Source organism: Staphylococcus sp. 11511212 (assembly GCF_011394755.1).
Classification (GTDB): domain Bacteria; phylum Bacillota; class Bacilli; order Staphylococcales; family Staphylococcaceae; genus Staphylococcus; species Staphylococcus chromogenes.
In genome coordinates, this window is the sequence record NZ_JAANBQ010000003.1 from 692054 (window position 1) to 749724 (window position 57671).

Below are 57671 nucleotides of genomic sequence, written 5' to 3' on the forward strand. Positions count from 1 at the left end.
AGGCTTTTTTAAAACTTTAACGTTTAATAAATAAGCGATAAAAAATACGATGAGAAAACCTACAATGACATAGATTAATTGTCTCGTATAAAAATATGTACCTGACACAGGGACGCCACCTGTTAATGTTCCTCTCGTTGCAGCCACCATACTTGCGCTATATACCATTGTTAAACCAATAAAACAGAGTGCAAGATAAGTGATTAATAATGGAAAATCGATATATTTAGAGGATCTCAAAATATATCGAAGTAAATGTTTTATGTTATTCATATGTTATAATCATCCAATTCATCGCAGATACAAAGCGTCATTGCGATAAAATTCTAAGATGGAAAATTTATCGCAACTAAACTGTTGTAAACGCTTCGTGTAATTTTGATAACTCTTTTTCGAGACGTAACATTAATGCTTTTCCGTCTTCTTTATCGACGAGGCCGAGTTGTACTGCAAAATCAACTTCTTTTTGTAAGCCGTACATTTGTGTATCTAAAACTTCCTCATATAAAGGACATTGTGGCAATGTTAAGTTATCTATTTGTACTTTAATGAGCTGTAAAATTCTATCTGCATCTGCATGTAATTGTTCATATGCTGCATTACTGATGTTCGATTGCTTGCTCATGACAGAGTCCCCCCATAATTTTATCTTCATGTTAAAAGTTTATCTTAACCTTTTTTAAAAAGCAAGTGAATTTCATACGTCTCCTACTTAAGTGTGATAAAATAAATATAGATTATTTGAGGGAGTGCAATAAATATGATTCAAATTAAAGGGGCTGTAAAATTTCCAATTACTTTAGATAGTTCAACTTGGATTTTTGATGACCGCAAAGTTCGTATTGAAGATTTAAAACAAGGGGTCTTTGATGGAGAAAAACCTATTAAATTCGAAGACAACCGTGAATGGAATCGCGCAATTTTAGAAGGGCAAACGAATCCCCCAACATTGAATTCTGAAATTGAATATAAAAAGCGTGCGGTATTAGAAGGTTCATTTGCCATCAATATGACACCTTTCTTCAAAAATGCCGAACCACATGATCATGCATCTATCATACGTCTATCCAATGAAAACAACCATATTGATATTCCTTTCAATTTATTACCTTATTTATTCTTTCAATTCTCAAAAGAAGGTAAAAGATTATACAAAAATGACGCTGTAGATAGTTTTGTATATCAAAAAGAAACAGGAGTAGAGTATCCTTTCGAGTACGTTACGCATATCGAGGTGTTATAAATGCAAAAAGAAAAATGTATCATTTGCGACACGGAAGTTTTATTAGATGAGAATACAGTCATCGCTAAACGTTTGAAAAACAACCCTATTCAAACCTTTATGTGCGATGAATGTAAGAGTCGTTTAGATACACCCAAACAACGTCATAACCCCTCACATCTTCTCATCTGTGAAAGTAGAGCATGAATCTCATTAAATAGTTCCAAAGTGGGAACTGGGATAAAGAAAGTCTATCACAAATAAATAGCCCTCAAAATTTACCTTGGGATAAATTTTGAGGGCTATTTTTTATAAAACTAAAATAACTCGATTAGCTTCAATTAAATATACTTGGTGACGTAAATTTACGAATAAATTTCTCAAATTTGTTTGAAGCCTTTTGCAAGTGCTCTAGGTCTCAAATATAAATGAAAAAAAACATTTGTCATTTGAATCGTTAGTATATTAGGCCTCTTTTTTTGGAACTGGGAAGAGTCCATCATTAAATAAGTCCCAAATCTCTTTAGGCAGTTGATGGTGATCTTCTCTAGTAGCGTCAAATTGATTAATAATTTCATTTTCGCGGTTGTCTTTTATTTTAGAGACGAGCTGAGCATCTAATAACAAGCCTCTTCCTAAAGCGATTAAATCAGCACCTGCTTCAATACCTGAAAGTGCAGTTTCTCCAGAATAAACTGAACCTATACCTATTAACGGCATACGCCCATCCACCCATTTTTTCAAGAGCGTAATTCTTTTTTCTCCTTGATACTTACCTTCTCTTGTAGTGGATTGAACATCCATTAATGAAGCATGTAAATAATCTAAAGGATATTGTGTTAACATTTGAATTAATTCTTTAGTCAACTCCATAGTGATTCCAGGGGATTCCGCTTCCTCTGGGGAGAATCGATATCCTACGATGAAGTCTTTAGGTGCCAATGCTGTTTTCACATCGAGCACTTCCTCAACAACAGCCTTTGGATACGCCATTGGGTTTTGCCACTCATCATTTCTACGGTTGTAATAAGGTGAAACGAATTCATGTATAAGGTAATGGTTCGCACCATGAATTTCAATCCCATCAAAGCCTGCTTGAATGGCCAAGGCAGTCGCGTGGCCGTAATCTTTGATAGATTGTTCAACTTCCTCACGCGTCATAGCTCTTGAAGCATGTTTTTCGGGTTTACAATAACCATAATCTTCCACTTCACTTGGCGCTTTAACATCTCCATTTGGCACATATTCAGGTAAAGAACGTGCACCCCCATGATGGATTTGCATAATCGCTACTGCACCATTTTGTTTAATCGTATCTGCAAGACGTTTAAGTCCTTCTAAATCTGATTCTTTAGAAATTGACGGATGTCCAGGAAACGCTTTTCCTTCTATGTTAATGTAACTTGCTGCAGTAATCGCCATTCCGACATCTTTTGTTCTAGAACGGACAAATTCAATCTCTCTATCTGAAGCTGTACCATCCTCATTAGAAATTGTATGCGTTAAAGGCGCTAAAACAAACTTATTTTTCACCTTTTTACCATTGGGAAAAGTAAGACTTTCAAATAATGTATCATTGCGTTGAGACATTTTGAGACCTCCTTTAATATAACTCCAGTGTAATACAAATAGAATAACCGATAAATCAACTCGACTTGATGTATAGATTCACCACCCCTTTACTTATTGAAACCTAAAGAGTTATTGTCTTATGCATGCTCACATAATAAGAACGGTGAGAACCACTATTTTTATAGTCATCCTCACCGCTCATTTCTCATCTAAACATAATCTATTAAATTATTCATTCTCTTCCATCATTTGTTTCATACGTTTAGCTTCTTTTTCACGCTGACCCTTATTTAAAATTTTCTTTCTTAAACGTACATTTTCAGGTGTTACTTCGACTAACTCATCATCATTGATGAATTCTAAAGCTTCCTCTAATGTAAGGATACGTGGTTTTTTCATTGTTTCTGTTTGATCTTTAGTAGCAGATCGTACGTTAGTTTGATGTTTGACTTTCGTAATATTCACCGTTAAATCATTTTCACGGTTGTTTTGGCCGACAATCATACCTTCGTAAACTTCTGTTCCTGGCTCCATAAAGTTAATCCCACGATCTTCGAGACCTAATATTGCATATTCACTTGCACTACCTTGGTCCATCGATACGAGCACACCGTTACGGCGTCCACCAATACGTCCTTTGATACGTGGACGGAATTCATCAAATGTATGGTTAATAATGCCATATCCTCTTGTCATAGACATAAACTCAGTTGTATAACCAATTAACCCACGTGCAGGTACATTAAAAATTAATCGTGTTAGGCCATTATCTGTTGTCGTCATATCAACCATCTCGCCTTTACGTTGACCCAATGACTCTATCACAGATCCTGCATATTCTTCCGGCACTTCGGCTTGCACACGTTCGAAAGGTTCGTGCAGTTCGCCATCAATATCTTTTAAAATAACTTGAGGTTTAGAAACTTGTAATTCAAATCCTTCACGACGCATGTTTTCAATCAGAATGGACAAATGTAATTCTCCACGTCCAGCTACAGTCCAAGCATCAGGTGAATCTGTAGGTGTGACTTTTAAGGACACATCTGTTTCTAATTGATTGTCTAATCGTTCTTGAATTTGACGTGCAGTCACAAATTGACCTTCTCGTCCGGCAAATGGTGAATTATTTACTCTAAAAGTCATTTCTAATGTCGGTTCATCAATACGTAAGACTGGAAGTTTATCTTGATAATCTTGAGGTGTAATGGTTTCACCTACGTTGATATCTTCCATACCTGAAACTGCAATTAGATCACCTGCATAGGCTTCTTGGATTTCCTCACGTTTCAAACCAAAGTAACCAAATATTTTTGTCACTCGGAAATTTTTAACACTGCCATCTAGTTTTAAAAGTGATACACTTTCACCCACACGCATCGTTCCTCTGAAGACACGGCCAATACCAATACGGCCAACATAATCATTATAGTCTAATAATGCGGGCTGGAATTGTAGGGGTTCATCACGATTATCAATCGGTGCTGGAACATAATCTATAATCGTTTCATATAAGCATTGCATATTTTCATCTTGTTTGTCTGCATCAAGGCTCGCTGTACCACTGATTGCTGAGGCATAAACGACTGGGAATTCTAATTGTTCATCATTTGCATCTAACTCGATAAACAAGTCTAACACTTCATCTACGACCCCTTCAGGACGTGCTGAAGGCTTGTCGATTTTATTCACTACAACGACAGGTTTTAAATTTTGCTCTAAAGCTTTTTTCAATACGAAACGTGTTTGAGGCATTGTCCCTTCGTAGGCATCTACGACAAGGACAACCCCATCTACCATTTTCATGATACGTTCAACTTCGCCACCAAAATCGGCATGTCCAGGTGTATCTAATATATTAATTCTTGTACCTTTATAATCAACTGCAGTGTTTTTCGCTAAGATTGTAATCCCACGTTCTCTTTCTAAATCATTAGAATCCATTGCGCGTTCCGCCACATGTTCATTTTCACGAAAAATACCAGATTGTTTTAATAATTCATCAACCAAAGTTGTTTTACCATGGTCAACGTGAGCGATAATCGCAATATTACGAACATCTTCTCTAAATTTAGTCATACATTAATTTCCTTTCTTGAGTAAATTACCACTTTCTTTTACAACTCGTTTATTATATCATATAAATGAAATGACGACACAGTTAGGTGGAATAAAGATGCAAAAGTCTAAATTAATTTTTTTCATACTTGCACTTGTTGCAGTGTTCTTTTTAACAATGTTTAGCTTTGCAATCGCTGCAACGAATATTTTATGGATGTGTATTACCTTCCTTTTATTAATGGCCACTTTAGGTTATGGCTTTTCACTAAAAAAGAAATACCGCGAAAATGATTGGTTTTAGGATTAAAACAATTTTATAAACATAAAACGGGTTGAGTTCGGCACTCAACCCGTTTTATTTAGCTGACTGCCCACCTCGTCAACTTGAATACATTGAAAATATCATTCATTATTTATCACACACTAGCTTTCATAACATGAAAATATCAGAATTTTGAAGCCCCATATAGTAACAAGCGAGACTTCCACTTTTTATTTGAATCGTTGTTGGAGTTCTCTTAAAACATCTTGTTGCGGTTGTAAATAATGGGTCAATATTTCTTCATGAATCGCTGGGTTCCCGATTAACACTGTACTGTGTGTCGTAATAGATAAAGCCTCTCCTAAAAAGCTCGTCCCTTTTCCTCCAACTTCTTGTAAAATAATTAATCCACCTGCATAATCCCATGGATGTAAACGCGGTGTAATGTAAGCAGAAAGTAAACCAGTCGCCACATACACAATCTCTAAAGCGGCAGAACCATAAGCTCTCGCTGTTCTTGAATCTTGTATAATAGGTTGTAATATGGCGCCCATTTGAGGCTTAGTTAACCAATTAGGATTTAAACCTACAATACTTTCTTTCAAAGCGGTGGATTGTAATGATGGGAGAGATGTTTCGTTTTTATAAGCGCCTTTATTTGCTTTTGCATGATATAAAATATCTCTCATTACATCATAAACAAAACCTGCATACGCTTGTCCATCTTTGAATATTCCAATTGAAATAGCAAAATTTTGTTTCTGATGGATAAAATTTAATGTCCCATCAATAGGATCAATCACCCAAACTACGCCTTCCGTCGAATCAATGTCGTGACCATGACCTTCTTCTCCAATAATTTTATGATGAGGATATTGTGCTTGAATTTGATTAACAATAAATGTTTCTACAGATTTATCTACATTGGTCACTAAATCGTTGGGATTTGATTTAGCCTCTATTTCAAGATCTTCATTCATCCATTTACGAATATTATTTCCAGCTTCTAAAACTAAATTTTTAGCGAAATCATATAAATGCATCAGCATCACTCCTAGTTGTCTTACATTATACAATAAATCATTATATTATGAATGTTTTAGAAACTAAGTTATGCTATAAATAATCTAAAAAAACTGCAACTTAGGAGGAACAATAATGACAAAATATACGTTCAGTCCCAAAGACTTCAAAGTATTTCAAGTAGAAGGATTAGAGGCGCGTATGACGGCTTTAGATGAACATATCCGTCCACAATTTTATCAACTTAGCGATTATTTTACGGAGTATTTAAAAACAATGACAGGTGAAACGTTTTATGCTCATGTTGCAAAACATGCACGTCGCACGGTCAATCCTCCGAAAGATACTTGGGTCGCTTTTGCAACAAATCAACGGGGGTACAAAATGCAACCGCATTTTCAAATCGGTCTTTTTGAAGATCACTTATTTGTCATGTATGGCGTTATGCATGAAGATAAAAATAAAGCAGAAGACGTTAAAATTTTCGAAGACAAGCTAGACACTTTAATGCACTTACCTGAAGACTTTCAAATCTCATTAGATCACACGCAACCTGACAAGTCGAAAATTAGCCACTTATCACAAGAAGATGTATTAAAAGGGATTCAACGTGCGCAAAGCGTTAAAAAGGGTGAATTTTTCATCGCCCGAGCATTAAAACCAAATGCTAAAGAATTAAAAACAGATAAAGCTTTCATCGCCTTTTTAGAAGAAACTTTTGAACACTTATTAAAATTTTACAAATAAAATTGGAAAACTTCTTTTCCATGGTGAACTTAACTACTTAAAAAAACGCTATTTAGTCTTAACGAACCTTTTATCAAAGTTGGACTGAACAGAGCGTTTTTTTCTTTATAAATGGTCTCCTGACTAACAGTGATGACTTTTTCATCGTACGCTTCCACACTCCAGTTGTTTACTTTTAATAATGCCTCTTTATTTTGTAATACATTCTATCTATACCTAACCAAAAAAGACAAACTTTCCAAAGGTTAGGAAAGTTTGTCTCAAATTTAACAATGAAATATCAAATTATTAACGACGATCGTCTTTAAAATCATTGAAACGCTCTTTAGCCTCTGATCCTTTATCTTTTAAGTCACGTGGCTCATTGCGTAGATTTTGACGCTCATCACGGAAATCATGATCATTTTCGCGTACACCATTATTTTGACGATGCGTGTCATGATGTTCATTTGTATGATTTGTACGCGTTACATCATGATAGCCACGATTATGATCTACATCGTTAGTGTGACGTCCGTCTCTTTGAACGTCATGGTCTACTCGATGATGATCTTCATTCGTGTGACGGTAGCGCTCTTCATCATGATTACGACGAGGTTCTTGCGCATAACGCGCATCTGTGTGATGATTTTTTGGTTTACGTACAAGTAACATAATACCTGCAATTAACCATAAAATCGCAACAATTAAACTAGCGCTTAAGAATAAAGCAAGTAATGCTGCAACAATTAATAAAATACCTGCTAAGATACGTTTTTTAAATAAAAACGCTGCTATGAGTGCAAGAATTAACGGAATCCCCACAGTAAATAACATCGGGATAATATTTTGACTTTGCTCAGTCAATTGTGAAGGATCTTGACCTTGTTGTTGTAATTGCTGTTGAATTTCTTTGTTTTGTAATAACTTTGGAAGTTGAGAACCGAAACCAATGATTAATAACGCCCATAATGCATGGAGGACGATACCAATCCATGTTAAAACTTTCTCAACTGTACGTTTAAACGGTTTGTAATTCTGATGATTACCATAATGCGCGCGATCATTATTCATATTTTGCGCATGAGATGTTTCATAAGTATATTTATCTGCCATAATTCAATACCTCCTTACTGCTTTTATTACCCTATCTCACAAGTATAAACGCACAAATTATAAAAGTTTGCAAAATTCAAAGAGTAATCTATTATTTATAAGTTATAATATAGCTATTAAATTAAAGCGATGTATTGAATCAGTCCAGTTAATGACTTGCTTTAAACGCTTATTTGAATGACTTTACCAAAAAAGCAGCAATGTTCATTTATAAATGACATTACTGCTTTTTTGTAAATATTTATTGATTCCTATTTTCGTCTTCATGCGTACGTTCGTGTTGTACTTGTTTACGATAATCATAATTTTGACGACGTTGAGAGGAAGCACTCGGACGTAATTTTCGTTGCTCTTTTTCATGTGCTTTACGCGCTTTGCGTGCCTCTTTTTTCTCTGCTTTGATTTGTGCACGTTCTTCTTTACGTTGTTGTTTTAACGCTGCTTTGTCGTCATTTTGAAAATCGTCCATTTCATCAGTATTGCCTACCCCATTGGTTCTAGAATCAAAAGTATGCGTTGATTCTTGGTGACGGGATTCAGAACGTGTTTGATATGAAATTTCAGGCTCTTCTGGTTCACTGAAACTTTCTTCTTGAGGAGCTTCCGATGCTTTAGTTGTTTTGTGATGGTATTTTGCTGTACGTGAAAGTACTGGGCGTTCTGAATGCGTGTCATTGTCTTCATTTGACGTTGCATGATTTTGAGATGTTATTGTTCTATCGCTGTTATCTCGGCGTTCATCTGCAATTGAAGATGTGGGTTGTGCATATACCTTTTCCTCGTTATTCATACGTTCATGACCAAACTCTTTGTCACGATAATTTTCTTCATACGGAACATCATAATAACGTGCAGCCGGAATCACTTTGTCTTTACGTGCAAACATCATTATCGCAACGATGATAAAAAATAGAGGTACTAAAATAAAAAACAAAGGTACCGTTAAAATCGCAACAAGTAAAAAAAGTAGTCCTGACACAATACGGTGTTTCATTGAAATCAATGCAAGGAATGAAATCAATAGACATACTATTAAATAGACAATAAATGCCCAAACGCCATTTTGCATTGAGATGACAAATTGTGTCGCGGTTAAGTTGTTATTTGCTAAAAATGTTTGTATTGTTTGGTTATTTGCAATACCATTTTCGATATTTTGTATTGAATTTTCATTGCTAAATAATACCAATCCAAAAAACATGGCAATGATTGTCGTTAGAAGTAATAACGCCCAACTTAACCAACCCAGAATTTTTTCAGCAATGCGACTGACAGGTCTTGTCACCTGTTGGTACGCTTCATAAGCCATAATTTCACTCCTTATTGTACTTTGTAACCTATATTATATCTAAACTCTTCCAAAATAACTAGAATCATAACCCCATTTTGAAATTAAGGAATCTTTCATTATATTCGTTCAACACTTGAGGACCTAAATCTTTATAAACTTCAAGTCTACGTTGCTCTTCAGGTGTAGGATAGATTCTATGATCTTCTCGTGTTTCTTTTGGAAGCAGGGATTTTGCTGTCTTATTCGGTGTGCCATATTCTACCCACTCGGTATTTTGTTTATTCACTTTTGGATCTAGCATAAAATTAATAAACTTGTGTGCGCCTTCCACATTTTGAGAAGTTTTTGGAATGACCATATTATCAAACCATAAATTTGAACCTTCTTTTGGAACTTTATAATCAAAACGGTCGTCACTCGTGAATATAGGTGCTGCAGAGCCACTCCATAAAACAGCAACGCCAGCTTCATGCTGTTCTAACATCATGGAAACTTCATCTCCAACAACACCTTTTATGGAAGGAGCAAAAGATTTTAATTCAGTTTCCGCTTCTTGTAAATGTTTAGGGTTTGTATCATTCAAACTATACCCTAAACTATTCAGAGATAGTCCCATAATTTCTCGGGCACCATCGACAAATATAACATCATTTTTCAAGCGTGGATTTTTTAAATCTTGCCAACTATCAAATTTTATATCAGGATACTTCGTTTTATCATAAATAATTCCGACAGTTCCAAAAAAGTACGGCATAGAATACGTATTATGCGGATCAAATGGTTGATTCATAAAATGCGAATCTAAATGCTTCATATTGGGGATTTTCTCTTTATCAAGCGGTTTTAATAAATGGGCTTTTCGCATTTTCTCAATTGTATAATCACTTGGAAAAGCCACATCGTAACTCGTTCCCCCATTTCGAATTTTAGCTTCCATTGCTTCATTAGAGTCAAATGTTTCATAAATCACTTTAATGCCTGTTTCTTTTTCAAATTGTTGAATTAATTCAGAATCTATATATTCTCCCCAATTATAGACATACAATTTTTCTTGTTTCTTTTGACCCACGTCATGATTAATCCAATATCCGATTGCCAAAAAAAGTATGCCTGCTATAAGCGCGCCCCCTATTAATTGTATGAGTTGTTTCATAACGACATCCCCCTTTTATGCTCGACTGTACGTTTATGACGTTGTTTTAACCATTGATATAAAGCTAATCCAAGCATAATCAGGAGAAAGAGCAATGTTGAAATTGCATTAATTTCCATACTAATACCACGACGTGCCATTGAATAGACTTCGACAGATAATACACTAAATCCATTACCTGTCACGAAGAAACTGACTGTAAAGTCATCTAAGGAATACGTGAGTGCCATAAAAAAGCCCCCAATGATTCCTGGCATTAATTGCGGTATCACGATACGACTCAACACTTGAAAATCAGAGGCACCTAAATCACGCCCCGCATCTAAAATAGAATCGTTCATTTCGTATAATTTAGGCAAAATCACGATGACCACGATAGGAATACAAAACGCGATATGCGAAATTAGCACGGATGTAAATCCTAGTCCAAAGCCTGTGACATGACCAATGGCTGTAAACATGATTAAAAATGATGCACCGATAACAACATCTGATGAAACCATTAACACATTATTTAAAGTCAAAAAAGAAATTTTAAGGGATTGATTTCTAATTTGATATAACATGAATGCCCCAAACAAACCAATCAACGTCGAAATAGCCGCGGCGATAAGTGCAACTGCAATTGTGTTGAAAACAACTTCTAATAGAGGGGTGTTACCAAAAAGCGTCGCATAATGTTCTAATGTAAATCCTCCAAAGTGAACCATATTACCTTCACTATTAAAGGAATAAAACATGAGATAGAAAATGGGTAAATACAACACAACTAATAAACCAATCAAATAACTTTTACCTATCCATTTCATCGCGATGCACCTCCCTTATGTTTTGTACGTGTCAGTATAAGTAGAAGTGCCATGAACAACACGAGAAATAGTGCTATTGTTGAACCAATGCCATAATTTTGAATGACTAAAAATTGTTCTTCAATAGCTGTACCAATGTTTACCACTTTATTACCAGCGATTAAGCGCGTAATCATAAATAGCGATAAAGCCGGTATAAAAGTGACTTGTATGCCTGTCTTAATGCCTTCTTTGGATAAAGGTAAGAGTACTTTGCGCATCGTCGTGAACGTGTTAGCACCTAAATCTTGTGCTGCATAAAAAAGTTGATTGTTAATATCTTTCATACTGTTATAGATTGGCAATAACATAAACGGAATATAAATATACGCAGAAACAATAACGAACGCAGGCGCTGTAAATAATAATCCTTGTGAAGGCAAATGTAAGGCATTCAAAATACGATTGATAAGTCCATCTTGACTGAAAATACCGATAAATGCATAAGTCTTAAGAAGTAAATTCATCCAAGTCGGAATAATCATCACCAAAAGCCACGTTCCCGCATGCCGTGATTGTCGAATAAAATAGGCTGCCGGATAACTAATCAATAAACACACTAACGTTATGATAGCAGCATATAAAACAGACTCTGCAAACATGTACATATAACGCATAGTGAAAAACTGTTGATAGTTTTCAAAGGAAAAATGACCTTGTTGGTCTACAAAAGAAAAGTAACACAGCAAAATAACAGGAATTATAATAAATACAAGCATCCATAAAAAATAAGGGATAGCTAACCATCGACTAATATTTTTCATAATCTACGTCTCCATAACCTTCAATACGTCTATCAAATTCCTCTTCGGTTTCACCTGGAACCATGATATGAATCGCAACAGGATCAAAATATAACCCGACTTTATCATTAATTTCCGCATTTTTAGTAGATTGTATCGTCCATTGGTAACCTTGTTCATCAATACATGTAATTTCATAATGGACACCCCTAAACAAAGTTGAATGAACCGTCGCCTTGAATAACCCTTCTGAGGCATCAATTAACGAAATATCCTCAGGACGGATAATCACATCTACTTTCTTACCTGCTGGAATATCTTTATCGACGCAATCAAAATCTTGGCCATAAATATTGACCACATAGTCTTTCACCATACGCCCTTCGACTATATTAGATTCTCCGATAAAATCTGCAACATATCGGTTGACCGGCTCATCATAAATATCTAGTGGCGTTCCGAACTGCTCAATATTCCCTTCACGCATGACAAAGATATAGTCACTTAGCGCTAATGCTTCTTCTTGATCATGTGTAACAAACACAAACGTAATGCCTAATCTTGATTGCAATTCGCGTAACTCATACTGCATTTCGGTACGTAATTTTAGATCTAAAGCGGATAAAGACTCATCTAATAATAAAATTTCAGGTTCATTCACAATCGCACGCGCAATCGCAATTCGTTGTTTTTGTCCCCCACTTAAAGATTGAATGTCGCTTTCAACATACTGTTCTAATTTGACAAGTTTCAAAGCTTCATAGACTTTCGTACGGATAGATTCCTTATCCATTTTTTTCATTTTCAAACCAAAAGCCACATTTTCATAGACATTTAAATGAGGAAATAACGCATAATCTTGGAAGACTGTATTGACTTGACGTTTATTTGGGGGAAGATTATTTATTGTTTTACCTTGATAAACAATTTGTCCCTCATCCGCTTGTTCAAAGCCTGCAATCAATTTAAGTATCGTAGTTTTACCACATCCTGAAGTTCCTAAAATCGTGTAAAAGTGCCCTGTTTCGATATCTAAATCGATGCCCTTTAATATGGTTTTCCCTTGATATTTTTTGGTTACATTGTGAAAAGATAATAATGTAGTCAAAGTTTTTCCTCCTATAAATACGATGACGTAGCGACAATCATCACCCGTACTTCTGTATCTTTTTCATTTAAAAGTTGATGTTGTTTTGTCGCTTTAAAATAAAGCGCATCCCCAGTTCTCGCTTGATACTTTTCGTTTCCTAATTTCAGTGTGACACAGCCCTTCATACAATAGATAAACGTATCAGAGTAAGAAGGCTCAAACAATTTATAAGAAGATTTTGGCTTAAGTGTGAGCAATAAAGGTTCCATCTCAAATTCATTCGATGTCTTAACTGGCCACTGTAAAAAGTACCCTTTATCGTATTCATCATAAGTAAGTTGTTCTGCTTTGGGATAATGAATTTTATCGACTTGCTTTTCATCAAAAAATTCAGCCGGCGTTGTTCCTAATACTTCTAGTAAGTTTAAAAATGTTTCCATACTCGGTGAAGTTTTATCACTCTCAATTTGAGAAATATAGCCCTTAGATAAATCTGTGCGTTCTCCAAGCTCTTCTTGCGTTAAATTTTTAAGTTGCCTTAAATTTTTTAATTTCTGTCCTATGTTCATATATGTCTCCTAAAAAAAAGCTGCATTTTGTTTACTTTTACTAAACATAAAGTTTAATGCTTAATAAAAATACCAAAATACAGCTTAAATTACAATAGGCTATTTAATTGTCAGACAACGTTTTTTGATCAGGATAATTTTTTGCTTGTTGTACTACTTTATAGCTATCATAGCCACTTGTTTTTTTAAATTCTTCAAAAATATTTTTCTCGTCTGCTTTCCCTGGAACGACCTTTTTAAAAACTTGATAACGATTCATGACGACGTCTCGTTCAATGGAGGATTCGTAATAAGATTCGATTGCATTAAAAAATTCAATCACTTGAATTATCTCTTCTTGTGACCACTCAACATCGATAGGGTATGGGTACTCCATATTTGTCCCTCCTCTATTTGTTTATATCAAAATGAAGGGCGAAGACAATAATTCGTCCTCGCCCTTATAAAAACGATATCTTTATTTACACAATTACATTGTATGAATTGGTAAACCGATTGCTTTTTCAGCAGCTTCCATGCTCATTTCACCTAATGTTGGGTGAGCATGTACTGTTAATGCGATGTCTTCAGCATTCATTCCTGCTTCAATAGCAAGACCTAATTCTGAAATAACATCTGATGCACTTGTACCTACAACTTGAGCTCCGATTAATGTATTGTCTTCTTTAAGTGTGATTAACTTAACGAAACCAGTTGTATCATTTAATGATAATGCACGACCATTCGCTTGATACGGGAATTTAGAAGCTTTATATTCAATGCCTTCTTCTTTTGCTTGAGCTTCAGTGTAACCCACTTGTGCAAGTTCTGGTTCAGTGAAACATACTGCAGGCATACCGATGTAATCTACTTCGGCATTTTGACCTGAAATCGCTTCTGCAGCAATTTTTGCTTCGTAGCTTGCTTTATGTGCAAGTGGTAAACCAGGTACGATATCACCAATCGCATAGATAGTATCTACAGAAGAACGGCTTTGTTTGTCAACTTCGATTAAACCACGATCTGTAAGTTTAATACCTACTTCTTCAAGACCTAATTCGTCTGTATTCGGACGACGACCTACAGTTACTAATACGTAGTCAGCGTCGATTGTTTTCTCTTCGCCTTTAACTTCGTAAGTCACTTTTACGCCGTTTTCTGTTTCTTCAGCAGATTTTGCTAAAGCTTCAGTTTCGATTTTCATACCTTTAGCTTTCATTGCTTTTTTAACCGGTTGTGTCATTTGTTTTTCAAAACCGCCTAAAATATCTTTCGCACCTTCAAGAATAGTAACTTCTGTACCAAAGTTAGCATAAGCTGTACCAAGTTCAGAACCGATGTATCCGCCACCTACGACAACTAATTTCTTAGGTACTTCTTTAAGGTTTAAAGCACCAGTAGAGTCTAAGATACGTCCGCCAAATTTGAAGTTAGGAATTTCAATTGGACGAGAACCTGTAGCAATAATCGCGTTTTTGAAATTGTAAGTTTGAGCACTTTTTTCATCCATTACGCGTAAGCTATTTTTATCATGGAAGTAAGCTTCACCTTTAACGATTTCTACTTTATTTCCTTTTAATAAAGATTCAACACCACTCGTTAATTTGTTAACAACTGAACCTTTGAACTCTTGTACTTTACCGAAATCTAAAGATACATTTTCAGCAGTAACCCCTAAGTCAGCACCGTGTTGCGCTTGTTCAAAACGGTGTGAAACGTTTAGTAATGCTTTTGAAGGAATACAACCTACGTTTAAGCATACGCCACCTAAGTTACCTTTTTCGACGATTGTTACTTTTTGACCTAATTGCGCTGCACGAATAGCTGCAACGTATCCACCAGGACCTGCCCCGATAACAATAGTATCTGTTTCAATTGGAAAATCTCCGACTACCATATTTTACCCCTCCATTAATAATAATTCTGGATTGTTAAGTAAACGCTTGATGTGGTTCATTGCATTTTGACCAGTAGCTCCGTCAATTTGTCTATGGTCAAAGCTTAATGACAATGATAATACTGGTGCTGCAATAATTTCTCCATCTTTAACGATAGGTTTTTGCGCAATACGGCCAATACCTAAAATCGCTACTTCTGGATGATTAATAACTGGTGTAAACCATTGTCCACCTGCTGAGCCGATGTTACTGATTGTACATGTTGCACCTTTCATTTCCTCAGAAGTTAATTTACCATCACGTGCTTTAACAGCAAGTTCGTTAATTTCGTCTGAAATTTGGAAAATAGATTTACGGTCTGCATGTTTAACAACAGGCACTAATAAACCTCTTTCAGTATCTGCTGCGATACCGATATTCCAGTAGTGTTTGTGTACAACTTCACCTGCTTCTTCATTGAATGAAGTGTTAAGTGCTGGGTATTTTTTAAGTGCTGAAACTAATGCTTTAACAACATATGGTAAGAATGTTAATTTCGTACCTTGTTCAGCTGCGATTTCTTTAAATTTCTTACGGTGATCCCATAATTCTTGAACATCAATTTCATCCATTAATGTTACGTGAGGTGCTGTATGTTTAGAGTTAACCATTGCTTTAGCAATCGCTTTACGCATTGCAGGGATTTTTTCAGTAGTTTCTGGGAAGTCTCCTGCAGGTGCTGCTGTTGGTGCTGTTTCTTGTGTAGATTCAGCAGGTGTTGATGCTGTTTCTTCAGTAGTTGCAGCTTGGCCACCACCATTTAAGTATGCATCCACATCTTCTTTAGTAATTCTACCATTTTTACCTGTACCATTAACAGCTTTAATATTTACATTGTTATCGCGAGCATATTTACGTACTGAAGGCATCGCTTTAACTTTTTTGTTTTCATCTACGTCTTCATTTGCTGGTGCTTGTTGAGGTGCTTCTTCTTTTGCTTCCTCTTTTACTTCTTCTTTGCTGTCATTTGAGCTTTCGTCATCATGACCGCCTTTGAATTGCATTTCTTCAGCATCAGGTGCATCAATTTTAACAATTGTATCCCCTACAACTGCCACTGTACCTTCTTCAACAAGAACGTCTTCAATTGTACCTGCTACAGGTGAAGGAATTTCAACGACAGATTTGTCGTTTTGTACTTCACATAGTACATCATCTTCTTCGATTTTATCTCCAGCTTTTACAAACCACTTTACAATTTCACCTTCGTGGATACCTTCACCAATATCTGGTAATTTAAATTCAAATGCCACTTTGTTTCCTCCTAATTAATCATTTTGATTGATAAGTTGTAACGGCATAAAGGAATGTTAGAGATCGTCGCAAATCAGTAAGAGAAGTAATTGTACCTTCATTCTTAACATAGATCGCATTTCAATCATGATGATTGTCTCTAACAATTCCTATATACCCCATTATGACTTCATTCAGTTAATTAAAATTCAAGTGTTTCTTTTGCTTTTTCTAAGATGTCATTTTTATTTGGTAACCAAACATTTTCAGCTTGTGTAAATGGATAAACTGTATCTGGTGCAGAAACACGTCCGATAGGTGCTTCTAATGAAAGTATAGCGCGCTCTGATAATTCAGAAACCACATTTGCACCCACACCTGCTTGTTTTTGTGCTTCTTGAGCGACAACCACGCGTCCAGTTTTTTCTGTTGATTTAACAATCGTATCAATATCAAGTGGTTGAATTGTACGTAAGTCAATCACTTCAACAGAATGACCTTCTTTTTCAAGTTCTTCTGCAGCTTTTAATGATTCTTGAACCATTGCACCATATGTGATGATTGTTAAGTCTGAACCTTCACGTTTAACGTTCGCTTTACCAAGTTCAATTGTATATTCTTCTTCAGGTACATCTTCACGGAATGAACGATATAATTTCATATGTTCTAAGAAGACAACTGGATCATTGCTACGGATACTTTCGATAAGTAAACCTTTAGCATCATATGGACCAGATGGAATAACAACTTTAAGACCAGGTGATTGCGCTAATAGACCTTCTAAGTTATCAGCGTGTAATTCTGGTGTGTGTACACCCCCACCGAATGGTGTGCGAATTGTAACTGGTGCTGTTTTTGAGTTACCAGAACGGAAACGGTGACGTGCAATTTGACCTGCAATTGAGTCAAATACTTCGAATACGAAACCTAAGAATTGTACTTCCATAATTGGACGATAACCTTGTGTTGTTAAACCTAATGCTAATCCACCAATACCAGATTCAGCTAAAGGTGTATCGAAAACGCGGTCTTCACCGAATTCTTTTTGTAAACCTTCAGTTACACGGAATACACCACCATTAACACCTACGTCTTCACCAAAAATCAAAGTGTTTTCGTCATTTTTAAGTTCAGTTGCTAGCGCATTGTTAATCGCTTGAACCATTGTCATTTGTGCCATGGCTTACTTCGACTCCTTCTCTTTGTAAATTTCATATTGTTCTTTAAGGTTATATGGCATATCTTCGTACATGATTTCCATTAATGAAGTGACTGATTGTTTTTCAATACCATCAGCTTCTTTAATTGCAGCTTTGATTTCATCTTTTGCTTGTTCAATGACTTCATTTTCTTTGTCTTCAGACCATAAACCTTTGTTTTCTAAGAACTTTCTGAAACGTACGAGTGGGTCTTTTTTCTCCCATTCTGAATCTTCATCAGAAGTTCTATATTTAGTTGGATCGTCCCCAGCCATTGTATGTGGACCATAACGGTATGTCATAGTTTCAATAATAGTTGGTCCTTCGCCTCTTACTGCGCGGTCACGAGCTTCTTTAGTTGCTTGGTAAACTGCTAATGCATCCATACCATCAACTTGAATACCAGGGATACCTACAGCAATCGCTTTTTGAGCTAATGTGTGGGCTGCAGTTTGTTTTTCACGAGGTGTAGAAATCGCATAGTTATTATTTTGGATAACAAAAATTGCAGGTACTTTAAATGCTGATGCAAAGTTGATACCTTCATAGAAATCACCTTGTGAAGAACCACCGTCACCAGTATAAGTGATTGCAACTGCATCTTTACCACGTTTTTTAAGACCTAATGCAACACCTGCTGTTTGGATGTATTGTGCACCGATGATAATCTGTGGGCTTAATGCATTAACACCTTCTGGGAATTGGTTTCCTACGAAATGTCCACGAGAGAATAAGAAAGCTTTTGTTAAAGGTAAACCATGCCAAATTAATTGTGGCACATCACGGTAACCTGGAAGAATAAAGTCTTCTTTTTCTAACGCATATTGAGAAGCAAGTTGTGATGCTTCTTGACCAGCTGTAGGCGCATAGAAACCTAAACGTCCTTGTCTATTTAAAGAAATAGAACGTTGGTCAAGGATACGTGTCCATACCATTCTTCTCATTAATTCAACTAATTGCTCATCTGATAAATCCGGTAACAAATCTTCATTAGTTACATTTCCATCTGCATCTAAGATTTGAACCATTTCAAATTTTGATTGAGTATCTTTCAATACTTGTTCAGCATCGAATTGGGCTTTTAACTTAGCAGCCATTCAATTCACCATACCTTTCCCGTTTTATATAGTTCATCTTTACATAGTTTAACATATTTTTTATGACCTGTTAAACAGTTTTACACAACTTCTGTAACAGTTGGTACCATTACAGTCATCGTAACTGTTACATTAAATTTATGAAACTGTTATAGTGAAATCACTTGAAATACTGGTCAATATCACTTTTTTCTTTTTGAACTTTTTTGATTGAATTTGTGTAATTATCTACTTTACTTTTCATTTGCTTTTGCGCATCTACTAAAGATTTTGAGCGGGTGTCAATTTCTTCTTGTGTGCCAGATTGACCCGTAAAGTAACTGAATAAATTCTTTTCTTTATTAATCACATTTTGATAGCCTTTAACGAAATCGGAATGTGTTTGATATTTCTTTTCCATAGCTTGATTAAATTCTTCAAACTGTTTTTTCTTTTCTTTATCTTCTATTTTACTTACATCATTTTTAATTTTTTTAAATTCTTGCTCTGATTTGTCCATGGCTTTGACTTCTTTTTTTAATTCTTTGTCACGTTCATTTGTGTTTTTAAGTACCTTTTGAACTTGATCTTGAACTGAATTAATGTCTTTACCACTGATTTCTTTAGTTAGTTTCTCTTTTTCTTTTTCTAATTTATTCATTGATTGATTCACTGCTTGGATAGGTTGCTCTGCTTTTTGAATCTTGTCTAATCCATCATTGTAACTTTTAATTTGTTCATCATCATTATTACATGCGACAAGTAATACACTCGATGCGATGAGTACACTCAATGATCTTTTAAATTTCATTATATTGGTTGCCTCCTTCTTTTCACTCGTAATAGTAATGAAAACAAGTTGATAAATCAAACAATATTATTATGACTCTTTCTCATTTATCTGATATATTATTGAATAAGGAAGGTGTCATAATATGCTAACAATGAAAGATATTATACGCGATGGACATCCCACACTTCGTCAAAAAGCAGAAGAAGTCAAATTTCCTTTATCTAATGAAGAGAAAGAAACCTTTTTAGCGATGCAAACATTTTTACATCATAGCCAAGACCCTGAAATGTCAGAGAAATATCACTTACGTAGTGGTGTTGGCTTGGCAGCGCCACAGATAAATGTGCCAAAACGTGTTTTCGCCATTTATCTTCCTGATGATGGAAATGGTAAGAGTTACGACATGATTCTCATTAACCCTAAAATTGTCAGCTATAGCGTTCAAGAAGGTTATCTCCCTACAGGAGAGGGATGTTTAAGTGTGGACGAAGATATCCCTGGACTTGTCCATCGTCACTATAGAATTAAAATTAAAGCCTATGATTTAGAAGGCAAAGAATTTAGTTTAAGACTCAAAGGCTATCCTGCTATCGTATTTCAACACGAATTAGATCATTTAAACGGCGTGATGTTTTACGATCATATCAACCAAGATCAGCCTCTTCAACCGCATGAAAATGCAATAGAAGTCTAATCAAAACCACCTAAGCACAACTATAGGCTTTCAGTACATCCTTGGTTGTCTTAGGTGGTTTTTAAATAAATTCGTCTCGGCGTTCAGAAAAATGAATATTTAACGTACTGAGCTCTGATTTTACTTGTTCAAACGTCTCAATATCTAAGAATTCTGGGTCATGATCATGTCTAACATAATGATGGTTACTTTCTGAGGGACTTGGTTCGTTATATTCAAAAAACATTGTGACTTCATTTTCTCTAATTTCAAAAAGAATACTTTTGAGCTGTTTATCTTCTCTTTGTTGCTCTGTCTTAACCTCTTCGATAATCGTATCGGCTTTTTTCATTAACATCACCTATTTCACACATTTTAATATACGTATTTCATTCAACTCAGTGCTACTATCAGTTTATCACAAACTGCTTTATTTATCTGAATACATAAGGTAAAATGAATAATAACAAGTTAAAGGTATAATCAGAATTTGTGCCTTCTGAACGGGTTTATCACAATACATATGCAAATTACTAAGTGAATGTATGAATGGGTTGAATAAAGCGAATTTTGAAACGTCTACTTATTCAATTCATATTTTTTATTTTCATGTAAAAGCACTTAGATCGTTGCATTATCATTATTTTTCAAATTCTAGGAGGAAATTATAAATGGCAATTTTTAAAGTATTTTATCAACATAGCAAAGACGAAGTCATCGTCCGTGAAAACACACAAACAATTTATGTTGAAGCAGAAACTGAAGAACAAGTGAGACGTTACTTAAAAGAACGTAATTATAATATTGAATTCATAACTAAATTAGAGGGCGCACATTTAGAATATGAAGAAAAGTCAGACCACTTTAACGTGGAGCGCGCTGAGTAATGAAACAACTTCATAAAAACGAAGTGGGTGTTTATGCGCTCGGTGGCTTAGGTGAAATTGGTAAAAACACTTACGCTGTTGAGTACAAAGACGAAATTGTAATTATAGATGCAGGTATTAAATTCCCTGATGATCATTTATTAGGAATTGATTATGTTATTCCGGACTATTCTTATCTTGAACAAAACCAAGACAAGATTGTCGGATTATTTATCACTCATGGTCACGAAGACCATATTGGTGGTGTGCCCTACCTGCTCAAAAAAATCAATGTTCCCATTTATGGTGGCCCACTTGCACTCGGCTTAATTAGAAATAAACTTGAAGAGCACCATCTCTTACGCACAGCCACATTAAATGAAATTGACGAAGACAGTGTCATCAAGTCTAAACATTTTGAAATCAGTTTTTACCTTACAACACATAGTATTCCAGAGACTTATGGTGTCATTGTGGATACACCTGAAGGAAAAATTGTCCATACCGGTGACTTTAAATTTGACTTCACGCCGGTTGGTGCTCCTGCAAACATCGCCAAAATGGCTCGACTTGGTGATGAAGGTGTCTTATGTTTACTTTCTGACTCAACGAATTCACTTGTTCCTGATTTTACACTTAGCGAACGTGAAGTCGGTCAAAATGTTGACAAAATATTTAGAGGATGCACAGGTCGTATCATATTTGCGACGTTTGCTTCAAATATTTATCGTGTGCAACAAGCTGTTGAAGCCGCAGTAAAGTATAATCGTAAAATTGTAACGTTTGGTCGCTCGATGGAAAATAATATTAAAATCGGAACTGAACTCGGTTACATCAAAGCACCTCCAGAAACATTTGTAGAACCTAACAAAATTAATAGTATTCCAAAACATGAATTACTCATTTTATGTACAGGTTCACAAGGGGAGCCGATGGCCGCTTTATCACGAATTGCAAATGGAACGCACAAGCAGATTAAGATTATTCCTGAAGATACAGTCGTTTTCAGTTCATCCCCTATTCCTGGTAATACGAAAAGTATCAACCGCACAATCAACGCTTTATACCAAGCTGGTGCTGAAGTTATACACAATAAGATTTCAAACATTCATACATCTGGTCACGGCTCTCAAGGGGATCAACAACTGATGTTACGTTTGATTCGTCCAAAATACTTTTTACCTATTCACGGGGAATATCGCATGTTAAAAGCACACGGCCAAACTGGTGTAGATTGTGGCGTCAATGAAAATAATGTCTTTATTCATGACATTGGTGATGTGCTTGCCTTAACACGTGATTCTGCACGTACTGCCGGTCGTATCCCTTCCGGTAATGTGCTTGTTGACGGCAGTGGTATTGGTGATATTGGAAACGTTGTTATTCGTGATCGTAAATTATTATCCGAAGAAGGCTTAGTCATTGTGGTCGTTAGTATCGATTTTAAAACAAATCAACTGCTTTCTGGTCCGGATATTATTTCACGTGGATTTGTTTATATGCGTGAATCAGGACAGTTAATTTATGATGCGCAACGTAAAATTAAAAAGGATGTCATCTACAAACTTAACAACAACGAAAACATTCAATGGCACCAAATTAAATCCTCTATCATTGAAACGTTACAACCTTATCTTTACGAAAAAACAGCACGTAAACCTATGATTTTACCAGTCATTATGAAAGTCAATGAGAAAGCGTAATCTTATTATTTATGAGTTATCATCAGCCTGCCCCACATTGGGGTAGGTTGATTTTATATATAAAATAACGGATTTGGAATAGTCTCCAAATCCGTATTTAATGCGCCATTTTTTTCTCATAACGTGTGAGATCATTATCATGACCAATCATAATTAAAATATCATCAAACTCTAAAACCATATCAGGATCAGGCGCTACGATAATTTCTTTTCCTCGTTTAATGGCAATAATATTAATGCCATAATTCGCACGGATATCCAACTCTACTAAACTGCGCCCAGCTAATTTTTCCATCACTCTCATTTCGATAATAGAGTGTTCATCAGATAATTCAAGGTAATCTAGCACGGTACCACTGGCCACGTTATGTGCGATTCGACGTCCCATATCGCGCTCGGGATGAACAACCGTATCAGCCCCGATTTTATTTAATATTTTTGCATGGTAATCGTTTTGTGCTTTTGCAGTTACTTTTTTAACACCTAATTCTTTTAAAATAAGGGTTGTTAAAGTACTCGCTTGAATATTCTCACCAATAGCCACAATCACATGATCGAAGTTACGAATCCCTAAACTTTTCATAACGGCTTCATCTGTGGTATCTGCAACAACTGCATGTGTGGCGATATCACTGTACTCATCAACACGATGTTCATCACTATCAATGGCCATGACATCCATATCAAGCGCATTCAGTTCTCGTACGATACTTCCACCGAAGCGCCCTAATCCTATCACTACATATTCCTTATCCATGTTTTACCTCCGAAAATCGAAAAGATAGGCGTCGACATCTTATTTTTTAATTTATATGAAAATAATGTTTCCGCGCCATTAAAACGTTTTACTCATAATACATACGACAGTAGAGAATCAAAACATTTCATTACACTCACTGTCATAACAATTTTATCCACTTACAATACCCTTATTTTCTACCTCTGACATACCCTTTGTCAAATACAAATAGTTTTAGAAGTAACCCTAAGGAAGGTAATAATAAAATTAAGCCTAAGACGAAAACAATGATTAATGCGAACGCCATACTATCATTTGTGACAGCATGGTCAATACGCACATAAGGATATAATAGATAAGGTAATTTACTTAAACCATAGCCGAAAAATGCAGTTCCCATTTGAATAATGACAAATAAGAAGGCAAGACCGTGGGCTTTTTTTAGTAATGTTAAAATACCTGCCACGAAGAATGCAATTAGACTGATAATAAATAACCATCCATAATCGAAAACTGCTGCATCAAAATGCGCTTTATTTTGAACACGTAAAGATAGAAAAACAAACAATGAGACCATGATCATCGGTGCACCCCACATTAAGAACCATTTTCTCACAAGGGCATAGGCTGGCCAATCTTTGGCTCTGGCTGCGTAAAAAGTTAAAAAACCAGATGAAATATACAGTACAGAAACGATTGAGAGTAGTACAACAGACCAACCAAAAGGACTCAGTAATAGCGCTATCCAGCCTAAATCCACGCGATCTGTTGATGTCCGAATCAAATAGCCACCTTCAGCAATAGTTAATGCTGTTGAAAGTGAAGCTGGAATCAATAATCCTGAGACTGCATAAATCATTAACCAAGATAACTTGGAGTCTTGACCGTAGTTTTCAAAAGCATAAAAAGCGCCTCTAGCTGCGATTAACAATAAAGCGATGGATCCAGGAATAAGTAAGGCGGTTCCAAAATAGTAAGCAGAATCCGGGAAAAACCCTACAATACCGACAAAGAAAAAGACGAAAAAGACATTCGTCACTTCCCATACTGGATTCAAATAACGTTGAATCAAGGTATTCACTTTCTTTGATTCTCCAAACAATTTAGCATGTAATGAAAAGAATCCTGCACCAAAGTCTATCGATGCAACGATGATGTAACCGAAAAGGAAAAGCCATAGTACCGTAATACCGATTATTTCATAACTCATAAGTGGTCCTCCCTTCTCTCAGCTTCAATTTTCTCTATTTCTTTAGCGATAGGTCTATTTTTAAACATACGAATGAGTACAAAGCTCGCTGAAAATAAAAGAACAAAATATAATAAGGCGAATAGAATCGTTACAAATGGTAAGCCACCTGCTGTCGTCGCTGCATCTTGAACTTTTAATATTCCTCTGACCATCCAAGGTTGACGTCCGAGTTCTGTTAAAAACCATCCAAATTCAATCGCCAACATACTAGCAGGACCCGTCAGTAAAATGGCATACAATAACCCTTTATGATTTGGATTCCATTTTTTAATCCACATTGCGAGTACATAAACGGCAGAAACAACAAAACAAAATATGCCAAATGTCACCATTAAATCAAAGAAATAGTGCACAATAAGGGGTGGTAATTCCTCTTTCGGAAATTCATTTAAGCCTTTAACTTTTGTATCAAAGCTAGAATCTGATAGGAAACTTAACGCCCCTGGAATATGAACGGCTCCTTTTACTTCTTGCGTAGATTCATCTAAAACACCAAATAAAACAAGATCTGCCTTAGATTCAGTATTAAAATGCCATTCATATGCCGCTAATTTTTCGGGTTGATGCTGATGCAAGAATTTTGCAGATAAATCACCTGCTAACATTGAAAACAATGAGAAAATTAAGCCTGCAATCATCGTCAATTTAAGTGCTTTTTGATGATATGTTCGATCTTCTTTCACTTTATTTTTTAGTAGTTTAAAAGCTGCGATTGTTGCTAAAATAAAAGCCATTGTCATTAGGGCAGTCGCAATCACATGAAAAGATCTTACAAAAAAGGAAGCATTAAACATCGCTGCAATAGGATCTACATTTACCATTCTCCCCCCAGAAATTTCCATGCCTGCTGGCGTGTTCATAAATGAGTTGACAGACGTAATGAAAAAAGCTGAAAATGTTCCCCCTATGATGACAGGTATGCTAATTAAGAAATGAATCCATTGATTTTTAAACCGATTCCATGTATATAAATAGATACTTAAAAATATTGCTTCAAAGAAAAAAGCGAATGTTTCCATAAAGAGGGGTAATGCAATGACATGACCCCCAATGCGCATAAAGGTTGGCCATAACAATGAAAGTTGTAGACCAATAATCGTACCTGTGACGACGCCAACAGCTACAGTAATCGTATATCCTTTCGCCCACCGCTTTGCTAAAGCGAGATATTGAGAATTTTTCTTTTTGATTGCTAAAAACTCTGCGATTGCGAAAAATAATGGCATTCCCACACCAATGGTCGCAAATATAATATGGACAGCAAGCGTCATTCCTGTGAGAAAACGACTGATTTCCACTGCATCCATCTCATCACTCCTTTTATCTCTTTCCAAAGTAATTTCCATTATACTGAGGGCAGTCATGAAACAGAATGACAATGCTTAATATAACATTGACAATTTATTGACATGTCGCAAAGTTGCCATAATTTTTGATTTGACATTTAACTTTATTCTTATATTTATTTTGACAATGAAAAGATGCTAAGATAATTTAGTAGAAGAAGTAAGTAGAAAGAAGGATTCTTTATGACCCAAATTATTATTTATACTCAAAATGATTGCCCACCTTGTACGTTTATTAAAAATTATTTGACCGAAAAGCAAATTCCTTACGAAGAACGGAATATTAAAAATGGGACATATCGTCAACAAATGATCGACCATGACGCATTTGCTACCCCATTTATTCTTCTTGATGATGAACCTATGTATCAAGTTGACCTAGACCGTTTGAATCAAAAGTTAGGGTTGTAAATTACGATAATTAATAATTCTAGCTTTAGGATTTATAAATAAGCCGCATGCTTGGCATCACCCTCTTATACCACAAAAGGCTGAGACGATTTTGTCTCAGCCTTTTGGTGCATTTTTATTCAATTATGCTTTAGATGTGTATGCGCGAACTAATTCTACAACTTCATCTACAGTTGAACATTGGATTGCTTTGTCTGCGAGATGTTGCATTTCAGTTTGACTTAAATTTTTAATTTGACGACGTGCTTTTAAAATTGAGGTCGCGCTCATTGAAAACTCGTCTAATCCTAAACCTAATAATAGCGGGATTGCCGTTTCATCTCCTGCCATTTCGCCACACATTCCTGTCCATTTACCTTCTTTATGAGAAGCTTCAATCACTTGTTTCACAAGACGTAAAATCGCTGGGTTGTATGGTTGGTATAAATAAGACACGCGTTCTGACATACGGTCAGCCGCCATAGTGTATTGAATCAAGTCATTTGTACCAATACTAAAGAAATCGACTTCTTTAGCAAAGACATCTGCAAGCGCTGCTGTAGATGGAATTTCCACCATGATACCGAGTTCGATATCATCGCTCACTTTAACGCCTTCACTTTCAAGGTTCGCCTTTTCCTCTAATAATAATGCTTTGGCATCACGAAATTCTTGGACTGTTGCGACCATCGGGAACATGATATTGAGTTTTCCGTAAGTTGAAGCACGTAACAGAGCACGTAACTGCGGACGGAAAATCTCAGTTTGATCTAAACAGAGACGAATGGCACGATAACCTAAAAATGGATTCATTTCTTTCGGTAAGTTTAGATAAGGTAATTCTTTATCGCCACCGATGTCTAATGTACGGACAACGACACGCTTATCTTTCATTTCTTCAAGTACCTTTTTATAGGCTTCGAATTGTTCTTCTTCTGAAGGCATAGTGTCACGCCCCATATACAAGAACTCAGTTCGGTATAAACCGATACCTTCAGCACCGTTATCTTTAACACCTTCTAAATCGTTAGGTGTGCCGATATTTGCAGCAAGTTCAACATGTTGACCATCTGCAGTTTTTGATGGCTCATCACGAAGTTTTTTCAATTCTTCACGATCAGCAAAGAAAGATTGACGCTTATGTTGGTATGCTTTAACTTCATCCTCACTCGGATCGATGATAACATCACCTGTTAAACCATCAACAATAATCATATCACCTTGTTTGACTTGAGATGTAATCGCTTTTGTTCCAACAACTGCTGGAATTTCAAGCGAACGACTCATAATCGCAGAATGAGAAGTACGACCACCAATGTTTGTTACAAACCCTTGCACATATTGTTTATTCAATTGTGCCGTATCTGAAGGTGTTAAATCGTGACCAATAATGACAACACTTTCATCAATAATACTTGGATTTGGTAACTCTACACCTAAGATATGCGCTAACACACGTTTAGAAACGTCACGAATATCAGCCGCACGTTCTTTCATGTATTCATTATCCATAGATTCAAAAATTGTAATGAAATTTTGAGTCACTTCTGTAAGCGCATGAGGTGCACTTGCTTTTTCATCACGAATTTTACTTTCAATAGGCTGAATCAACTCTGGGTCATCTAAAACGAGTAGATGTGCATCAAAAATGGCCGCTTTATCTGGACCAAGTTGCTCTTCAGCATTATTTCTTATTTTTGTTAATTCAATCTTTGAATTTTTTAATGCTTCATTAAATTTAAGCACTTCTGCTTCAGTATCGTTTGTTGTTGTTTCATTAAAACTCAAATCTGGTTCAATGAGCATATAGGCTTTGGCAATGGCAACACCATCAGATGCTGCAATTCCTTTAATAATATCAGACATTATTTTGTTAATCCTTCTTTTGATAAGACTTCAGAAATAGCTTGAATTGCTTCTTTTTCATCGCTACCATCTGCGTAAATTGTAATCTCTGCGTCTTTACCTACACCTAAACTCATAACACCCATAATTGATTTTAAGTTAACTTTTTTAGCGTTGTACTCTAATTGAATATCAGAATCAAATTTTGAAGCTGTTTGAACTAACATTGTCGCTGGGCGTGCGTGAATACCTGTTTCGTCAATAATTACGTATGATTGTTGTTCCATCTTTTATCTTACTCCTTCTATTCCATTAATACATTAGCATAAATTTATTTGTAAATTAGCTACTTAGCATTACATTACCAAAAAGTACATTTATTTTCAATTCGAAAACAGTGGACACAATAGGTTTTCGAAAGTTTTTTAACAATTTTTCGTCAGTTTACAAAAGTCCCTTTACAACATTTTCACATTTTTGAATATGTTCTTTGCCGACTTTCATCATAAAATAATAACTGATAGAGGCTGATACTGCTTGACCAACAAGTGGAAACCAGCGTGTTTGCTTTGCTGCCGTACGCTTCGCAACATCACGTATCACGACTTTTAAAATTCCTTTTGATACTTTTTTACCGATGAATTGACTCCCTTGAAGCGCTGCTGCCATTTTCACTCGGTTTTTCATATCATCCGTCATTTTATTCACTTGCTTATGATCTAAACCATAAATTTTATTAACATCTTCAATGATGTCGCGCATGAGTTTCATATCAACACCAAAATCAAATCCTGGAATAGGAATGACTGTTGCACCGGAAGATAGTAAAGCTTTCTTTTTAATCAATGCTTCAGCATGCTCACGACGTTTTTGAATGTCTACCTCTGTTTTAGGTAACACGTCTTTAACTTGGATATCTTCTATATTTAAAAATTTATTTTCAACCTTTTGTGTGATTTTATTTTTAATTCCCATGATTATTGCCACCTTTCAAGTATGTCGTAACAATATATACCCCCTATTTATCCCTCTCATGCTTAATTGTCACGAAGACTACTTTCAAATATTTAGAGGGCTTGTAGTGCTTATTCGTTTTAAAATCTTTAGGCAATCCCATGACTTCATCAATTTCGTAGTGGACGCCTGCAGAAGCCAACGTCTTTTTAATCGTATTTTTAAATGCATTCAACGTATACATACTATGATTAGTACTTAAGATTAACGTTCCATTCGGATTTAAAATTTGTAAAGCTTGTTCAATGAGTTGATCATAATCTTTTAATACTGAAAAAGTCTTCTTTTTATTACGTGCAAAACTTGGCGGATCAATCACAATAGTGTCATATGAAAGCCCATGGCGAAGGGCATATTTATAAAAATTAAACGTATCCATCACATAGATATGTTGTGAATCGGGATTTATGCCATTAATACCAAAATTTTCTTCGGTAAGTTGTCGAGAACGATTGGCCAAGTCTACACTTGTAGTGATGGCTCCTTGCGTCGCCGCTATGACAGAAAATGCCCCTGTATAACTAAACAAATTTAACACTTGTCTTCCTTCGCTATAATAGTCTCTTAGTTTTTTACGCACTTCTTTTTGATCGAGAAATATGCCTGTCATGGGGCCATCATTTAAGTGTACATTGTAAAATGTAAAATTTTCTTCCACAATAATTGGAAATTGGGGTTCTTCCCCTGTTACCCAACCACTTTGAATAGCATCATTTTTAAAACGTGTTTTTTCATAAATCGAAGTATAAGAAAAGACCGTTTTCATCGCTTCAATAACTGCAGTTCTAAGCTGATAAATACCTTCAGAATACCACTGAATTAAAAGATGCCCATTATAGTTGTCGATGGTTAAACCGCCAATGCCATCTCCTTCACCGTTAAAGAGACGAAAAGCATTTGTACCTTCACGTTCCTCATAATATTTTCTTATTTCATAAGCTTCTTTGAATTTTTCTTCAAAAAATGACTGATCTATAGCTTCTTTTTCATCGTAGGACAAAACCCATCCCAACCCTTTATGTTGACCGCCGACATAACAGGTTGCGATATAAATATCTGTAGATGACTTTAAATGAAATAAGTCTCCCTCTTTTAAACGATCACTTTTAAATAAATCTTGTTCATCAATTAAAGGATATTGATTGAAATACTTTGCTTCTTTACCTTTATTTAAAATTGCTGTTTTCATCATTTCAGCCTCTCTATTTTCATTTATTATAGTGTAACACGAAAAACTAAACTTTCTTTCATATTTCAAAAAGAGAGCGATAGCAAATGTAGCTTTCATTTACTATCACTCTCTTTATTTACCTATTATTGTCTAAATTCTCCTTGTTCTTCCATTTTTTCCGGTGAGGGTTGTCGCAACTGAAATACGAATGCGACAATTGCCGGTATTAACATCAGTACAAGGATGGGTGTAATAAAAATGGATAACATTAATCCATGCACCAAAATGACAATATACTCAGTCATTAACTTGAAGAATAAAATACTAATCATAAATAATTTCAAGTAATAATGACGCCCTTTTAACATATTCGTCACGGATGTCCAAATAAAAATGGTCACAATCACTAATAATAAGAATAAGCTAATCCATTCATACACGTATTGTGTTTGTGAAAGTTGCCAATCTCCAGACATAAATAAACTGTTACGGTTTTTAAACTCTACCAATATAAAGAAAAATAAAATGACGCCACAAGCAATGCTTACATATTCGCGTTTTAACCATTTTGGTCGATGTAAAAATGAAGGGATATCATCTTCTTCTAATTTTGCCCAACCAAACCATTTTTCTTTTATTGTCTCACGTTTGTGTCTCAACTTTTCAATATCGATACTGCGTCGTGTTCGATGAGAAAAATCTTGTGTTAATTCATTTGTACGTGCCTGAAAATCTTTAAAGTGATATTGCGATTGGCCTGTAAAACTATATTTTTTACTTCGAGAATACGGGTTTTCTTCCCCAGTAATTTCTTCCTCAGTCATCGGTAAAGCTCGGCGTAAAAATAGGAAATTCCAAATGGCCATTTGACCTAACAACCATAAAATAACAAAGAATGTATTGATACTTAATACATCAATTGGGGCCACTTGTCGCTCTTCAATGCGTCCGTAAAGCGCGAGTTGTCCCAAAATATAACACACGCCATAGCTCACAATAATCCATAAATAGTGTTTTTTGCGATTAAAAGGATTGAGTTCATCTTTATAGGCAATATATCCTATATGTATTAAAAAAGGAATGACAAACACAAATGCCGCAAAACCGTAAACTTGTGACATAAAAATAAGGGTTAAAACAAAATAAATAATCCCAATAAGTAAAAATAAAATTGAAATATCATAGTCGAAACGTGTTGTATTCGTTAAAGTTCTCCCTATAAAAATCATAAAAATACCGAAAAGTAAAATGATTATGCCACTTACTAAAGGGATTTCACCAATATAATTACTCATCACGCGAATAATTTCATTGAAAAATGCCATAATAAAGTCCCACAAATTATCGATGTTAATTGCAGGCTTTTTATGTTCATTAAATTGGTGAATCAATGGGATATTAAGAAAGATAATAATACTTAGTAAAATAGAAACTGCACCGATGATATAACTATAAATCACCTCGGTGTATTTATTAAACAAAGACATCCGCTTCACCTCACAATTATTATATACGAAGACGCAGTTCATGTCTTTATAAAAAAGAAATCTCATTCTTTAGATGGAGAAACATTTATTGCGCGAGATTTTAGCAAAATCACGTATTTTTTATAAATCAATTATGAACATACCACTTTCAATGTATTTAAATATATTATCTTTTTGTAGCAATTTAAAACATACTTTTTTAGTACGAATTTTACATTCCTGTATTATACCAAAAGTTACATATGTTTGTACCCTTTCTTCTCATGTTTATTATTTTTAAATACGGGAATGTTTTTAGAAGAATACATTAAAGGAGCGATGTATCATGTCTAAAGAAGATATTAAAAAAGCAGCAGAAAATGCTAAAGACAAAGAACAAGAATTAAAAGATAAAAAAGACGACACAAAAGATGGCGTTGAAAAAACGAAAGACGATATTCAAAGTACTTTTGACTAATTATTAAAGTATCTCAATATTAAGAGACGAGCGAATAAGCCCGTCTCTTTTTTGATTTGCATTATAGTGATTATATATTGTTTGAATCACATGTTAAAAATTTAAAACTGGACTTTTTTTCAATGAATATTACCCGTTTCATAACATTGACATTCGCACAAGTCAGGTGTATATTAACGTTATTAATTAAATAGAAACGCACTAGGGGTGTGAAAACTGAGATGAGGTATTCACCTCAAACCCTTTGAACCTGAACTAGATGATACTAGCGTAGGAAAGTGTGATGACAACTCAAATTCAACAGATGACGTATGTCTTCTTCCGTTCTCAATAATGATTTGTAGTTTCAAATACACTTTCACACAGTACCTAGTTCAGGTGCTGTGTTTTTTATTGAGGAGGATATTTATGCGTAAGAAGCAAGGGTTAACTTTATCTGATATTTTGGTTACTGTACTTATTGCGGTCATTTTTGCAGTCATTTATAACATTTGGTGGATTGCATATTATACGGTTCAACCTATCGGATTGCATATTGATCAACTGATGTACGGCATGTGGTTTGCTGCAGCCGTTGTCGCTTATTTAATCATTCCGAAAATGGGGATTGCTTTAATTGCTGAGTTTGCAGCGGGTGCTGGAGAAACCATTGTCATGGGTCGATTTGATATTCCTACTATTATATATGCCATTCTTCAAGGTTTAGCTTGTGAAATTGTGTTTGCGATTTTCAAATACAAATCTCGTACATTTATGGTAAGTCTACTTGCAGGTATGGCAGCTGCGCTCATTAGCTTTCCAGTAGATTGGTATTATGGTTATTTGAATGAAGTAGCGACATGGAATTTAATTTTACTCATTGTTTTCCGTTTAATTAGTGGTGCGATACTTGCAGGTGTGTTCCCTTATTTTCTTGTAAAAGCACTAGACAAAACCGGAGTTACGAAATTATTTCGTCCTGCATCAAAAGAGGATTATGACACGTTATAAGGAGTATGCCAGGTGTTAAAAGCAACAAATTTACGATTAAAATACCCGAGTGCGCCACATAAAATTTTTGATGGACTCGATATCGAAATTAAAGATAAAGAAAAAGTACTTTTACTAGGCCCTTCTGGTTCTGGTAAAAGTACACTATTAAATGTTTTAAGTGGAATTGTTCCCCACTTAATTGATTTACCTATGAAATACGATTCATTAACCATTTCACAAAATGCGGGCGTTATTTTCCAAGATCCTGATGCACAGTTTTGTATGCCACAAGTAAATGAAGAATTAGCATTTATTCTTGAAAACTTACAAATACCACGAAAAGAAATGAATGCGAAAATCCAAGCAGCACTAGAAGCAGTTGGTCTTGATATTAATCCAAAGCAAGCTATTCATCAACTCAGTGGAGGCATGAAACAAAAACTCGCGATTGCTGGAACATTGCTTCAACAAACTGACACGCTCTTTTTAGATGAACCTACAGCAATGCTCGATACTGAAGCAACAGAAAATCTTTGGCAACTCTTACGTACACTTTGGAAAGATCAAACCGTATTGATTGTCGAACATAAAGTAGAACACATTTGGGATTACGTCGATCGTGTCATTTTAATGAATCAACATGGGCAAATCATTCAAGAAGGCGCGCCAAATGATATTTTAGAGCACTACGAAGACATCTTAAGTGAATATGGTGTGTGGCATCCAAAAGCTTGGAATCATGCGCCCAAACCACTATTAACAGATACAACTTCCCCCGCTTTCGAATTACATTTCCATGAAGGCGTCATTCAACGAGGGAAAAGGACATTGTACACAGTAGAAAATTTTAAAATTCAAGCTGGGGATTGGGCGATTATTACTGGAAAAAATGGAACAGGAAAAACGACTTTTTTTGAGAGTTTAATGCAACTCATTCCTTATAAAGGAACGGTCACCTTTAATCATACACCCGTGCGTAAACTTAAATTTGCCGCCTCTCATCTGTTTCTTGTTTATCAAAATCCAGAACTTCAATTCCTTCAAAATTCTGTGTATGACGAAATATTAATTAATTTTACACACTTTGATCAAGTCAACGCCCAAAAGGAAGTAGAAGATATTTTAGCGCATTTAGATTTAACGCATGTCAAAGACCAGCATCCATTCGAACTATCAATGGGACAAAAACGTCGTTTAAGCGTTGCAGTAGCTTTGAGTACTTCTGCAGATATCATCTTATTGGATGAACCTACTTTTGGGTTAGACAGTCATAATACGTTTAAGCTTATTGACTTATTTCAAGAACGTATTCAAAAAGGTCAAGCAATTATTATGATTACCCATGACCCTGAAATCATTGCGCGCTATCCTTCTAAACATTTTATTATAGACCATGAGAAAATGTATGAAAGTGGGAATGTGCAATGATTGAATCATGGAAGACACGTCATACTTTTATGGATGATGTAAATATTATTACAAAGTTATTTATCGGTATTGCCTTATTTTTCATGGTCATTTTTATACACAATTTTGATGTGATGCTCTATCTTGTCGCGCTTATGTTTATATTTATGTTATTCATGAGCGGCGCTAAATTACACATTTTGATGGGATTTGTAGCGTTTACGTTACTATTTGCGCTAAGCTCATCATTATTTATGATTTTTTACGGGTCAGGCCAACACGAATTGTTCAAATTTGGGTTTGTGCATATTACAGTGGAAAGTCTCGTTCGTGGTCTACACCTTTCTTTAAGAACGCTTGTAGTCAGCTTTTTCGGACTGTCCATTGCCTTTTCTTCCCAAGTTATTACCGTATTTTATAGTTTTATGCAGCACTTGCGTGTAAAACCTAAAATAGCCTACGCCTTTATGGCTGCGTTTCGTATGTTACCTATGATTATTGAGTCTTTTTTTCAACTTCGAAACGCTTTGAAAATGAGATATCAAATCATTCAAAAACAACATTATCGTGGGATACGACGTATTTTCCATTTACTTATCCCGTTACTGAGCCAAAACATGCGTAAGGCGCATCGGTTGTCCGTCGCCATGGAAATGAAAGGGTTTCGTGATGGGCCTCGTACTTATTACTATAAAACATCTTTTAGTTTTCGTGATTTAGGGCTTATTGGATGTGTGATTGTTATAGTCACCTTCGCTTTCTTATTAAGTCAATTTATACCAATTACAGGTATTTTAGACGTACGATAAACATGCTGCGTTTTCACGATCTCGATGATGTGAAAAGGCACACCATTTCCTTTCCTAACTTTCCATCTGCAAAGGAAATTTCCCGTTAAACGGGTTGGGGTCGCCCCAACCCGTGTTTTTTTGGTCTATAACATATCAGACTGGTGTATAATTAATTTCATTAATTTGATTGTTCCATAAAGCCTCGTTTTTCTTGGAGCATTACAGAAATCTATCTGATTTCGTAGTAATGCCTGCCGGTGCATGAAGACGTTAGAAATGTAATGAGTTACGTCTTCAGTACACCTATGAACATGCGTGAATAAGTGGTCCATAGTGTAAGTTGCGTAAAGCTTGAAAAGCGCATACGTAATCCAGTCAGCTACTGCCACTAATTTTATTGCAGTAAGTGAAAAATCTAAAAATGGATTTTCGGTTTCGGCTAGATATCTCAGAAGTCTCGGCTAGGAACCAATCAAATTCGCTATATTTAATCACAACTCTAAGTTATAAAAACTATTTTACTGACTCTGGTGTATGGAGTTAAGTGGTATCAAAATAGCAATATATGTTTAAGTCTTTATACTCCCATAACGAAAAAAGGCGTTTGGCAATCCAATATTGCATAATTCCTTAATTTAATGTGACCATTCCATTGGACACAGAGCCGGTTTTTATATAGAAAAGGCAATGAAAGACTGATTTACTCACTATAAAGTTCAAACTCAAAGTGGGAAAACTTTTTAAGAAGCCTTGTATAAAAAAGTAAACTAACCCAAAAAATCTAGGACACTTCTATACAGATGTCCTAGATTTTATCGATTTTTAAGAGGATCTCAATTATAACAATGCTTTATCCGCAATATCTTTACGGTAAAACAAACCTTCACTGTTTATTTTAGAAATACGCTGGTAAGCAGCTTGTTGTGCTTCTTTAATAGATGTACCCTCACCAAGCGCTAATATCACGCGACCCCCACTCGTTTTAAACACACCGCCATCACGTTTTAATCCACTCACAATATAATGCTCTAACGCATCTTCAAATCCTGTAACCTCATATCCTTTTTGATATGTGCCAGGATAACCTTTAGAAGCCATCATAACACCTACAACCGCTTCAGATTTCCATTTTTGAGAAATCGGTTGCTTAGCTTTTAATTCTAATATATGTTCCATAAAGTCGCTTTCTAAACGTCGGAGCAACACTTGTGCTTCTGGATCGCCTAAACGTGCATTAAACTCTATCACTTTTGGTCCCTCTTCTGTTAAAATGGCACCAATATATAAAATACCAAAATAAGGATAGCCTTCATTTTCCATGGCCTGTGCGATAGGTTGCGCAATGCGGTCATTGACCTGTTTCAGAACCTCTTGACTGATATGAGGTACGGGGCAATAGGCCCCCATTCCTCCTGTATTAGGTCCTTGATCATTATCGAACGCACGCTTATGGTCTTGTGCAATGGTTTCAAAAGGGACCGCATAATTCCCATTGACAAACGTCATCACTGAAAATTCTTCACCTTCTAAAAAGGCTTCAAAAACAACTTTTTCACGCTCTTGTGGATAGAGGGTATCTACAGCCTCTCGGGCTTCTTGACGTGTTTTCGCAATGATAACTCCTTTACCTGCTGCCAATCCATCTTTTTTTAAAACCACTGGAAGTTCACAAGTTTCAACATATTCAAGTGCTTCTGTTTTCGTCTCAATTTCACGATAAGTAGCCGTTGGAATTTGGTATTTTTCCATAAGGTGTTTTGCAAATGATTTTGAGCCTTCTATTTGTGCAGCAGCTTGTTTAGGCCCAAACACATCTATGCCGGCCTCTGTTAAACGATCAGCTAATCCATCGATTAATGGTTGTTCAGGCCCAATGATTACCCAATCGATTTGACCTTGCCGTGCAAATTCAACAATGTTTTTTTGGTCTGATTCTACTATAGTCGGATGGATCGTTGCCAATTCTGCCATTGCATCGTTCCCAGGAATAACATCGATATGCGTTACATGCGGTGACTGGCTTACTTTTTGTACAATGGCATGTTCTCGCCCACCACTACCGATAACTAATATTTTCATTTTTATAGCCTCCATTAATGTTTAAAATGACGGACTCCTGTCATAACCATAGCAATTCCATGACGATTGGCCATGTCAATCGATGCTTGGTCTTTAATAGATCCCCCTGGTTGAATGATAGCCTTTATTCCCGCTTTTGCTGCCAATTCAACAGTGTCATCCATCGGGAAAAAGCCGTCTGAAGCTAAAACGACATTCTCATTCATTTCAATCGCATGACGTATCGCTATTTCTGCTGCTCCGACACGATTCATTTGCCCTGCGCCAACGCCGACGGTTTGGTGATCATTTGCAAGTACAATCGCATTACTTTTCACTGCTTTAGCGACTTCCCATCCTAGCAATAGTGCTTCCCATTGTTTTGAAGTTGGCGCCTGCTCAGTGACGATGGTCATTTCTGATTGAGGCGTGATTTGATTATCTTTGTCTTGTACTAAATATCCACCAGAAACTGATACAAATTCTTGTTCATCTTGTGTCGCATCTGTTTGAATTTCCAATAAGCGAATATTTTTCTTTTGCGAAAGAATCTCCAGTGCTTCTTTATCAAATGACGGTGCAATAACAACTTCTAAAAAGATTTGATGCAATTGTTCTGCTAAAGATTTTGTGACTGGACGATTGAGTGCAACAATTCCTCCGAAAATAGAAGTGCTATCCGCTTGGAACGCATGTTCAAATGCACTCTCGATATTTTGACCTATTCCAACACCACATGGATTCATATGCTTTACTGCAACAGCAGCTGGCGTTTCAAACCGTTTCACAAGTGTGAGTGCTGCATCTGCATCTTTAATGTTGTTATAGCTTAGAGGTTTTCCATGATGTTGAATCGCCCCGGCTAATGTACTCGGATGATGAGAAGTACGCACAAAATATGCACTTTGTTGTGGATTTTCACCGTAGCGTAATTGCTCTTTATTTTGGCTAAAATGATTCACAATCGCCTTATCATAATCTGCCGTATGTTTAAATACTTTGAGCATCAGTGATTTACGAAACGCCTCGTCTAATGTATCTGTTTTCAGACGACGAAGGACTTCCTCATAGTCTTCACTATGAACCACGGTTGTCACATGTTTAAAGTTTTTCGCAGCAGCTCTTAACATTGTAGGGCCCCCAATGTCGATATTTTCTATCGCATCAGCTTCAGTCACATCCGGGTTTTCTACTGTTTTTTGAAAAGGATATAAATTCACAACCACCATATCAATTAATTCGATATCTTGAGCTTTTAATTGCGCTAAATGTTCTTCTTTATCACGATCAGCTAAAATGCCTCCATGAACTGCAGGATGCAGTGTTTTGACACGCCCATCCATGATTTCATCAAAATGTGTTAAATCTGAAACGGAAGCCACAGGTATTCCTGCAGATTCTATCGCACGTAATGTTCCCCCCGTCGAAAATAATGCAAACCCTTGGGCAACAAGACCTTCCGCAAAATCTTCAATTCCTGTTTTATCTGACACACTTAAAATTGCTTTTTTCATTTAGAAATCTCCTTATCGAATAATCTTTTGAATGACTTCTGGATATAATTCATATTCTAAAGTTTTAATACGTTGTTCAAGGTCTGAAATTTGATCGTTTGGATAAATCGGACATTCCCGCTGAGCGATGATTTCCCCTGTGTCCATACCTGCATCTACATAATGTACCGTTGTCCCTGTTGTCTGTTCCCTGTTGTTTAACGCCTGTTCTATCGCATGCTTTCCTTTATATTTAGGTAGCAGTGAAGGATGAATATTTAAAATATGGCCTTCATAAGCATTTAATAACGTTTCTCCTATTAACCGCATATAACCCGCTAAAACAATCCATTTCACCCCATTTTGTTTCAGCGTTTGATAAATGACTGATTCATACTCTTTTTTGGAAGTATAAGTTTTAGGGTCATAGGCATAAACTTTCACATTGTGTTTGTGCGCGCGTTCCACACAGGCCGCTTGAGGTTGATCTGTAAAAAGGCCGATAACTTCTACATGACTAAGGAGACCTGTGCTGATTTTTTGCATAATATTATCGAAATTAGTGCCTGAGCCAGAAGCAAAAATGGCAATTTTAACCAAATTTACACCCCCATCAGTTGAATCGGTTCTGACGTTTCATCAATGTACCCGATAGTATAGGCCTCGCATTTTGATTGTTTTAAAATCTCGTGAACCTTTGTCTCGTCTTTACTAGAAACAACCATCGTATAACCAATGCCCATATTAAAAATGTGGTACATCTCATTTGTAGTGATATTGCCTTGCTGTGCTAACCATTCAAAAATACGCGGTGTTGGAAATGAAGCGGTATTAATGACTGCTGTTTTACCCTCAGGAAGCGCACGTGGTATATTTTCGTAAAATCCGCCTCCTGTAATATGCGTCATGGCTTTAATGTTTACTTGTTTTTTTACTTCTAAAACAGGTTGCACATATAACGCTGTCGGTTTTAAAAAGACATCTAAGTAGGATTCCCCTTCAGCAAAAGTATCATCTATATTAATATTTGATTCTGCAATCAGTTTGCGCACTAAACTATAACCATTAGAATGAATCCCTTTTGATGCTAAGCCAATCATGACATCCCCTTTTTTGACTTGACTGCCATCAATATATTCATCCTTTTCAACGGCACCTACAGCAAAACCAGCAACATCATATTCACCCTCATGATACATTTCTCCCATTTCTGCTGTTTCGCCGCCAATCAAAGCCATGCCTGTTTCTTCACAACCATCACTGATGCCTTTAACGATTTGTTCGATGACCTCAGGGATGACTTTGTACGTCGCAATATAGTCTAGAAAATATAAAGGTTCTGCCCCTGTCGTTAATATATCATTGGCACACATCGCTACAGCGTCAATGCCAATCGTGTCATGACGTTGATAATCAATCGCTAATTTTAATTTGGTACCAACTCCGTCTGTTCCTGAAACCAACACAGGCGCTTTCATGTTCAATTGAGATAAATCGAAGGTCGCTCCAAATCCTCCTAAACCTCCGAGAACTTCCTTGCGCATTGTACGTTCAACATGACTCGACATACGCTTCACTGCTTGATAACCCGCTTCAATATCTACACCTGCTTGTTTATACGATTCAGCCATTTCTTTACACTCCTCTACGCTTTAATTCTTTAGCTACGGGTAGTTCGTGGTCCACGATTTCAATAGGATAATTGCCTGTAAAGCATGCATTGCACTCACCCTTTGAACCATATTGTTTAAAGACATAGTGCATGCCTTCCACAGATAGATACGTGAGTGAATCTGCCCCAATCATATCTCGAATTTCATCGAGCTCATATTGTGCTGCCATCAACTCAGCATGTGTAGAAACATCAATGCCGTAGTAACATGGATTTTTAAGCGGGGGCGACGAAATGCCCATATGCACTTCTTTTGCTCCTGCAGATTTTAATGTTTTGACAATATGTTTACTCGTAGTTCCACGCACAATTGAATCATCAATCACGACCACACGTTTACCTTCAATCACATCGCGTATCGGGGCGTGCTTCATTCGTACTTGACGCTCTCGCACCGCTTGATCCGGTGTAATAAATGTGCGTCCAATATAGCGATTTTTTAATAAACCTTGCTCATTCGGTACGCCTGATGCTTCTGAAAACCCTTTTGCTGCTTGTAATGAAGAATCCGGAACACCGATAACGATGTCCGCTTGGATGTTCATCTCTTTCGCCAACTGTCTCCCGAGTGCTTTTCTCACTTGATAAATAGAGTGTTTACGAAACTCAGAGTCGGGTCTTGCAAAGTAAACATATTCCATAGAACACATCCGATGGTCAATATCAGATGTATAATGATCGTAGTCAACGTCGTCTTCATTTGAAAACGTAATAAGTTCTCCTGGCTCAATATCTCGAATATACTCCGCACCGATAGCTGTGAAGGCGCATGTTTCGCTCGCCACACAATATGCGCCATCAACTTTACCTAACATTAAAGGGCGCACACCGCGATGATCACGTGTCGCGGTTAATTGTTGTTCATTTAAAATGACACAGCTAAAGGCTCCCTTCATTTGATTTAAAGCCGCCTTTTGATTAGTTTTAATATGTTTTGAGTTCCCTTTTATGAGTAAATGCGCAAGGACTTCTGAATCACTCGTCGTTTGAAAAATCCCCCCTGTGGATTCAATCGCTCGTCGAAGTTGAAGGGCATTTGTTAAATTCCCATTATGAGCTAGTCCAAGATCGCCTTTCGAGTGTTTAAATAAAAACGGTTGCACGTTTGAAACTTCACTCGCACCCGTCGTAGCATAACGGACATGGCCAATCGCATGCGGATAGCCTTCTAAAGATTGCAACTGAGCATCAGAAATGGCTTCCGTTAATAAACCCATTCCTCTCGCTCCAAAAAGCTGTTCTCCATTAGAACACACAATTCCAGCACCTTCTTGACCTCGATGTTGTAAACTGTGTAATGCAAGATACGTTAAGTGTGCTGCATGAGGATGATTCCATATTCCAAAAATACCGCATTCTTCATTTAATCCGCGGATGTCATACATGCCTCAATTGCTCCTTCCCATTCACGCTTGATTTCAGATTTTTGACGTTCAATCACTGCATCTGAACTTTGAACTTTAAAGACATCCTTATCAACAAATGTCCCTATTTTAATCGCGTCTTTCATGTTGAATGTTTGTCCTTCTTTGACACTCACAATATAACTTCCTGGCGTCTCGCTAAAGAACATTGCTTTTTCAAATGGTAAAGTAGCGTCAATTCCTAGATCATAGTACGCACTCATTCGAGCTAAAGTAATTAATGCACCGCCTTTACCTACTGTTTGAACATGTGATAGTTGTCCATTTCGAATGGCTTCACGGATTGCCTCTCCGCGATGCACTTCTTGTATTAAATCAATATGTTCTGATTCATGATTCACTTGTTGATATAATAATTTTTCAATTTGGCTTCCCCCAAAGTGCGCCGCTGTGTCGCCTACGATATAAAGTGTGTCTCCCGCTTGAGGGTGGAAGTTTTTAAGGTAATCAATATCTTCAATAAGTCCTACCATGCCTACAACAGGTGTTGGAAAAATCGATGACGTCCGTGTTTCGTTATACAAAGAAACATTTCCGGAAACCACAGGTGTTTTTAACACTTCACAAGCTTCAGCCATACCTCGTGTTGAATCAATCAATTGTTGATAAATTTCTTTTTTCTCTGGTGAACCGTAATTTAAGCAATCTGTCATAGCTAAAGGTTTCGCACCCACTGCAATTAAGTTACGATAAGCTTCAGCCACTACCATTTTTCCGCCTTCATAGGGATGATTAAATACGTAACGTGCTTCACCATCAATTGTTGAAGCGACGGCTTTGTTTGTGCCTTCAACACGAACGACAGAGGCTTGCAATCCTGGCTTCACAATAGTGTTCGCACCCACTTGTTGATCGTATTGAGAATATAAATAACGCTTAGACGCAATGGTTGGGTGTACTAATAACTTATTAAATACTTCATCTGCATCAATTTTTGAATAATCACGTGTTTCAGGTGTATAGTTTGGTTTTTCACCTTCTAAAATGTAAACAGGTGCTTCATCAGCGAGTGGCTCAACTGGGATATCTGCAAAAACTTCCCCGTCATAAGTCAATACGAATCGATTCGTTTGAGTGACTTGACCAATGACTGCACTATCGAGCTCATAATGCTCAAATAAATCTAAAAACTTTTGTTCCGTCCCTTTTTCTACGACTAATAACATACGTTCTTGTGTTTCTGAAAGCATCATTTCATAAGGTGAAATCCCTTGTTCTCTTACTGGAACTTTTTCTAATTCTAAATGAATACCGCTACCGCCTTTAGCTGCCATTTCAGAGGAGGAAGAAGTTAAACCTGCTGCGCCCATATCCTGAATACCGACAAGCTCTTTATATTGAATAGCCTCTAAAGTCGCTTCCATTAATTTCTTACCTACAAATGGATCACCGATTTGAACAGATGGGCGCTTACTTTCACTTTCTTCTGTCAACTCTTCTGACGCAAACGTCGCCCCATGTATCCCATCGCGACCTGTTTTTAAACCGACATAAATCACAGAATTGCCTTCTCCTTTGGCTGTCCCTTTTTGAATCATGTCATGGTCTATTACACCGACACACATCGCATTGACAAGAGGGTTGCCATCATAACGTTCATCAAACTCTATTTCACCTGCTGTCGTAGGGATACCGATACAATTTCCGTATCCACCAATACCCGCAACAACACCACGACATAGGCGACGATTCGTTTTTTCAGTGAGTTCACCAAAACGTAAACTATTTAAAAGGTTGATGGGACGTGCACCTATTGAAACAATGTCACGAATTATTCCTCCAACTCCTGTAGCAGCACCTTGGTAGGGTTCAATGGCTGAAGGATGGTTGTGGGACTCAACTTTAAATACGACTGCTTGGTCATCTCCAATATCAACGACACCTGCACCTTCACCAGGCCCCATTAAGACATGTTCACCAGTAGTTGGGAATTGTTTTAAGAAGGGTTTGGAGTGTTTATACGAGCAATGCTCACTCCACATTACCGAAAAAATACCGATTTCAGTAAAGTTAGGATCACGTTGTAGTATGCTTCGAACTTTTTCATATTCCGCTTCACTTAACCCCATATCTTTGTATAACTTTTCGCTTTTTACCTCTTCAGCCGTAGGTTCTAAAAATTTAGACATGTTGTTCCCTCCAACTTTCTACCATTGATTCAAATAATTTCACACCACTATCTGTTCCTAAAATAGTTTCCAGTGCACGTTCAGGGTGAGGCATCATCCCACAGACGTTACCTTCTTTTGAAACAATACCTGCAATATCTTGATAAGAGCCATTCGGATTTTCTTTGTATTTCAGAATAATTTGATTATTCTGAATTAAATCGTGATACATCTCTTCAGTACAATAGTAATGTCCTTCACCGTGCGCAACAGGATAAATAACTTCTTCCCCTACTTCATAGCGTTGTGTAAAAGGGGTGTCTGCATTTGTAATCGTTAAGCGTTCGTTTCGACTAACAAATAAATGACTATCATTATGTAATAATGCGCCTGGTAATAAGCCGATTTCAGTTAAAATTTGAAAACCATTACATACCCCAAGTACAGGTTTACCTTCTTTAGCCAAACGTTTCACTTCATGAATAATAGGGGCTACACTCGCCACAGCGCCTGAGCGTAAATAGTCTCCAAATGAAAAACCACCCGGAATTAATACACCGTCAAAACCTTCTAATGATGTTTCACGATAATCGACATATTGGGCTTCTACCCCTGATTTTAAAGCAGCGTTATACATGTCTCGGTCACAATTTGATCCAGGAAATTTGAGTACCGCAAACTTCATTAGACATTCTCCTTTTCTGAAGGTTCCTCTAAAATGGTATAACTATATTCTTCTATTACGGTGTTCGCAAATAATTTTTCACTTAATGTCGTCACTACATTATGGACAGCTTCATCTGTTGCTTCATCCACTGTTAAATAGAGAACTTTTCCGACACGAATATCGTCTACTTGTGTATAACCTAAATCATGTACCGCACGTGTTAATGCTTGGCCTTGCGTATCTAAAACTTGGGGTTGCAATGTAATGTGTAATTCAATTTTTTTCATTTTAAAGAGCCTCCAGTTTATTTAAGAATGATTCATATGTTTTGATTAAAGAGCCTGTCTCATTGCGGTAAACATCTTTATCAAAGTTTTCACCTGTGGTTTTATCCCAAATTCGACATGTGTCTGGTGAAATTTCATCTGCTAGCAGTAGGTTTCCTTCTGAATCTTTACCAAATTCAATTTTGAAGTCTACCAAATCTAGATTGAGTGCACTCATAAGCTGTATTAAAGCTTGATTGACTTGAAGGGCTTGCGCTTTTAGACTTTGTATTTCATCATCATTAGCAATATGCAAGAGCTTAATGTGATCTTCGGTAATTAATGGGTCATTCAGTTCGTCTTTTTTATAGAAGAATTCAACTAATGGTGTATCAAATGGATGACCATTTTCAAAGCCCAATCGTTTTGTAATGGAGCCTGATGCTATGTTTCTTACGACGACTTCTAATGGGATAATTTTAACCGCTTTTACAAGTTGCTCTGTTTCTGAAATACGTTGAATAAAATGGCTTTTCACACCTTGTTTAGCAATGAACTCAAAAATTTCAGAAGTGATTCTATTATTTAAACGTCCTTTTCCTGTCATTTGGTCCTTTTTAGCACCGTTTCCAGCTGTAACTTCATCTTTATACTCAATACGGAGAACTCCAGGTTCTTCAGTTTCAAACACTCGTTTCGCTTTTCCTTCATAAACTAACGCATTACTCATGATTTTCTCCCTTCAAAATATGTCATTAGTGTTTTTTCTACGTTTTGAATATCATCTGTAAGCTGTGTTAAGTGTCCCATTTTACGTAAAGGCTTGCGTGAAGTTTTGCCATAAATGTGCACATGCCACTCTGGATGTGCGTCAAACTCCTCTTCCAGTAAGTCTAAATCTTTACCAAGCAAATTCATCATTACGGCAGGTTTTAGAAGTTCAATAGTCTCCGGTAGTTTTTGACCCGTGACAGCCATAATATGTGTATCAAATTGTGAATAATCACAAGCCTCAATCGAATAATGACCGGAGTTGTGAGGTCTTGGTGCAATTTCATTCACATACAGTTCGTCATTTTTATCTATAAAAAATTCAACGGTAAATGTTCCAATAAAGTGAACGGCTTGCGTAATTTTAAGGACTTCGTCACGTGCAAGTTTTTCGTGATTGTCGCGAGCGGGAACGATGGTTTTAAATAAAATTTGCTCACGATGTTCGTTTTCTTGCAACGGGAAAAAGACGATTTGTTGATGAGCACCTTTTGTCACAGTGACAGACACTTCACGTTTTAGAGTTAAATATTTTTCAGCCACACATTCTTGATCTTTAATCAGTGCCAAAGCTTCATTTAAATTTTGCTCACTGTCAACGAGAATTTGGCCTTTGCCATCATAACCACCGAAGCGCGTTTTTATAATGAACGGATAGCCTAATGTCTCTGTTGCTTGCTGTAATTCTTGAGGCGTCGTCACTTTGCAAAATGGCGCCACATGTGCCCCTGCTTTTTCAATCGTTTCTTTTTCAGTCAATCGATCTTGTAATAGTTGAATAGCTTCGTAACCTTGTGGCACGTTAAAACGTTCTGTCAATTTATGAAGTTGCGTTGCGTTAATGTTTTCAAATTCATAGGTAATGACATCAGATTGTTCTCCTAGACTCTGTAACGCTGCCTCATCATCGTAATCGGCATGAATAAATTGATGTGCAACGAATTGCGCCGGACATTCCGCATCTGGGTCTAATATAATAATGCGATAGCCCATCTTTTGCGCCGATTGTGCCATCATTTTTCCGAGTTGACCCCCACCGATAATCCCTATCGTTGAACCAAATTTGAGTTTATTGTAAGTCATTTTGCATACCCTCAACTTTTTCAATTAATGTTTGTTCATATTCATGGAGTCGTGTTTGAATCGCCTCATCTGTCGCTCCAACTATGCGTGCTGCTAAAATACCAGCATTTTTAGCTCCTGCTTTACCGATGGCTGTTGTTGCCACAGGGATACCTCCAGGCATTTGAACGATAGAAAGTAAAGAATCCAATCCCTTCAATTGTTTCGATTCAATCGGAACACCAATGACAGGTAATGTCGTCATTGAAGCCACCATTCCTGGGAGATGAGCTGCACCACCCGCACCAGCAATGATAACCCGATAACCATTTTCATAAGCTTGTGTTGCAAAATCCACCATCATGTGAGGCGTACGATGTGCTGATACTACCTTCGCATCGTACGGAATTTTAAAATAAGCCAACATGTCACAAGCTTCTTTCATGACTTCCCAGTCAGATGAACTTCCCATTATGACCGCTATCTTCAATTTGAACACCCTTTCAATCATTTGAAATCCCATGTCAATTAGTTGTATATTACAGATATAGCATAACAATCAAAAATGCTTTTTTCAATGCTAAAGTCGAACTTTATCGTAAATTTCTTTTTAATATTTCGTGTTTTGACATTAAAATCACGATAAATAAATGGAATGTACGTGATATTGTTCGAATCAATCAAAGGGAGGATTTTGTATTATGAGTGCAAAAATTTTAGATGGTAAACAAATCGCAAAGGACTACCGTCAAGGATTACAAGATGAGGTAGAAGTTTTAAAACAAAAAGGGTACACACCAAAATTATCCGTAATTTTAGTCGGTAATGATGGCGCAAGTCAAAGTTATGTTCGTTCTAAGAAAAAAGCAGCAGAAAAAATCGGAATGATTTCAGAAGTTATCCACCTTGAAGAAGACACATCAGAAGAAGATGTTTTAAAAGAGTTAGAACGTTTAAACAATGATGAATCCGTAAGCGGTATTTTAGTTCAAGTGCCTCTACCTAAACAAGTAGATGAACAAAAAGTTTTAGATGCCATTGATCCAGATAAAGATGTAGATGGGTTCCATCCAATTAATATCGGACGCTTATATTTAGATCAAGCGAAACTTATTCCATGTACACCATTAGGCGTAATGGAGCTTTTAAAACATGCGGATATTGACCTAGAAGGTAAAAATGCTGTCGTTATCGGCCGTAGCCACATTGTAGGACAACCTGTTTCTAAACTATTAATCCAACAAAATGCGACAGTCACTGTACTTCATTCTCGTAGTCAAAACGTTCATGAACACCTTAAAAATGCAGATATTATTGTCAGTGCGGTAGGTCGCCCTGGTATGGTGAAAAAAGAAGATGTCAAAGAAGGTGCAGTGGTCATTGACGTCGGTAATACACCTGATGAAAACGGAAAATTAAAAGGTGACGTAGAATACGACGAAGTTTCAGAAGTAGCTGGAGCAATTACACCTGTTCCAGGTGGCGTAGGTCCTATGACAATTACAATGGTATTAAATAATACATTAATCGCTGAAAAAATGCGTCGCGGTTTAGAATAAAACTTGCGCTTTATCATCTTTGCAGAGAAGGGTTCACCTTCTCTGTTTTTTGTTTTCAAAATCAAAAAAAGACTGTTTACCAAGTCTTATACTCAGCAAACAGTCTGAAAGTGAAGCACTATCCTTCACTTTTATTTTGTTTTAAGATTGTCAATGTTAAACTTCTACGCTTAAACGTGGGACAAATGTTTCATAGTAAATATTATCTTCGTTAAAGTTTAACGTTTTAAGTTCTTTAATCATTGATTGTAAAAACGGTGTTCCCCCACAAATGTAAACTTGTGTTTCATCAGTTAGGTACTTTTTAAGCTCTTCCGCCTCTAAATAACCTTCTTTATCGCGGAGATGGTAGTGTACATCTGTATTGTTACCTTGAGATTTAATTTTATCAATCTCCTCTTTGAACGCAACATCTGCTTCAGAAGCCGCTACATTAATAAATTGAGATTGCGGCGCTTCTTTAACAGCTTGACGATACATTGAAACAAGCGGAGTCACACCAACACCACTACCTAAAAATAGTTGAGGTTTATCCGTGTTGTGTAATTGGAAACCACCTACTGGTGCAGATAAATTGATAGTGTCACCTTCGTTGAATTCATCATGTAAGGCTGTTGACACTTCACCTTCATGGCCATCGCCTGATTCGCGACGTACACCAAATGTAAGATAGTTTTTACCACCGTCAACAATTGAATAATGACGTTTTGCACGGTAAGGTAATTTTTCACTTTCAATATCTACAGTAATGTATTGACCTGGTGTAAATTGACTTAAGTCAAATTCATCAGATGTTACGGTAAACGCTTTGATATTATGAGTAATTTGTTCGATTTTTTCAATTTTAAATGGTTTAAAACTTTCCCAAGCCATGTGATCGTAAATGTCTTTTTCAACAGAAATAAAGGCATCGGCAATGTCTCCATACGCTTTTTCCCAAGTGGTAATAATTGGGTGATCCGCATCTAAACCAACCACTTCCTGAATGGCTGCTAATAAGTTTTCACCAACGATAGGATAATGTTCTGGACGTACATCTAAAGCACAATGTTTATAACCAATTTCTTTAACGATAGGTAAAATAGGTGTCAAATCTTCAATATTAACTGCTGCTGCTAAAACTGATTGTGCAAGCGCTGTGGATTGAAAACCTTTCTTTTGGTTAGTTTGGTTGAACATATTACGTAATTCAGGGTGTTGATTGAACATTCTGCCGTAAAACTTAGCTGTGATTTCTGTACCTTTTTCTTGAAGTACGGGTACAGTTTCTAAAATAATCCCTTTTTCTTCTTGTGTTAACATTACAATCACTCCTGTAAGAAAATTTTCATGATAATTATAACCATGCTTATACTATATTCCCTTTTTAAAGCTTTGAATACATTTAAGACATGTCATCATTGTGACATTTACAAATCCTTAACCTTTTTAAGCCTAAAGATTGATTTAATCCAAGCCTTAAAACAGGTATAATGAATTTGTATAGAAACAAATGGAGGACAGAGCCAATGAATCAAAAATTACTTCAATCTTTGTCAGCTTTAGGGGTTTCAGCCACACTGGTGACACCTAATTTAAATGCAGAAGCAACATCGAATCACATTCCTTCAATCAAAGGAACGGCAGACTCAAAAATCACTGTAGGGGCTCAATATCATCCTCTTGATGGCGTAAAAGCTTATGATAAAGAAGATGGTGACCTCACAGATAAAATCAAAGTCAAAGGCCATATTGATACGACTAAGGCCGGTACATATCAATTAGAATATAAAGTCGCTGATTCTGATGGTGCAATTGAAACCTCACATCGCATTATTGAAGTCGTGGATGCCCCTTCTCTTGATTAGTGCGTCACAAAGCAATGATTATTAAAAATTCATTTACTATTTAAAAATAGCATTTTTAGTTTTTTCAATGTTATATAGTATAAGAATGGGAGTTTATTTTGAAGGCGTTTTCTCACCTTTAAAATAAGCTCTTTTTCTATTTACATTGTACGTCATTTCTCCCCTACTCATAAATTAGCATTTTCCCTATAATCCTATCTGTATTTCCCCTTTTTAAATAAGAAGAAATTATTCTGAAAGTTGTGCCAAATCTTGTAATGATAGCTATTTTTGCAAAATTAGCTTAAGATAACACATTTCACAAAATGTACACATTATTTTCATAAACCCTCTATCCCTTGTCAGTGTTAGAGTCACATGGCATGCAACAAATTTATTTCGATGAATTTCTAAAAAGCCTCTTGTAAATATCACATATTATTTTAAAATTAATGTAAGCCCTACAATTGTAGTATTAGGAGGTCAAAAAAGTGTCAAAATTAAAGTCTTTGCTTCTAGCATTCGGAACATTATTTTTGCTTGCGGGCTGTTCTGATGTAGAAGTTTTAAACGCAAAAGGGCCAATGGCGAGTGACCAAAGATTTTTAATCATTTACTCGATTATTTTCATGGTTGCCATTGTTGCTGTCATACTTATTTTATTTGCTATTTTCACTTTTAAATATCGTTACAACAAAACGAGTGAATCTGGCAAGATGCATCATAGTGTGTTACTTGAGTCTATTTGGTTCATTATCCCAGTAATTATTTTAATTGCTTTAATGATTCCAACTGTTAAGTCACTTTATGATTATGAAGAACCACCAAAAGCCAAAGATGATCCAATGGTCATTTATGCAGTAAGTGGTGGATACAAATGGTTCTTCGCTTATCCAGATGAAAAGATTGAAACGGTCAACCACGTGACAATCCCAACAAATCGTCCTGTCACTTTCAAACTTCAAGCGATGGATACGATGACAAGTTTCTGGGTACCTCAACTCGGGGGTCAAAAATATGCCATGACTGGCATGACAATGCAATGGACGTACCAAGCTGATGAAGAAGGTACATACCGTGGAAGAAACTCTAACTTTAACGGTGAAGGTTTCTCACGCCACACATTTAATGTGCATGCAGTTAGTCAAAGTGACTACGACAAATGGGTAAGAGAGGCTAAGTCTGAAAAGAAAATCGATCAAGATACTTTCGACAAACAACTTTTACCTATCACACCTAACAAAGAATTAACATTCAGTGGAACGCACATGGCATTCGTGGATCCAGCTGCTGATCCAGAATATATTTTCTACGCTTATGAACGTTTTAATTACACACCTAAAGATCCTAACTTCTACGACGATAAAGAAGGCGTTTTAAGCGAACCGAATAAGCCAGCACGTAAGCCACAAATCACAAATCCAAACTATGAACGTCATGGTATGAAAGTAGCCATTTTAGGTAATGACGAACCATACAACAATGAGTTCATTAAAGAAGAAAAACACAACATGGATGAAATGGAATCTATGCACAAAGGTGCAAAATCGGAATCAAACGATAAAAGTGGAGGTGGACATTAATGATGGACTTTCCATGGCATGAGCTTATTGTAAATGGTAACTGGATGATTACCATGGCTCAAATTGGTGCACCATTCTTAGTGATTGGTGTCATTGCAGCTATTACTTACTTTAAGCTTTGGGGATATTTATACAAGGAATGGTTCATGTCAGTCGACCACAAGAAAATTGGGTTAATGTACTTGATTTGTGCTGTTTTAATGTTTGTACGTGGTGGTATCGATGCGATTCTTTTACGTATTCAATTAACAGTACCGAACAATCCATTCTTAGAATCAAATCACTATAACGAAATTTTCACTACGCACGGTGTTATCATGATTATCTTCATGGCGATGCCACTTGTAATTGGTTTAATGAACATTATTATCCCATTACAAATTGGTGCGCGTGACGTTGCATTCCCTGTACTTAACAACATCAGTTTCTGGTTGTTCGTTGCAGGTATGTTACTTTTCAACCTTTCATTTATTATCGGTGGATCACCTGCCGCTGGTTGGACAAACTACGCACCACTTGCTGGTGAATTCAGTCCTGGACCAGGTGTAAACTATTACCTTATCGCAATCCAAATTGCCGGTATTGGTACACTTGCAACTGGGATTAACTTCTTTGTCACTATTATTAAACTTAAAACACCGAGTATGACATTTATGCAAATGCCAATGTTCGTAGTTACTACGTTCATTACAATGTTAATCATTATCTTAGCATTCCCTGTATTAACAGTTGCACTTGCATTAATGACAGTAGATAGAGTTTTTGACTTCTCATTCTTTACTGTTGCCGGTGGCGGTATGCCAATGCTTTGGGCAAACTTCTTCTGGGTATGGGGGCACCCTGAGGTATACATTCTCGTATTGCCAGCATTTGGTATCTACTCTGAAATCATTCCAACGTTTGCTCGTAAACGTTTGTTCGGTCACCAAAGTATGGTGTGGGCAACAGCTGGTATCGCATTTTTGAGTTTCATCGTTTGGGTTCACCATTTCTACACAATGGGTAGTGGTGCTTTAGTCAACTCATTCTTCTCAATTACAACAATGTTAATCGCTGTGCCTACGGGTGTAAAAATCTTTAACTGGTTATTTACACTTCACAAAGGCCGTATTACTTTTGAATCACCAATGCTATTCTCATTAGCATTTATTCCTAACTTTACAATTGGTGGGGTAACAGGTGTTATGCTTGCCATGGCATCTGCCGACTTCCAATATCACAACACTTATTTCTTAGTGGCCCACTTCCACTATACTATTGTTGCTGGTGTTGTATTTGCATGTTTCGCAGCTATGATTTTCTGGTATCCAAAAGCAATGGGATACAAATTATTCGAAAAACCAAACAAATGGTTCTTCTGGATTTTCATGATTGGTTTCAACGTGACATTCTTACCTCAATTCGTATTAGGTTTAGACGGTATGCCACGTCGTTTATACACTTACATGCCAGAAGACGGTTGGTTCTTATTAAACGTCATTTCTTCAATTGGTGCTGCAATGATGTCTATCGCATTCTTAATCTTTGTTGGTAACATCGTATACAGTCACTTAAAAGCACCTCGTGAAGCGACTGGCGATAACTGGGGTGGTTTAGGCCGAGGCTTAGAATGGTCAACTGCTTCAGCAATCCCACCACATTACAACTTTGCGATTACACCTCACTGGGATGACTTAGATTCATTCGTTGAGATGAAAGCTCAAGGTCGTCATTACTTAGACAATCACGACTATAAAGATATTCACATGCCAAATAATACACATATTGGTTTCTGGATGGGTATCCTCTTCTTTATCGGTGGATTCTTCCTTGTATTCGAAACAATTTTACCTGCAATCTTAAGTTTAATTGGTATTTTCGGATTAATGATTTGGAGAAGTTTCCAACAAGATCACGGTTACCACATCCCTGCAAGTGAAGTTGCTGAAAATGAAGCGCGCTTAAGAAAAGCACGTCAAAAAGAAAGGGAGGCTATGAATCATGAGTCATAAGGTTGATACAATTGATGCACGTACGCATGAAGGTAATTTAAACAAACTCGGTTTCTGGATCTTCCTTACAGCTGAATTTGCACTTTTTGGTACGCTTTTCGCAACACTGTTAACCCTCCAACATGGTGGGGGTTACGGTGGCATGATGACAACAGAGCTATTTGAATTACCTCTTGTTTTAATCATGACATTCTTGCTTTTAGCAAGTTCTTACACATGTGGTATTGCCATTTACTTCATGCGTAAAGAAAAGAAAACATTGTTTATGGTCTGGATGATTATTACTGTACTTCTTGGTGTTGGCTTCGTTGCATTTGAGATCTTCGAATTCACTCATTATGCACACGAAGGTGCGGTACCACAAGCAGGTTCTTATTGGTCAAGTTTCTTCTTACTATTAGGAACTCACGGTGCCCACGTAACATTAGGTATCTTCTGGATTATATGTTTATTAATCCAAGTTGCAATGCGCGGACTTAATAAATTCAATGCACCTAAAATTTTCATTGTAAGTTTATACTGGCACTTCTTAGATGTTGTTTGGATTTTCATCTTCACTGCCGTATACATGATAGGGATGGTGTTTAGCGGATGAATACAGTAGTCAAACATACAATAGGCTTTATCGCCTCAATCATTCTTACGTTACTTGCAGTTTTCGTTACTCTATACACATCATTGTCATTTCAAGCTAAAGTAACAATTATTTTTGGTTTCGCTTTTATTCAAGCATTTTTACAACTCTTAATGTTCATGCACTTAACTGAAGGTAAAGATGGTCGTGTTCAACTTGCAAAAGTTATCTTCGCTATCATCATTACACTTGCCATTGTGATTGGTACATTCTGGGTAATGCAAGGTGGCCACAGCGCTCACTTATAAAGCAAACTTGATATAAAAAAGGCTTACACATCACGTGTAAGTCTTTTTTTGTGGCTATGTATTTCTACTTTTGAGCTTCCCCCTTCTGTAAAAGTTCATTAACTAGATCGTAAACACAATACTATCTACAGGTATTAACCCCTACTCTTTATACCTTTTGAAAACGCCGATAGTTTATCCCACTATATAGAAAAGCGGACGAGTGAAATGATGAACTCATTACATTCGTCCGCTTTATTTTAAAGTTTTTAAGAAGCGCTATTTCCAACCTAAAAAGTAAGAGAGTGTTCCCTTCCTACAGTTTATATATATCTAAGAACGTTGCGCTTTTAATTTTTGTTTGACTTTACCCACATACGACGCTTTTGATTCTATCCGTTCATAAAGGGCTAATAATTTGGATTTTTCATTTTGCCAATTATAAATCATTTTGGCTTTTTCAGTGTTCGCTTTCGCATGTGCATATAAGGCATCATTCGTTAGAAATTCATTGACCGCTTGTGCGATATTATGAGAATCATGTGCATCAATAGCGATCCCGACTTCTTGTTCATTAACCACTTTGGCAATTTCTGGAAAATCACAACTGACTACTGGAACATGTGCCATCATATATTCAAACAATTTGTTAGAACTTGCAGAATAATGATTAAAACACACGTTTTGTAATACTTGGAAGCCTAAAAAAGCCTCTCTGGTAATACTAGGTAACTCTTGAAATGGTACTTTTTCTAAAAAGAAAATACGATGCTTTTCAGGGGATTTCGCTGCTTGTGCTTTTAATGCATTTATAAGTTTACCCGCACCGATAAACACGAGTACCCCTTCTTTAATATAAGGCATCGCCTCAATGAGTTTTTCTAAACCTCGACCTTGTTGTAATCCGCCTTGATAAAGTAAGATTTTTTCATCTTCTGAGATGCCTAATTTTTGATGAAGATTGACTTTAGGTCGTTCATTAATATCATACAACTCTGAATAATTGTATAAAGTTTGAGGATAAAAGCCATATAACTTTTCATTATGCTTAGCACGTGTATGATTTTCTACCATCATTTCATCAACGAAACGTAGTAGAAACTTTTCAATCTTTTTAATTTTTTTCGTATCATAGCCCGTACGATCCGTTTGAACCTCATGACTGTCATATATCAACGGTTTCGGTTTCAAGCGGAATTTCGCACATATAATGCCTTGAGGTAACGTATTTAAATCATTTGAGTGGTAAATATCTGATTTGCACAAATACCCTCTAATAATCATTCGTGCAATAATGGCGCTATTGATGACGATTTTTCGCACTTTTCGTTGTCTAATAGCCACTGCGCCTCCTAATAACATGAGGAGATAGCTCGATAAAATCATAAAGTTCACAAAAAACAAGCCTGCTGCGACCGCCATCGCAACACCCCCTATCATGATAATAAAGGGCTTTCCGTAATCCGCATACGTTTGTAGTAGCCAAGGGTACCGTTTTACACGATGCACACGAAAACGTGCATTTACTTTTTCAAAAGCTTTTATTGCAGGATTTTTAGGATCATTAATTGCAATTAAGTCCACATCATAGCCCGCTTCGGATAAAGCCGTGCATTCTCGATTAACCCGAGCGTCATTGGTGAAATGATTCCATACAAACATGCCTACTTTTTTCATCAAATATCCTCCTTACTTTAGTATATGTTCAGTTCTTTGTTTATTATCAAATTTACAATTTCTACCGTCTTATCTTTAGGAAGAGGACTATGTCCAGACTTTTTGTCATTGTAAAATAGAAAATTAATTTTAGAACTATCAAGATTATATTTATCTAGCATTTGCATAAAGGGATTAACGTGATTCTCCATATCCGATTTACTCAAACGATTTTGTATAAAAAATAACAGAGGCACATGCTTACATTTTTTCATTAATGCGGTAGATGAAAGCCTATCAGCGTATCGTTTATTCACTTCGTCAAAGCTCACCTCTTCTCCAAATACTAAATGATAAGCTTTTAATACTGCATTTCTTGAATATCTATGCACATAAGCTTGCGGATTATTAACAATAGCACATGAATTTCTATGTAAAGTGGCTAGCATTAATGAAATAAAGCCTCCCCCAGAACTTCCATAATAAGTCACATTTGAGTCTTTAATTTCAAGAAGCTCCGCTATTTTTTGGCTAATTCGTGCGTAATCTTCAACATAATATCGATCCTTTGTGCCTAATCCCCAACCTAATGAAACGTTACTGTTGTGAATAGTTCGATCATCTATAAACAAACAATTCGCATCAAATTCTTCACGCCAACTATTTCTTAA

Annotated in this window: 59 protein-coding genes and 1 riboswitch (2 of these 60 running past the window's edge); of the genes, 18 read left to right on the plus strand and 41 right to left on the minus strand. The window is 36.4% G+C overall.

Going from position 1 to position 57671, the window contains the following annotated elements; translation table 11 throughout:
• Positions 1 to 273, minus strand: partial view of a cell division peptidoglycan polymerase FtsW gene (gene ftsW / locus G8Y84_RS04745; RefSeq protein ID WP_037571723.1) — the beginning only. It extends 948 nt beyond the left edge of the window; the window shows 273 of its 1221 coding nt (coding positions 1-273); the start codon lies at positions 271 to 273; the stop codon falls past the left edge of the window.
• 76 nt (positions 274 to 349) lie between these two features.
• On the minus strand, positions 350 to 625 hold the full coding sequence (locus G8Y84_RS04750) for an Fpa/YlaN family protein (protein ID WP_037571726.1): 276 nt from the start codon (positions 623 to 625) through the stop codon (positions 350 to 352).
• A gap of 135 nt (positions 626 to 760) precedes the next feature.
• Between G8Y84_RS04750 and G8Y84_RS04755 the strand changes: the two genes are divergently transcribed.
• Both G8Y84_RS04755 and G8Y84_RS04760 read left to right on the plus strand, forming a co-directional pair.
• Positions 761 to 1243, plus strand: a complete 483-nt coding sequence (locus tag G8Y84_RS04755; protein WP_037571730.1) for a hypothetical protein — start codon at positions 761 to 763, stop codon at positions 1241 to 1243.
• Entirely contained in the window at positions 1244 to 1429 is a 186-nt protein-coding gene (locus G8Y84_RS04760; RefSeq protein ID WP_037571734.1) for a DUF2197 domain-containing protein, read from the plus strand. It begins immediately after the preceding gene.
• 258 nt (positions 1430 to 1687) lie between these two features.
• Here the strand turns inward: G8Y84_RS04760 and G8Y84_RS04765 are convergent, their stop codons facing one another.
• Together G8Y84_RS04765 and typA are read right to left on the minus strand one after the other, a co-directional pair.
• Positions 1688 to 2812, minus strand: coding sequence for an NADH-dependent flavin oxidoreductase (locus G8Y84_RS04765; RefSeq protein WP_037571737.1), 1125 nt, complete (start codon positions 2810 to 2812; stop codon positions 1688 to 1690).
• A 210-nt stretch (positions 2813 to 3022) separates the two neighbouring features.
• Entirely contained in the window at positions 3023 to 4870 is a 1848-nt protein-coding gene (typA, locus tag G8Y84_RS04770; protein WP_037571740.1) for a translational GTPase TypA, read from the minus strand.
• A 91-nt stretch (positions 4871 to 4961) separates the two neighbouring features.
• On the opposite strand from typA, the gene G8Y84_RS04775 reads away from it, so the two are divergent.
• Positions 4962 to 5153: a DUF5325 family protein gene (locus tag G8Y84_RS04775; protein WP_229717287.1), complete on the plus strand. Its 192-nt coding sequence runs from the start codon at positions 4962 to 4964 to the stop codon at positions 5151 to 5153.
• A 191-nt stretch (positions 5154 to 5344) separates the two neighbouring features.
• Here the strand turns inward: G8Y84_RS04775 and G8Y84_RS04780 are convergent, their stop codons facing one another.
• On the minus strand, positions 5345 to 6157 hold the full coding sequence (locus tag G8Y84_RS04780; protein ID WP_165806152.1) for an inositol monophosphatase family protein: 813 nt from the start codon (positions 6155 to 6157) through the stop codon (positions 5345 to 5347).
• 115 nt (positions 6158 to 6272) lie between these two features.
• Between G8Y84_RS04780 and G8Y84_RS04785 the strand changes: the two genes are divergently transcribed.
• On the plus strand, positions 6273 to 6884 hold the full coding sequence (locus tag G8Y84_RS04785) for a YktB family protein (protein WP_037571745.1): 612 nt from the start codon (positions 6273 to 6275) through the stop codon (positions 6882 to 6884).
• A 288-nt stretch (positions 6885 to 7172) separates the two neighbouring features.
• On the opposite strand, the gene G8Y84_RS04790 is transcribed toward G8Y84_RS04785, so the two are convergent.
• The 13 genes from G8Y84_RS04790 to G8Y84_RS04850 form a co-directional block, all read right to left on the minus strand.
• Entirely contained in the window at positions 7173 to 7979 is an 807-nt protein-coding gene (locus tag G8Y84_RS04790; protein ID WP_037571746.1) for a DUF4064 domain-containing protein, read from the minus strand.
• Between the two features lie 241 nt (positions 7980 to 8220).
• The gene (gene auxB, locus G8Y84_RS04795) at positions 8221 to 9288 is read right to left on the minus strand and encodes a lipoteichoic acid stability factor AuxB (RefSeq protein ID WP_103159432.1); all 1068 of its coding nucleotides are present in this window, start codon (positions 9286 to 9288) and stop codon (positions 8221 to 8223) included.
• A 64-nt stretch (positions 9289 to 9352) separates the two neighbouring features.
• Complete coding sequence (locus G8Y84_RS04800; protein WP_037571748.1) at positions 9353 to 10423, minus strand: ABC transporter substrate-binding protein; 1071 nt, start codon at positions 10421 to 10423, stop codon at positions 9353 to 9355.
• The gene (locus G8Y84_RS04805; protein ID WP_037571750.1) at positions 10420 to 11232 is read right to left on the minus strand and encodes an ABC transporter permease; all 813 of its coding nucleotides are present in this window, start codon (positions 11230 to 11232) and stop codon (positions 10420 to 10422) included. The genes G8Y84_RS04800 and G8Y84_RS04805 overlap by 4 nt, the downstream gene beginning before the upstream one ends.
• Positions 11229 to 12035, minus strand: a complete 807-nt coding sequence (locus G8Y84_RS04810) for an ABC transporter permease (RefSeq protein WP_037571752.1) — start codon at positions 12033 to 12035, stop codon at positions 11229 to 11231. The genes G8Y84_RS04805 and G8Y84_RS04810 overlap by 4 nt, the downstream gene beginning before the upstream one ends.
• Positions 12022 to 13122 (minus strand): ABC transporter ATP-binding protein, encoded by a 1101-nt coding sequence (locus G8Y84_RS04815; RefSeq protein WP_165806153.1) that lies wholly within the window; start codon positions 13120 to 13122, stop codon positions 12022 to 12024. Before G8Y84_RS04815 ends, G8Y84_RS04810 begins: the two co-directional genes overlap by 14 nt.
• 11 nt (positions 13123 to 13133) lie before the next feature.
• Entirely contained in the window at positions 13134 to 13673 is a 540-nt protein-coding gene (locus G8Y84_RS04820; RefSeq protein ID WP_037571758.1) for a helix-turn-helix domain-containing protein, read from the minus strand.
• A 103-nt stretch (positions 13674 to 13776) separates the two neighbouring features.
• The gene (locus tag G8Y84_RS04825) at positions 13777 to 14049 is read right to left on the minus strand and encodes a UPF0223 family protein (RefSeq protein WP_037571766.1); all 273 of its coding nucleotides are present in this window, start codon (positions 14047 to 14049) and stop codon (positions 13777 to 13779) included.
• Between the two features lie 93 nt (positions 14050 to 14142).
• Positions 14143 to 15549: a dihydrolipoyl dehydrogenase gene (lpdA, locus tag G8Y84_RS04830; RefSeq protein ID WP_105963393.1), complete on the minus strand. Its 1407-nt coding sequence runs from the start codon at positions 15547 to 15549 to the stop codon at positions 14143 to 14145.
• A gap of 3 nt (positions 15550 to 15552) precedes the next feature.
• Positions 15553 to 16842, minus strand: a complete 1290-nt coding sequence (locus G8Y84_RS04835) for a dihydrolipoamide acetyltransferase family protein (RefSeq protein ID WP_037571772.1) — start codon at positions 16840 to 16842, stop codon at positions 15553 to 15555.
• Positions 16843 to 17024: 182 nt separating this feature from the next.
• Positions 17025 to 18002 carry an alpha-ketoacid dehydrogenase subunit beta gene (locus G8Y84_RS04840; protein WP_037571775.1) on the minus strand — a complete coding sequence of 326 codons (978 nt, stop codon included), beginning with the start codon at positions 18000 to 18002 and terminating at the stop codon, positions 17025 to 17027.
• 3 nt (positions 18003 to 18005) lie between these two features.
• Complete coding sequence (gene pdhA, locus G8Y84_RS04845; protein WP_037571778.1) at positions 18006 to 19118, minus strand: pyruvate dehydrogenase (acetyl-transferring) E1 component subunit alpha; 1113 nt, start codon at positions 19116 to 19118, stop codon at positions 18006 to 18008.
• Positions 19119 to 19278: 160 nt separating this feature from the next.
• Positions 19279 to 19908, minus strand: a complete 630-nt coding sequence (locus tag G8Y84_RS04850) for a YkyA family protein (protein ID WP_037571785.1) — start codon at positions 19906 to 19908, stop codon at positions 19279 to 19281.
• A gap of 124 nt (positions 19909 to 20032) precedes the next feature.
• Between G8Y84_RS04850 and def the strand changes: the two genes are divergently transcribed.
• Complete coding sequence (def, locus tag G8Y84_RS04855; RefSeq protein WP_037571788.1) at positions 20033 to 20584, plus strand: peptide deformylase; 552 nt, start codon at positions 20033 to 20035, stop codon at positions 20582 to 20584.
• Between the two features lie 61 nt (positions 20585 to 20645).
• Here def and G8Y84_RS04860 read toward each other — a convergent pair whose 3' ends face one another.
• Positions 20646 to 20915: a hypothetical protein gene (locus G8Y84_RS04860; RefSeq protein WP_037571790.1), complete on the minus strand. Its 270-nt coding sequence runs from the start codon at positions 20913 to 20915 to the stop codon at positions 20646 to 20648.
• Positions 20916 to 21234: 319 nt separating this feature from the next.
• Between G8Y84_RS04860 and G8Y84_RS04865 the strand changes: the two genes are divergently transcribed.
• Both G8Y84_RS04865 and rnjA read left to right on the plus strand, forming a co-directional pair.
• Complete coding sequence (locus G8Y84_RS04865) at positions 21235 to 21450, plus strand: DNA-dependent RNA polymerase subunit epsilon (protein ID WP_037571792.1); 216 nt, start codon at positions 21235 to 21237, stop codon at positions 21448 to 21450.
• Positions 21450 to 23132, plus strand: coding sequence for a ribonuclease J1 (gene rnjA, locus G8Y84_RS04870; protein ID WP_037571798.1), 1683 nt, complete (start codon positions 21450 to 21452; stop codon positions 23130 to 23132). The genes G8Y84_RS04865 and rnjA overlap by 1 nt, the downstream gene beginning before the upstream one ends.
• Positions 23133 to 23229: 97 nt before the next feature.
• Here the strand turns inward: rnjA and G8Y84_RS04875 are convergent, their stop codons facing one another.
• The 3 genes from G8Y84_RS04875 to G8Y84_RS04885 form a co-directional block, all read right to left on the minus strand.
• Entirely contained in the window at positions 23230 to 23889 is a 660-nt protein-coding gene (locus G8Y84_RS04875; protein WP_037571801.1) for a potassium channel family protein, read from the minus strand.
• Between the two features lie 172 nt (positions 23890 to 24061).
• Positions 24062 to 25081, minus strand: coding sequence for a cytochrome d ubiquinol oxidase subunit II (locus G8Y84_RS04880; protein ID WP_165806154.1), 1020 nt, complete (start codon positions 25079 to 25081; stop codon positions 24062 to 24064).
• Positions 25078 to 26430: a cytochrome ubiquinol oxidase subunit I gene (locus tag G8Y84_RS04885; protein WP_105963390.1), complete on the minus strand. Its 1353-nt coding sequence runs from the start codon at positions 26428 to 26430 to the stop codon at positions 25078 to 25080. The genes G8Y84_RS04880 and G8Y84_RS04885 overlap by 4 nt, the downstream gene beginning before the upstream one ends.
• A 222-nt stretch (positions 26431 to 26652) precedes the next feature.
• Here G8Y84_RS04885 and G8Y84_RS04890 point away from each other — a divergent pair, with 222 nt between their 5' ends.
• The gene (locus G8Y84_RS04890) at positions 26653 to 26880 is read left to right on the plus strand and encodes a glutaredoxin family protein (RefSeq protein ID WP_037571811.1); all 228 of its coding nucleotides are present in this window, start codon (positions 26653 to 26655) and stop codon (positions 26878 to 26880) included.
• Between the two features lie 123 nt (positions 26881 to 27003).
• Here G8Y84_RS04890 and ptsP read toward each other — a convergent pair whose 3' ends face one another.
• The 5 genes from ptsP to auxA all read right to left on the minus strand — a co-directional run bounded on the left by ptsP (position 27004) and on the right by auxA (position 32376).
• Positions 27004 to 28725: a phosphoenolpyruvate--protein phosphotransferase gene (ptsP, locus tag G8Y84_RS04895; RefSeq protein ID WP_037571813.1), complete on the minus strand. Its 1722-nt coding sequence runs from the start codon at positions 28723 to 28725 to the stop codon at positions 27004 to 27006.
• Positions 28725 to 28991, minus strand: coding sequence for a phosphocarrier protein HPr (locus tag G8Y84_RS04900; RefSeq protein ID WP_037566021.1), 267 nt, complete (start codon positions 28989 to 28991; stop codon positions 28725 to 28727). Before G8Y84_RS04900 ends, ptsP begins: the two co-directional genes overlap by 1 nt.
• A 157-nt stretch (positions 28992 to 29148) precedes the next feature.
• Complete coding sequence (locus tag G8Y84_RS04905) at positions 29149 to 29679, minus strand: hypothetical protein (protein WP_037571815.1); 531 nt, start codon at positions 29677 to 29679, stop codon at positions 29149 to 29151.
• Between the two features lie 43 nt (positions 29680 to 29722).
• Positions 29723 to 30907: a class I SAM-dependent rRNA methyltransferase gene (locus G8Y84_RS04910; protein WP_105996765.1), complete on the minus strand. Its 1185-nt coding sequence runs from the start codon at positions 30905 to 30907 to the stop codon at positions 29723 to 29725.
• 125 nt (positions 30908 to 31032) lie between these two features.
• Complete coding sequence (gene auxA, locus G8Y84_RS04915; RefSeq protein ID WP_037571820.1) at positions 31033 to 32376, minus strand: lipoteichoic acid stability factor AuxA; 1344 nt, start codon at positions 32374 to 32376, stop codon at positions 31033 to 31035.
• Between the two features lie 325 nt (positions 32377 to 32701).
• On the opposite strand from auxA, the gene graF reads away from it, so the two are divergent.
• From graF to G8Y84_RS04930, 4 genes are all read left to right on the plus strand, one after another.
• Positions 32702 to 32833: a glycopeptide resistance-associated protein GraF gene (graF, locus tag G8Y84_RS11285; protein ID WP_194434871.1), complete on the plus strand. Its 132-nt coding sequence runs from the start codon at positions 32702 to 32704 to the stop codon at positions 32831 to 32833.
• Positions 32834 to 33026: 193 nt separating this feature from the next.
• A riboswitch (TPP riboswitch) is annotated at positions 33027 to 33127 on the plus strand.
• A 114-nt stretch (positions 33128 to 33241) separates the two neighbouring features.
• The gene (locus G8Y84_RS04920; RefSeq protein WP_037571822.1) at positions 33242 to 33823 is read left to right on the plus strand and encodes an ECF transporter S component; all 582 of its coding nucleotides are present in this window, start codon (positions 33242 to 33244) and stop codon (positions 33821 to 33823) included.
• Positions 33824 to 33835: 12 nt separating this feature from the next.
• A complete protein-coding gene (locus G8Y84_RS04925; protein WP_165806155.1) occupies positions 33836 to 35233 on the plus strand; it encodes an ATP-binding cassette domain-containing protein in 1398 nt (465 codons plus the stop codon).
• Positions 35230 to 36021: an energy-coupling factor transporter transmembrane component T family protein gene (locus G8Y84_RS04930; RefSeq protein ID WP_037571827.1), complete on the plus strand. Its 792-nt coding sequence runs from the start codon at positions 35230 to 35232 to the stop codon at positions 36019 to 36021. The genes G8Y84_RS04925 and G8Y84_RS04930 overlap by 4 nt, the downstream gene beginning before the upstream one ends.
• An 819-nt stretch (positions 36022 to 36840) precedes the next feature.
• Here the strand turns inward: G8Y84_RS04930 and purD are convergent.
• Genes purD through purE form a run of 11 tightly spaced genes read right to left on the minus strand, consistent with a single transcriptional unit; the run spans position 36841 to position 48014 of the window.
• A complete protein-coding gene (gene purD, locus G8Y84_RS04935; RefSeq protein ID WP_165806156.1) occupies positions 36841 to 38082 on the minus strand; it encodes a phosphoribosylamine--glycine ligase in 1242 nt (413 codons plus the stop codon).
• Between the two features lie 14 nt (positions 38083 to 38096).
• Complete coding sequence (purH, locus tag G8Y84_RS04940; RefSeq protein ID WP_107363606.1) at positions 38097 to 39575, minus strand: bifunctional phosphoribosylaminoimidazolecarboxamide formyltransferase/IMP cyclohydrolase; 1479 nt, start codon at positions 39573 to 39575, stop codon at positions 38097 to 38099.
• A 12-nt stretch (positions 39576 to 39587) separates the two neighbouring features.
• A complete protein-coding gene (gene purN / locus G8Y84_RS04945) occupies positions 39588 to 40154 on the minus strand; it encodes a phosphoribosylglycinamide formyltransferase (protein ID WP_037571836.1) in 567 nt (188 codons plus the stop codon).
• 2 nt (positions 40155 to 40156) lie between these two features.
• Positions 40157 to 41185, minus strand: coding sequence for a phosphoribosylformylglycinamidine cyclo-ligase (gene purM / locus G8Y84_RS04950; RefSeq protein WP_165806157.1), 1029 nt, complete (start codon positions 41183 to 41185; stop codon positions 40157 to 40159).
• A gap of 4 nt (positions 41186 to 41189) precedes the next feature.
• Positions 41190 to 42611 carry an amidophosphoribosyltransferase gene (gene purF, locus G8Y84_RS04955; RefSeq protein ID WP_037571849.1) on the minus strand — a complete coding sequence of 474 codons (1422 nt, stop codon included), beginning with the start codon at positions 42609 to 42611 and terminating at the stop codon, positions 41190 to 41192.
• Positions 42590 to 44779 carry a phosphoribosylformylglycinamidine synthase subunit PurL gene (gene purL / locus G8Y84_RS04960; protein ID WP_165806158.1) on the minus strand — a complete coding sequence of 730 codons (2190 nt, stop codon included), beginning with the start codon at positions 44777 to 44779 and terminating at the stop codon, positions 42590 to 42592. The genes purF and purL overlap by 22 nt, the downstream gene beginning before the upstream one ends.
• Positions 44772 to 45443, minus strand: a complete 672-nt coding sequence (gene purQ / locus G8Y84_RS04965; protein WP_037571853.1) for a phosphoribosylformylglycinamidine synthase subunit PurQ — start codon at positions 45441 to 45443, stop codon at positions 44772 to 44774. Before purQ ends, purL begins: the two co-directional genes overlap by 8 nt.
• The gene (gene purS / locus G8Y84_RS04970; RefSeq protein WP_037571855.1) at positions 45443 to 45712 is read right to left on the minus strand and encodes a phosphoribosylformylglycinamidine synthase subunit PurS; all 270 of its coding nucleotides are present in this window, start codon (positions 45710 to 45712) and stop codon (positions 45443 to 45445) included. The genes purQ and purS overlap by 1 nt, the downstream gene beginning before the upstream one ends.
• A gap of 1 nt (position 45713) precedes the next feature.
• On the minus strand, positions 45714 to 46421 hold the full coding sequence (gene purC / locus G8Y84_RS04975) for a phosphoribosylaminoimidazolesuccinocarboxamide synthase (RefSeq protein WP_037571857.1): 708 nt from the start codon (positions 46419 to 46421) through the stop codon (positions 45714 to 45716).
• Positions 46418 to 47545: a 5-(carboxyamino)imidazole ribonucleotide synthase gene (gene purK, locus G8Y84_RS04980; RefSeq protein WP_165806159.1), complete on the minus strand. Its 1128-nt coding sequence runs from the start codon at positions 47543 to 47545 to the stop codon at positions 46418 to 46420. Before purK ends, purC begins: the two co-directional genes overlap by 4 nt.
• On the minus strand, positions 47532 to 48014 hold the full coding sequence (gene purE / locus G8Y84_RS04985; protein WP_037573011.1) for a 5-(carboxyamino)imidazole ribonucleotide mutase: 483 nt from the start codon (positions 48012 to 48014) through the stop codon (positions 47532 to 47534). Before purE ends, purK begins: the two co-directional genes overlap by 14 nt.
• Before the next feature lie 211 nt (positions 48015 to 48225).
• Between purE and folD the strand changes: the two genes are divergently transcribed.
• Positions 48226 to 49083 carry a bifunctional methylenetetrahydrofolate dehydrogenase/methenyltetrahydrofolate cyclohydrolase FolD gene (gene folD, locus G8Y84_RS04990; RefSeq protein ID WP_037571861.1) on the plus strand — a complete coding sequence of 286 codons (858 nt, stop codon included), beginning with the start codon at positions 48226 to 48228 and terminating at the stop codon, positions 49081 to 49083.
• 156 nt (positions 49084 to 49239) lie between these two features.
• On the opposite strand, the gene G8Y84_RS04995 is transcribed toward folD, so the two are convergent.
• On the minus strand, positions 49240 to 50385 hold the full coding sequence (locus tag G8Y84_RS04995) for a globin domain-containing protein (RefSeq protein ID WP_037571864.1): 1146 nt from the start codon (positions 50383 to 50385) through the stop codon (positions 49240 to 49242).
• A 206-nt stretch (positions 50386 to 50591) separates the two neighbouring features.
• Here G8Y84_RS04995 and G8Y84_RS05000 point away from each other — a divergent pair, with 206 nt between their 5' ends.
• The 5 genes from G8Y84_RS05000 to qoxD all read left to right on the plus strand — a co-directional run bounded on the left by G8Y84_RS05000 (position 50592) and on the right by qoxD (position 55365).
• Positions 50592 to 50930, plus strand: a complete 339-nt coding sequence (locus G8Y84_RS05000; RefSeq protein ID WP_105996756.1) for an immunoglobulin-like domain-containing protein — start codon at positions 50592 to 50594, stop codon at positions 50928 to 50930.
• A gap of 470 nt (positions 50931 to 51400) precedes the next feature.
• Entirely contained in the window at positions 51401 to 52492 is a 1092-nt protein-coding gene (gene qoxA, locus G8Y84_RS05005; protein ID WP_165806160.1) for a cytochrome aa3 quinol oxidase subunit II, read from the plus strand.
• A 2-nt stretch (positions 52493 to 52494) separates the two neighbouring features.
• A complete protein-coding gene (gene qoxB / locus G8Y84_RS05010; RefSeq protein ID WP_105963413.1) occupies positions 52495 to 54483 on the plus strand; it encodes a cytochrome aa3 quinol oxidase subunit I in 1989 nt (662 codons plus the stop codon).
• Positions 54473 to 55078, plus strand: coding sequence for a cytochrome aa3 quinol oxidase subunit III (gene qoxC, locus G8Y84_RS05015; RefSeq protein ID WP_037571873.1), 606 nt, complete (start codon positions 54473 to 54475; stop codon positions 55076 to 55078). Before qoxB ends, qoxC begins: the two co-directional genes overlap by 11 nt.
• Complete coding sequence (gene qoxD / locus G8Y84_RS05020; RefSeq protein WP_037571876.1) at positions 55075 to 55365, plus strand: cytochrome aa3 quinol oxidase subunit IV; 291 nt, start codon at positions 55075 to 55077, stop codon at positions 55363 to 55365. The genes qoxC and qoxD overlap by 4 nt, the downstream gene beginning before the upstream one ends.
• Positions 55366 to 55677: 312 nt before the next feature.
• Here qoxD and G8Y84_RS05025 read toward each other — a convergent pair whose 3' ends face one another.
• Both G8Y84_RS05025 and G8Y84_RS05030 read right to left on the minus strand, forming a co-directional pair.
• Positions 55678 to 57021, minus strand: coding sequence for a glycosyltransferase (locus G8Y84_RS05025; RefSeq protein ID WP_165806161.1), 1344 nt, complete (start codon positions 57019 to 57021; stop codon positions 55678 to 55680).
• Positions 57022 to 57038: 17 nt separating this feature from the next.
• Positions 57039 to 57671: the 3' portion of a prolyl oligopeptidase family serine peptidase gene (locus G8Y84_RS05030; RefSeq protein WP_037571882.1), read on the minus strand. It continues 186 nt past the right edge of the window; only the last 633 of its 819 coding nucleotides appear in the window; its start codon lies off the right edge, out of view — the gene reads right to left on this strand; its stop codon occupies positions 57039 to 57041.

Coding starts and splice junctions, on each gene's coding strand:
- G8Y84_RS04790 (WP_037571746.1), bottom strand. CDS start 7,979: ATGGCAGATAAATATACTTATGAAACATCTCATGCGCAAAATATGAAT.
- G8Y84_RS04910 (WP_105996765.1), bottom strand. CDS start 30,907: ATGAAAACAGCAATTTTAAATAAAGGTAAAGAAGCAAAGTATTTCAAT.
- G8Y84_RS04785 (WP_037571745.1), top strand. CDS start 6,273: ATGACAAAATATACGTTCAGTCCCAAAGACTTCAAAGTATTTCAAGTA.
- G8Y84_RS04810 (WP_037571752.1), bottom strand. CDS start 12,035: ATGAAAAATATTAGTCGATGGTTAGCTATCCCTTATTTTTTATGGATG.
- purC (WP_037571857.1), bottom strand. CDS start 46,421: ATGAGTAATGCGTTAGTTTATGAAGGAAAAGCGAAACGAGTGTTTGAA.
- purF (WP_037571849.1), bottom strand. CDS start 42,611: ATGTATGACATCCGCGGATTAAATGAAGAATGCGGTATTTTTGGAATA.
- G8Y84_RS04920 (WP_037571822.1), top strand. CDS start 33,242: ATGCGTAAGAAGCAAGGGTTAACTTTATCTGATATTTTGGTTACTGTA.
- G8Y84_RS04905 (WP_037571815.1), bottom strand. CDS start 29,679: ATGGGAATTAAAAATAAAATCACACAAAAGGTTGAAAATAAATTTTTA.
- G8Y84_RS05000 (WP_105996756.1), top strand. CDS start 50,592: ATGAATCAAAAATTACTTCAATCTTTGTCAGCTTTAGGGGTTTCAGCC.
- G8Y84_RS04825 (WP_037571766.1), bottom strand. CDS start 14,049: ATGGAGTACCCATACCCTATCGATGTTGAGTGGTCACAAGAAGAGATA.
- G8Y84_RS04890 (WP_037571811.1), top strand. CDS start 26,653: ATGACCCAAATTATTATTTATACTCAAAATGATTGCCCACCTTGTACG.
- G8Y84_RS04885 (WP_105963390.1), bottom strand. CDS start 26,430: ATGGATGCAGTGGAAATCAGTCGTTTTCTCACAGGAATGACGCTTGCT.
- graF (WP_194434871.1), top strand. CDS start 32,702: ATGTCTAAAGAAGATATTAAAAAAGCAGCAGAAAATGCTAAAGACAAA.
- G8Y84_RS04875 (WP_037571801.1), bottom strand. CDS start 23,889: ATGGATAAGGAATATGTAGTGATAGGATTAGGGCGCTTCGGTGGAAGT.
- G8Y84_RS04880 (WP_165806154.1), bottom strand. CDS start 25,081: ATGAGTTATGAAATAATCGGTATTACGGTACTATGGCTTTTCCTTTTC.
- qoxB (WP_105963413.1), top strand. CDS start 52,495: ATGGACTTTCCATGGCATGAGCTTATTGTAAATGGTAACTGGATGATT.
- qoxD (WP_037571876.1), top strand. CDS start 55,075: ATGAATACAGTAGTCAAACATACAATAGGCTTTATCGCCTCAATCATT.
- G8Y84_RS04755 (WP_037571730.1), top strand. CDS start 761: ATGATTCAAATTAAAGGGGCTGTAAAATTTCCAATTACTTTAGATAGT.
- G8Y84_RS04805 (WP_037571750.1), bottom strand. CDS start 11,232: ATGAAATGGATAGGTAAAAGTTATTTGATTGGTTTATTAGTTGTGTTG.
- G8Y84_RS04860 (WP_037571790.1), bottom strand. CDS start 20,915: ATGAAAAAAGCCGATACGATTATCGAAGAGGTTAAGACAGAGCAACAA.
- folD (WP_037571861.1), top strand. CDS start 48,226: ATGAGTGCAAAAATTTTAGATGGTAAACAAATCGCAAAGGACTACCGT.
- G8Y84_RS04900 (WP_037566021.1), bottom strand. CDS start 28,991: ATGGAACAACAATCATACGTAATTATTGACGAAACAGGTATTCACGCA.
- G8Y84_RS04760 (WP_037571734.1), top strand. CDS start 1,244: ATGCAAAAAGAAAAATGTATCATTTGCGACACGGAAGTTTTATTAGAT.
- purM (WP_165806157.1), bottom strand. CDS start 41,185: ATGGCTGAATCGTATAAACAAGCAGGTGTAGATATTGAAGCGGGTTAT.
- auxA (WP_037571820.1), bottom strand. CDS start 32,376: ATGTCTTTGTTTAATAAATACACCGAGGTGATTTATAGTTATATCATC.
- G8Y84_RS04865 (WP_037571792.1), top strand. CDS start 21,235: ATGGCAATTTTTAAAGTATTTTATCAACATAGCAAAGACGAAGTCATC.
- qoxC (WP_037571873.1), top strand. CDS start 54,473: ATGAGTCATAAGGTTGATACAATTGATGCACGTACGCATGAAGGTAAT.
- G8Y84_RS04750 (WP_037571726.1), bottom strand. CDS start 625: ATGAGCAAGCAATCGAACATCAGTAATGCAGCATATGAACAATTACAT.
- purS (WP_037571855.1), bottom strand. CDS start 45,712: ATGAAAAAAATTGAATTACACATTACATTGCAACCCCAAGTTTTAGAT.
- G8Y84_RS04840 (WP_037571775.1), bottom strand. CDS start 18,002: ATGGCACAAATGACAATGGTTCAAGCGATTAACAATGCGCTAGCAACT.
- G8Y84_RS04800 (WP_037571748.1), bottom strand. CDS start 10,423: ATGAAACAACTCATACAATTAATAGGGGGCGCGCTTATAGCAGGCATA.
- G8Y84_RS04850 (WP_037571785.1), bottom strand. CDS start 19,908: ATGAAATTTAAAAGATCATTGAGTGTACTCATCGCATCGAGTGTATTA.
- purL (WP_165806158.1), bottom strand. CDS start 44,779: ATGTCTAAATTTTTAGAACCTACGGCTGAAGAGGTAAAAAGCGAAAAG.
- purH (WP_107363606.1), bottom strand. CDS start 39,575: ATGAAAAAAGCAATTTTAAGTGTGTCAGATAAAACAGGAATTGAAGAT.
- G8Y84_RS04765 (WP_037571737.1), bottom strand. CDS start 2,812: ATGTCTCAACGCAATGATACATTATTTGAAAGTCTTACTTTTCCCAAT.
- auxB (WP_103159432.1), bottom strand. CDS start 9,288: ATGGCTTATGAAGCGTACCAACAGGTGACAAGACCTGTCAGTCGCATT.
- G8Y84_RS04820 (WP_037571758.1), bottom strand. CDS start 13,673: ATGAACATAGGACAGAAATTAAAAAATTTAAGGCAACTTAAAAATTTA.
- G8Y84_RS04995 (WP_037571864.1), bottom strand. CDS start 50,385: ATGTTAACACAAGAAGAAAAAGGGATTATTTTAGAAACTGTACCCGTA.
- pdhA (WP_037571778.1), bottom strand. CDS start 19,118: ATGGCTGCTAAGTTAAAAGCCCAATTCGATGCTGAACAAGTATTGAAA.
- rnjA (WP_037571798.1), top strand. CDS start 21,450: ATGAAACAACTTCATAAAAACGAAGTGGGTGTTTATGCGCTCGGTGGC.
- purQ (WP_037571853.1), bottom strand. CDS start 45,443: ATGAAGTTTGCGGTACTCAAATTTCCTGGATCAAATTGTGACCGAGAC.
- purD (WP_165806156.1), bottom strand. CDS start 38,082: ATGAAAATATTAGTTATCGGTAGTGGTGGGCGAGAACATGCCATTGTA.
- G8Y84_RS04780 (WP_165806152.1), bottom strand. CDS start 6,157: ATGCATTTATATGATTTCGCTAAAAATTTAGTTTTAGAAGCTGGAAAT.
- typA (WP_037571740.1), bottom strand. CDS start 4,870: ATGACTAAATTTAGAGAAGATGTTCGTAATATTGCGATTATCGCTCAC.
- ptsP (WP_037571813.1), bottom strand. CDS start 28,725: ATGTCTGATATTATTAAAGGAATTGCAGCATCTGATGGTGTTGCCATT.
- purK (WP_165806159.1), bottom strand. CDS start 47,545: ATGACTTACAATAAACTCAAATTTGGTTCAACGATAGGGATTATCGGT.
- G8Y84_RS05025 (WP_165806161.1), bottom strand. CDS start 57,021: ATGAAAAAAGTAGGCATGTTTGTATGGAATCATTTCACCAATGACGCT.
- def (WP_037571788.1), top strand. CDS start 20,033: ATGCTAACAATGAAAGATATTATACGCGATGGACATCCCACACTTCGT.
- G8Y84_RS04930 (WP_037571827.1), top strand. CDS start 35,230: ATGATTGAATCATGGAAGACACGTCATACTTTTATGGATGATGTAAAT.
- lpdA (WP_105963393.1), bottom strand. CDS start 15,549: ATGGTAGTCGGAGATTTTCCAATTGAAACAGATACTATTGTTATCGGG.